50 protein-coding genes and 2 tRNA genes (2 of these 52 running past the window's edge) are annotated in these 57,671 nt (G+C 70.4%); 25 read left to right on the top strand and 27 right to left on the bottom strand.

The features are described from left to right. Positions 1–1,654, top strand: partial view of a galactose oxidase-like domain-containing protein gene (locus Ade02nite_RS21505; protein ID WP_239168940.1) — the 3' portion only. 356 nt of this gene lie to the left of the window's left edge; the window shows 1,654 of its 2,010 coding nt (coding positions 357–2,010); its start codon lies beyond the left edge, outside the window; the stop codon is at positions 1,652–1,654. A gap of 7 nt (positions 1,655–1,661) precedes the next feature. On the opposite strand, the gene Ade02nite_RS21500 is transcribed toward Ade02nite_RS21505, so the two are convergent. From Ade02nite_RS21500 to Ade02nite_RS21490, 3 genes are read right to left on the bottom strand one after another with little or no spacing between them, the layout of a single operon-like run. Beyond that, complete coding sequence (locus Ade02nite_RS21500) at positions 1,662–2,084, bottom strand: VOC family protein (protein WP_203766393.1); 423 nt, start codon at positions 2,082–2,084, stop codon at positions 1,662–1,664. A 41-nt stretch (positions 2,085–2,125) separates the two neighbouring features. After that, positions 2,126–3,127, bottom strand: a complete 1,002-nt coding sequence (locus Ade02nite_RS21495; protein ID WP_239168939.1) for a GlxA family transcriptional regulator — start codon at positions 3,125–3,127, stop codon at positions 2,126–2,128. Next, on the bottom strand, positions 3,082–3,609 hold the full coding sequence (locus Ade02nite_RS21490; RefSeq protein ID WP_203766377.1) for a hypothetical protein: 528 nt from the start codon (positions 3,607–3,609) through the stop codon (positions 3,082–3,084). The genes Ade02nite_RS21495 and Ade02nite_RS21490 overlap by 46 nt, the downstream gene beginning before the upstream one ends. Here Ade02nite_RS21490 and Ade02nite_RS21485 point away from each other — a divergent pair. Next, a complete protein-coding gene (locus Ade02nite_RS21485) occupies positions 3,596–4,525 on the top strand; it encodes an NADP-dependent oxidoreductase (RefSeq protein ID WP_203766375.1) in 930 nt (309 codons plus the stop codon). The two genes, Ade02nite_RS21490 and Ade02nite_RS21485, sit on opposite strands and share 14 nt — an antisense overlap. Here the strand turns inward: Ade02nite_RS21485 and Ade02nite_RS21480 are convergent. After that, complete coding sequence (locus Ade02nite_RS21480) at positions 4,510–6,312, bottom strand: hypothetical protein (RefSeq protein WP_203766373.1); 1,803 nt, start codon at positions 6,310–6,312, stop codon at positions 4,510–4,512. The genes Ade02nite_RS21485 and Ade02nite_RS21480 overlap by 16 nt on opposite strands. A gap of 64 nt (positions 6,313–6,376) precedes the next feature. Further along, positions 6,377–7,258, bottom strand: a complete 882-nt coding sequence (locus Ade02nite_RS21475) for a fructosamine kinase family protein (protein WP_203766371.1) — start codon at positions 7,256–7,258, stop codon at positions 6,377–6,379. A 62-nt stretch (positions 7,259–7,320) separates the two neighbouring features. On the opposite strand from Ade02nite_RS21475, the gene Ade02nite_RS21470 reads away from it, so the two are divergent. Next, entirely contained in the window at positions 7,321–8,517 is a 1,197-nt protein-coding gene (locus Ade02nite_RS21470) for an MFS transporter (protein ID WP_203766369.1), read from the top strand. Here the strand turns inward: Ade02nite_RS21470 and Ade02nite_RS21465 are convergent. From Ade02nite_RS21465 to Ade02nite_RS21455, 3 genes are all read right to left on the bottom strand, one after another. Next, the gene (locus Ade02nite_RS21465; RefSeq protein WP_203766367.1) at positions 8,492–10,483 is read right to left on the bottom strand and encodes an ABC transporter permease; all 1,992 of its coding nucleotides are present in this window, start codon (positions 10,481–10,483) and stop codon (positions 8,492–8,494) included. The two genes, Ade02nite_RS21470 and Ade02nite_RS21465, sit on opposite strands and share 26 nt — an antisense overlap. Further along, positions 10,480–11,916: an extracellular solute-binding protein gene (locus Ade02nite_RS50335; RefSeq protein WP_275409934.1), complete on the bottom strand. Its 1,437-nt coding sequence runs from the start codon at positions 11,914–11,916 to the stop codon at positions 10,480–10,482. The genes Ade02nite_RS21465 and Ade02nite_RS50335 overlap by 4 nt, the downstream gene beginning before the upstream one ends. A 195-nt stretch (positions 11,917–12,111) precedes the next feature. Further along, a complete protein-coding gene (locus Ade02nite_RS21455) occupies positions 12,112–12,882 on the bottom strand; it encodes an IclR family transcriptional regulator (RefSeq protein WP_203766365.1) in 771 nt (256 codons plus the stop codon). A 59-nt stretch (positions 12,883–12,941) separates the two neighbouring features. Between Ade02nite_RS21455 and Ade02nite_RS21450 the strand changes: the two genes are divergently transcribed. From Ade02nite_RS21450 to Ade02nite_RS21440, 3 genes are read left to right on the top strand one after another with little or no spacing between them, the layout of a single operon-like run. Then, positions 12,942–13,793, top strand: a complete 852-nt coding sequence (locus Ade02nite_RS21450) for a fumarylacetoacetate hydrolase family protein (protein ID WP_203766364.1) — start codon at positions 12,942–12,944, stop codon at positions 13,791–13,793. A gap of 16 nt (positions 13,794–13,809) precedes the next feature. Beyond that, complete coding sequence (locus Ade02nite_RS21445) at positions 13,810–15,057, top strand: FAD-dependent oxidoreductase (RefSeq protein ID WP_203766360.1); 1,248 nt, start codon at positions 13,810–13,812, stop codon at positions 15,055–15,057. 7 nt (positions 15,058–15,064) lie between these two features. Next, positions 15,065–15,547: a MarR family winged helix-turn-helix transcriptional regulator gene (locus Ade02nite_RS21440; RefSeq protein ID WP_203766358.1), complete on the top strand. Its 483-nt coding sequence runs from the start codon at positions 15,065–15,067 to the stop codon at positions 15,545–15,547. Here the strand turns inward: Ade02nite_RS21440 and Ade02nite_RS21435 are convergent. Further along, positions 15,538–15,900, bottom strand: a complete 363-nt coding sequence (locus Ade02nite_RS21435; protein ID WP_203766349.1) for a MerR family transcriptional regulator — start codon at positions 15,898–15,900, stop codon at positions 15,538–15,540. The two genes, Ade02nite_RS21440 and Ade02nite_RS21435, sit on opposite strands and share 10 nt — an antisense overlap. Before the next feature lie 58 nt (positions 15,901–15,958). On the opposite strand from Ade02nite_RS21435, the gene Ade02nite_RS21430 reads away from it, so the two are divergent. Beyond that, on the top strand, positions 15,959–16,669 hold the full coding sequence (locus Ade02nite_RS21430; RefSeq protein ID WP_203766347.1) for an SDR family oxidoreductase: 711 nt from the start codon (positions 15,959–15,961) through the stop codon (positions 16,667–16,669). A 75-nt stretch (positions 16,670–16,744) separates the two neighbouring features. On the opposite strand, the gene Ade02nite_RS21425 is transcribed toward Ade02nite_RS21430, so the two are convergent. Further along, positions 16,745–17,299: a Uma2 family endonuclease gene (locus Ade02nite_RS21425; RefSeq protein ID WP_203766345.1), complete on the bottom strand. Its 555-nt coding sequence runs from the start codon at positions 17,297–17,299 to the stop codon at positions 16,745–16,747. A 601-nt stretch (positions 17,300–17,900) separates the two neighbouring features. Between Ade02nite_RS21425 and Ade02nite_RS50330 the strand changes: the two genes are divergently transcribed. From Ade02nite_RS50330 to Ade02nite_RS21405, 5 genes are all read left to right on the top strand, one after another. Then, positions 17,901–20,834 carry an ATP-binding protein gene (locus Ade02nite_RS50330; protein WP_203766343.1) on the top strand — a complete coding sequence of 978 codons (2,934 nt, stop codon included), beginning with the start codon at positions 17,901–17,903 and terminating at the stop codon, positions 20,832–20,834. Between the two features lie 74 nt (positions 20,835–20,908). Further along, positions 20,909–21,040 (top strand): hypothetical protein, encoded by a 132-nt coding sequence (locus Ade02nite_RS50325; protein WP_275409933.1) that lies wholly within the window; start codon positions 20,909–20,911, stop codon positions 21,038–21,040. A 14-nt stretch (positions 21,041–21,054) separates the two neighbouring features. Then, positions 21,055–27,180 carry a S8 family serine peptidase gene (locus Ade02nite_RS21415; RefSeq protein WP_203766341.1) on the top strand — a complete coding sequence of 2,042 codons (6,126 nt, stop codon included), beginning with the start codon at positions 21,055–21,057 and terminating at the stop codon, positions 27,178–27,180. 156 nt (positions 27,181–27,336) lie between these two features. Next, positions 27,337–28,029, top strand: coding sequence for a response regulator transcription factor (locus Ade02nite_RS21410; protein ID WP_203766339.1), 693 nt, complete (start codon positions 27,337–27,339; stop codon positions 28,027–28,029). Next, complete coding sequence (locus Ade02nite_RS21405) at positions 28,026–29,477, top strand: sensor histidine kinase (protein WP_203766337.1); 1,452 nt, start codon at positions 28,026–28,028, stop codon at positions 29,475–29,477. The genes Ade02nite_RS21410 and Ade02nite_RS21405 overlap by 4 nt, the downstream gene beginning before the upstream one ends. A 32-nt stretch (positions 29,478–29,509) precedes the next feature. On the opposite strand, the gene Ade02nite_RS21400 is transcribed toward Ade02nite_RS21405, so the two are convergent. Next, positions 29,510–31,651, bottom strand: coding sequence for an MMPL family transporter (locus tag Ade02nite_RS21400; RefSeq protein ID WP_203766335.1), 2,142 nt, complete (start codon positions 31,649–31,651; stop codon positions 29,510–29,512). A 199-nt stretch (positions 31,652–31,850) separates the two neighbouring features. Between Ade02nite_RS21400 and Ade02nite_RS21395 the strand changes: the two genes are divergently transcribed. Then, a complete protein-coding gene (locus Ade02nite_RS21395) occupies positions 31,851–33,059 on the top strand; it encodes a monooxygenase (protein WP_203766328.1) in 1,209 nt (402 codons plus the stop codon). Positions 33,060–33,094: 35 nt separating this feature from the next. Here Ade02nite_RS21395 and Ade02nite_RS21390 read toward each other — a convergent pair whose 3' ends face one another. Next, positions 33,095–33,760, bottom strand: a complete 666-nt coding sequence (locus Ade02nite_RS21390) for a response regulator (RefSeq protein WP_203766326.1) — start codon at positions 33,758–33,760, stop codon at positions 33,095–33,097. Between the two features lie 412 nt (positions 33,761–34,172). On the opposite strand from Ade02nite_RS21390, the gene urtA reads away from it, so the two are divergent. The 8 genes from urtA to Ade02nite_RS21350 are packed head-to-tail and all read left to right on the top strand — an operon-like array spanning position 34,173 to position 41,791. Then, entirely contained in the window at positions 34,173–35,471 is a 1,299-nt protein-coding gene (gene urtA, locus Ade02nite_RS21385) for an urea ABC transporter substrate-binding protein (RefSeq protein ID WP_239168938.1), read from the top strand. A 6-nt stretch (positions 35,472–35,477) separates the two neighbouring features. Further along, entirely contained in the window at positions 35,478–36,362 is an 885-nt protein-coding gene (gene urtB / locus Ade02nite_RS21380) for an urea ABC transporter permease subunit UrtB (RefSeq protein ID WP_203766324.1), read from the top strand. After that, positions 36,359–37,453, top strand: a complete 1,095-nt coding sequence (gene urtC, locus Ade02nite_RS21375; RefSeq protein ID WP_203766322.1) for an urea ABC transporter permease subunit UrtC — start codon at positions 36,359–36,361, stop codon at positions 37,451–37,453. The genes urtB and urtC overlap by 4 nt, the downstream gene beginning before the upstream one ends. Further along, the gene (gene urtD, locus Ade02nite_RS21370) at positions 37,450–38,199 is read left to right on the top strand and encodes an urea ABC transporter ATP-binding protein UrtD (protein WP_203766320.1); all 750 of its coding nucleotides are present in this window, start codon (positions 37,450–37,452) and stop codon (positions 38,197–38,199) included. The genes urtC and urtD overlap by 4 nt, the downstream gene beginning before the upstream one ends. Position 38,200: 1 nt before the next feature. Continuing rightward, positions 38,201–38,884, top strand: a complete 684-nt coding sequence (locus Ade02nite_RS21365; RefSeq protein WP_203766318.1) for an ATP-binding cassette domain-containing protein — start codon at positions 38,201–38,203, stop codon at positions 38,882–38,884. Positions 38,885–38,940: 56 nt separating this feature from the next. Continuing rightward, on the top strand, positions 38,941–40,632 hold the full coding sequence (locus tag Ade02nite_RS21360) for a purine-cytosine permease family protein (protein WP_203766300.1): 1,692 nt from the start codon (positions 38,941–38,943) through the stop codon (positions 40,630–40,632). Further along, positions 40,632–41,201, top strand: a complete 570-nt coding sequence (locus tag Ade02nite_RS21355; RefSeq protein WP_203766293.1) for a TetR/AcrR family transcriptional regulator — start codon at positions 40,632–40,634, stop codon at positions 41,199–41,201. The genes Ade02nite_RS21360 and Ade02nite_RS21355 overlap by 1 nt, the downstream gene beginning before the upstream one ends. After that, the gene (locus Ade02nite_RS21350; protein WP_203766291.1) at positions 41,186–41,791 is read left to right on the top strand and encodes a TetR/AcrR family transcriptional regulator; all 606 of its coding nucleotides are present in this window, start codon (positions 41,186–41,188) and stop codon (positions 41,789–41,791) included. The genes Ade02nite_RS21355 and Ade02nite_RS21350 overlap by 16 nt, the downstream gene beginning before the upstream one ends. Before the next feature lie 20 nt (positions 41,792–41,811). Here Ade02nite_RS21350 and Ade02nite_RS21345 read toward each other — a convergent pair whose 3' ends face one another. From Ade02nite_RS21345 to Ade02nite_RS21295, 11 genes are all read right to left on the bottom strand, one after another. Next, positions 41,812–42,948 (bottom strand): hypothetical protein, encoded by a 1,137-nt coding sequence (locus Ade02nite_RS21345; RefSeq protein WP_203766289.1) that lies wholly within the window; start codon positions 42,946–42,948, stop codon positions 41,812–41,814. A 57-nt stretch (positions 42,949–43,005) separates the two neighbouring features. Then, positions 43,006–43,479, bottom strand: coding sequence for a hypothetical protein (locus Ade02nite_RS21340; protein ID WP_203766287.1), 474 nt, complete (start codon positions 43,477–43,479; stop codon positions 43,006–43,008). 158 nt (positions 43,480–43,637) lie between these two features. Then, entirely contained in the window at positions 43,638–44,204 is a 567-nt protein-coding gene (locus Ade02nite_RS21335; protein ID WP_239168937.1) for a PIN domain-containing protein, read from the bottom strand. Positions 44,205–44,213: 9 nt separating this feature from the next. Then, a complete protein-coding gene (locus tag Ade02nite_RS21330) occupies positions 44,214–44,684 on the bottom strand; it encodes a helix-turn-helix domain-containing protein (RefSeq protein ID WP_203766285.1) in 471 nt (156 codons plus the stop codon). Between the two features lie 38 nt (positions 44,685–44,722). After that, positions 44,723–47,083, bottom strand: coding sequence for a DEAD/DEAH box helicase (locus Ade02nite_RS21325; protein ID WP_239168936.1), 2,361 nt, complete (start codon positions 47,081–47,083; stop codon positions 44,723–44,725). Between the two features lie 44 nt (positions 47,084–47,127). After that, positions 47,128–48,267 (bottom strand): hypothetical protein, encoded by a 1,140-nt coding sequence (locus Ade02nite_RS21320; protein ID WP_203766283.1) that lies wholly within the window; start codon positions 48,265–48,267, stop codon positions 47,128–47,130. Further along, positions 48,264–48,578: a hypothetical protein gene (locus Ade02nite_RS21315; RefSeq protein WP_203766281.1), complete on the bottom strand. Its 315-nt coding sequence runs from the start codon at positions 48,576–48,578 to the stop codon at positions 48,264–48,266. Before Ade02nite_RS21315 ends, Ade02nite_RS21320 begins: the two co-directional genes overlap by 4 nt. 141 nt (positions 48,579–48,719) lie before the next feature. Next, positions 48,720–48,992, bottom strand: coding sequence for a helix-turn-helix domain-containing protein (locus tag Ade02nite_RS21310; protein WP_239168949.1), 273 nt, complete (start codon positions 48,990–48,992; stop codon positions 48,720–48,722). 30 nt (positions 48,993–49,022) lie between these two features. After that, positions 49,023–49,253, bottom strand: a complete 231-nt coding sequence (locus Ade02nite_RS21305) for a type II toxin-antitoxin system RelE/ParE family toxin (RefSeq protein WP_275409935.1) — start codon at positions 49,251–49,253, stop codon at positions 49,023–49,025. 243 nt (positions 49,254–49,496) lie between these two features. Beyond that, positions 49,497–49,570, bottom strand: a tRNA-Ile gene (locus tag Ade02nite_RS21300). A gap of 84 nt (positions 49,571–49,654) precedes the next feature. Further along, a complete protein-coding gene (locus Ade02nite_RS21295) occupies positions 49,655–50,923 on the bottom strand; it encodes an NAD(P)/FAD-dependent oxidoreductase (RefSeq protein ID WP_239168935.1) in 1,269 nt (422 codons plus the stop codon). A 192-nt stretch (positions 50,924–51,115) separates the two neighbouring features. Between Ade02nite_RS21295 and Ade02nite_RS21290 the strand changes: the two genes are divergently transcribed. From Ade02nite_RS21290 to Ade02nite_RS21280, 3 genes are all read left to right on the top strand, one after another. Beyond that, entirely contained in the window at positions 51,116–52,390 is a 1,275-nt protein-coding gene (locus Ade02nite_RS21290) for a threonine/serine exporter family protein (RefSeq protein ID WP_203766265.1), read from the top strand. Between the two features lie 64 nt (positions 52,391–52,454). Continuing rightward, positions 52,455–53,021 (top strand): RNA polymerase sigma factor, encoded by a 567-nt coding sequence (locus Ade02nite_RS21285; protein WP_203766257.1) that lies wholly within the window; start codon positions 52,455–52,457, stop codon positions 53,019–53,021. A gap of 34 nt (positions 53,022–53,055) precedes the next feature. Continuing rightward, on the top strand, positions 53,056–53,787 hold the full coding sequence (locus Ade02nite_RS21280) for a hypothetical protein (protein WP_203766255.1): 732 nt from the start codon (positions 53,056–53,058) through the stop codon (positions 53,785–53,787). A gap of 16 nt (positions 53,788–53,803) precedes the next feature. On the opposite strand, the gene Ade02nite_RS21275 is transcribed toward Ade02nite_RS21280, so the two are convergent. Together Ade02nite_RS21275 and Ade02nite_RS21270 are read right to left on the bottom strand one after the other, a co-directional pair. Continuing rightward, positions 53,804–54,073 carry an STAS domain-containing protein gene (locus Ade02nite_RS21275; protein ID WP_203766253.1) on the bottom strand — a complete coding sequence of 90 codons (270 nt, stop codon included), beginning with the start codon at positions 54,071–54,073 and terminating at the stop codon, positions 53,804–53,806. A gap of 1,331 nt (positions 54,074–55,404) precedes the next feature. Then, positions 55,405–55,477 (bottom strand) — tRNA-Asn (locus Ade02nite_RS21270). A gap of 192 nt (positions 55,478–55,669) precedes the next feature. On the opposite strand from Ade02nite_RS21270, the gene Ade02nite_RS21265 reads away from it, so the two are divergent. Continuing rightward, entirely contained in the window at positions 55,670–55,990 is a 321-nt protein-coding gene (locus tag Ade02nite_RS21265) for a hypothetical protein (protein ID WP_203766251.1), read from the top strand. 49 nt (positions 55,991–56,039) lie between these two features. Here Ade02nite_RS21265 and Ade02nite_RS21260 read toward each other — a convergent pair whose 3' ends face one another. Continuing rightward, positions 56,040–57,047: a sugar phosphate isomerase/epimerase family protein gene (locus tag Ade02nite_RS21260; RefSeq protein ID WP_203766249.1), complete on the bottom strand. Its 1,008-nt coding sequence runs from the start codon at positions 57,045–57,047 to the stop codon at positions 56,040–56,042. A gap of 156 nt (positions 57,048–57,203) precedes the next feature. Continuing rightward, positions 57,204–57,671, bottom strand: the 3' end of a protein-coding gene (locus Ade02nite_RS21255) for a sugar phosphate isomerase/epimerase family protein (RefSeq protein WP_203766247.1). 579 nt of this gene lie beyond the right edge of the window; only the last 468 of its 1,047 coding nucleotides appear in the window; its start codon lies beyond the right edge, outside the window — the gene reads right to left on this strand; it ends in the stop codon at positions 57,204–57,206.

Below are 57,671 nucleotides of genomic sequence, written 5' to 3'. Positions count from 1 at the left end.
CTGGAATCCCGCCGACAACACGTACAAACGGGTCGATCTTCAGGGATCCAACATCTTCTGTGCGGGCTTCGCGCACCTCGCGAACGGCAACATCCTGGTCGCCGGCGGAAATGCCAATGCGAAACTCGACGGCACGGTTCACACGTACGTGTTCGACTGGCGCACCGAAACGTGGACCCGCGGCAATGACATGGCCGCCGCGCGCTGGTATCCGTCGGTGGCCGAAACGGCGAACGGCGAAGAAGTGATCATCGGCGGTGGCCCCGCGACCGCCGAGGTCTATCAGACGAACGGCGCCATTCGGGCGCTCACCGGTTTCACCAAGTACAACGCGCGGCTCTATCCGTTCATGGGCTCGCGCCCCGACACCCAACTGGGCCTGTTCGGCCCGTACCCCACCGCGTACACGATCAACACCACGGGGGCCGGCGTGATCACCGCGACCGGCACGCGCGACGCGATCAGCCGCGACTACGGCAGCTTCGCCACGTACGACATCGGCAAGTCCGTCGTGGTCGGGGGCGGCAACCTCACCGAGGGCGGCGCCGAGCACGTCGCCACCCGGACGGCCGTGACCCTCAGCACCGGCACCGGGCTGTTCCCGGCCATCGCGCCCACCGGATCGCTGGCGACGGGCCGGCGCCAGCTCAACGCCACCCTGCTCGCCGACGGCTCGGTGCTGGCGACCGGCGGCATGAGCAGTGCGGCACCCTCGACCAACGTCGACCTCGACCACGCCACGACGGCGGCGGAACGCTGGGACCCCGCAACCGGCCAGTGGCAGGTGCTCGCGAGCGCCGCCCGCATCCGGCAGTACCACTCGACGGCCGCCCTGCTCCCCGACGGCCGCGTCATGACGGGCGGCGGCGGCATCTGCGGCGACTGCCTGACCGCCGGCTACCTCGAGAAGAACATCGAGTACTTCACCCCGCCGTACCTGTACAAGAAGGACGGCAGCGGCGAGCCGGCGCCGCGCCCCACCATCGCCACCGCGCCCACCACCGTCGGCGTCTCGACGAACTTCACGATCACCTCACCGCAGGCGGCCACCGTCCGCAAGGTCGCCCTGGTCGGCCTCGCCGACGTCACCCACGGCGTCGACCAGGGCCAGCGGTACGTCCCGCTCAAGTTCACGACCGCCGGCACCACGCTGACCGTCACCGGCCCCCCGAACGGCGGCGTGGCACCTCCCGGCTACTACATGCTCTTCGCGATCGACGCGAGCGGCGTCCCCTCCGTCGCCAAGATGGTGCAGGTCACCAAGGGCCCCAACCCCCTGATGAGCCCCGTCAAGAACGTCACCGGCCGGTGCCTCGACGTGCCGAGCTCGTCGCTGACCCCGCAGACCTACCTGCAGACCTACACCTGCAACAACACCAAGGCCCAGGCCCTGAGCCGCCTCCCCGACGACAAGACCCTGCGCGTCCTCGGCAACTGCCTCGACGTCCCCTACCAGAACTTCGTCACCGGCCAGCGCATCTGGGCCTTCTCCTGCAACGCCGGCCCGGCACAGACCTGGCAGTTCGGCACCGACCAGACCATCCGCCCGGTCCGCAACACCACCCTGTGCCTGGCCGCCGCCAGCACAGCCGAGCGGGCCGTGGTCCAGCTGACCACCTGCAACGGCAACAACCTCCAGAAGTGGACGTGGTAGCCGCCGCTCAGGCGTTCTGCTCCTGGCCCTGCTGGAGGATGCGGACCGCGTTGCCGGACGGGTCGCGCAGGCCCATGTCGGTGCCGTAGAAGTGGGCGGTCGGCTCCTGGGTGAAGTCGCTGAAGCCCTGCGCCTTGAGGCTCTCGTACAGCCCCCGCACGTCGTCGGAGTTGAGGACGATGCCGTTCAGGGCGCCCTTGGCGATCAGCTCGCGGAGCTGCTCGGCCGTCGCCTCGTCGTGCAGCGGTGGGCCCGGCTGCTCCAGCGAGATCTCGGTGCCGTCGGCGCCGGGCACGCGCACGGTCAGCCAGCGGTAGTCGCCCTGCTGGACGTCGTTGCCCTTCTCGAGCCCCAGCATGTCGACGTAGAACTTGAGCGCTTCGTCCTTGTCGTGGACGTAGATCGACGTGACGTTCAGCTTGGTGATCATCGCGCGTTCTCCTCTGCCGTGGGATTGGGAACGTCGTCAGGCTATAGAAATCGCTCCGGCGCCGGCTTCTCCGAAACTGATTGATGGCGCCGGGTGGTGCCGAACCGGCGCTGGTACGCGGCAGGGCTGAGGGACAGCTTGCGGGTGAAGACCCGGCGCAGGCTCTCGTAGCTGGGAAATCCGGCCTGTGCCGCCGCCTGGGTGGCGTTGTGGCCCTGATCGAGCAGGGCACGCGCCATGTCGAAGCGGATGTTCTCGACGTAGCGGGCCGGCGTCGTGGACAGCTCGTCGCGGAAGAGCCGGGTGAGATGCCGGGTGCTCATGTTGAGGTGCCCGGCGAGCGCGGCCAGCGAGTGGTCCGCACGCGGGTCGCCGGTGACCAGGTCGGTGATCCGGCGCAGGGCCGGCGAGCGGGGCGGTGGACCCTGCAGCGGCGCCGAGAACTGGGACTGGCCGCCCGCACGCTGCATGTACACCACCAGCGAGCGCGCCACGTCCCGGGCCAGGGCCGGCCCGTGGTCCTCCTCGACCAGCGCCAGCGACAGGTCGATGCCCGCCGTCACCCCCGCCGACGTGTACGTGCTGCCGTCCCGGACGTAGATCGCGTCGGGTTCGACGCGGCACGCCGGGCACCGGGTGGCGAGCTCGTGCGTGACCTTCCAGTGGGTGGTCGCCCGCTTGCCGTCGAGCAGCCCGGCGGCGGCCAGCACGAAAGCCCCGGTGCAGACCGACGCGACCCGGCCGGCCGCGGCGGCGGGCCTCCGTGCGGCGTCCGCCAGCTCACCGGGCACCCGGGCGCGCGGATAGCGGTCGGAGCCGGGCACCAGGAATGTGCCGATCGCCGGTTCCGCGGAGACGGCGCCGTCGACCGCGACGCGTACGCCGAGGTTCGACGTGACGTCCGCACCGCCCGGCGACACCAGCGTGATCCGGTAGTCGGCGCCGAATCGGTTGGCCTCCTTGAACACCTCGGCCGGGCCGGCGACGTCCAGCAGGGTCACGCCGTCGTAGACGAGGATCGCGACCCGATGGGGTACGGACACCGTCCATTGGTAGCACACGGCTGTCCCGATTCGGGTGGTTCCTGGCCGGACCGGGGCGGCGCCGCACGCGCACCGGCGCGCAGCATGAAGCCATGCCCGAAGTCATCGCAGGGTTGACGATCCACCTGGCGGCCATGTTCCACGACAGCGGCCTCCTGGCGCCTTTCTCGGACGAGGAGCAGCGCTTCGAGGTGGACGGCGCCGACCACGCGCGGCGGTTCCTCGAGGAGCGCGGCTTCCCCCGGCCCGCCGCCGACACGGTCTGGACGGCGATCGCGCTGCACACCACGCCGGGGATCCCGGGCCGGATGGCGCCGGAGATCGCGGCCACCCACCTCGGCGTGCTGACCGACGTCGTCGGCTTCGGCCTCGGCGACCTGCCGCGGGACCGGCTGGACGAGATCGTCGCCGCGCACCCCCGGGGCGACTTCAAGAACGAGTTTCTGGCCGAACTGAAAGGACCCTTCGATGCGCGCCATCACCGTGCAGAGCCGCGACGCGGGCGTGGACGGCCTCACCCTGGCCGACATGCCTCAGCCGTACGCCGCGGAGAACGACGTCATCGTCCGCGTCCACGCCGCGGGCTTCACCCCCGGGGAGCTCGACTGGCCGGCGACCTGGACCGACCGGGCCGGCCGCGACCGCACGCCCGTCATCCCCGGCCACGAGCTGTCCGGCACCGTGGCCGAGCTCGGCCCCGGCAGCACCGGCCTCACCGTGGGGCAGCGGGTCTTCGGCCTGACCGACTGGGCCCGCAACGGCACCCTCGCCGAGTACACCGCGGTCGAGGCCCGCAACCTGGCACCCCTCGCGGCCGACATCGACCACACGGTGGCCGCCGCGCTGCCCATCTCGGGCCTGACCGCGTGGCAGGCCCTGTTCGACCACGCCCGCCTGACCACCGGCCAGTCGGTCCTGATCCACGGCGCCGCGGGCGGCGTCGGCTCGATCGCCGTCCAGCTGGCCCGCGAGGCGGGCGCCTATGTGATCGGCACCGGCCGTCCCGCCGGCCGCGACACCGTGCTGAGCCTCGGCGCGCACGCCTTCGTCGACGACTTCCGCCGGGCCGGCGAGGTGGACGTGGTGCTCGACGTGGTCGGCGGCGACACCCTGAGGCAATCGGCGGACCTGGTGCGCCCGGGCGGCACGCTCGTCAGCATCGCCGAGCCGCCGCAGGTCCGGCCCGAGCGGGGACGAGCCGTCTTCTTCATCGTCGAGCCCGACCGCGCCCGCCTGGCCGACCTGGCCGGCCGCGTCCGTGCCGGAACCCTGAAGCCCCTCGTCGGCGCGGTGCTCCCGCTCGCCGAGGCGGCGGCCGCGTTCACCGGTCCCCGCCGCGCCCCCGGCAAGACCATCATCAAGGTCGTGGACGAGGAGGAGCGTCAGCCGAGCCGGTAGAGGATGGTGCCGCCGATCTGCTCGCGGGTGATGCCGAGGCCGTCGATCGGGCGGTTGGGCAGGCCCTCCCACGGGGTGCCGCCCAGCCACTCGGGCAGGACGACGACCGATCTGATGCCTTCGGCCCGCAGCGACGCGATGCTCGCCGTGTCCGGGAAGGTGGTGCTGATCGCGCGGATCCGCTCCTGGCCGGTGGGGTTGAACGTGATCAGGCCGTTGGGGACGCGCGGGAACCCGTTCGTGGTCCACAGCATGATGGACATCTCGAGGCTGCCGCCGCTGGGCAGGACCAGGACCGGTTCCGGCGCGGCTCTCATCGCGGCCGGATAGGGCAGCACCTCGGGGTGCGAGGTCCGGTTGACGCCTTCGAGGACGACCAGCGCGAGCGGGATCAGCAGGGCGAGCCGGGCCGCGACGAACTTGCCACGGGCCAGGAGCCCCGGCCGCCAGGGCGCCGCGGTCCGCGCCTGGACCACGAACGCGCTGACCGCGCCCGCGGCCAGGATCGCCAGCAGCAGCGAGGTCCACACCGTCATCCGCCCGGGTGTGCGCAGCGCCGCCCAGCCGGGCAGGAGCCGGGAGAGGGTCAGGTAGCCCGGGTCGCCGTTCCAGGGCAGGGTCGCGCCCAGCGCCAGGAGCACCGCCACGAGGGTGCCGAGGGCCAGCAGGACCCGGTGGCGCACCCGGAAGACCGAGACGAACGTGCCCATCGCGGCCAGCGCGATCAGGGCCACGCCGGGGAGCAGCGCCATCTCCGGCGGCCACGGCAGGTCGGCGCGCGCCCCGGCGTGCCGGGCGCCCCACAGCCAGGACGCCTCGGGCGCGACGAAGAAGCCGCGCCAGGGGGGCGAGTACATCTCGGTCCAGCTCAGCGCCCGGTCGGCCTGGGGGTGGAGCTGGACGACGCGGGCGAAGGCGAGTCCCATGTACGCGGTGGCGGCGGCGAAGCAGAGCCCGCCGATCAGGTCCGCGGCCAGCAACCGCCGGCCGAGCGGGAACCGGCCGCGCCGCCACCGGGTCCAGCCGATCCACACGGCGACCACCAGACAGACGGCGATCATCACGTACGCGAAGACGAGCCCGATGGCGAGCCCGAGGGTGATCTGCCACGCGCCGACCAGCCAGCCGGCCAGCGCCCACCACGGGCTGTGCCGTTCGGGGCGGTGGCCGGCGCGCAACGACCAACCGTGGCCGCGAGCGATCATGGCGAGGCTCAGCGCGATCCCGCCGGTGGAGAGGACGTTCAGGTGCCCCGCGTGGGCGAGCCGCCACGGCGCGAACGCCCACGCGACGCCGGCCACCGTCGCGCCGAGCGGATGGGCGCCCAGCTGGCGGGTCAGGGCGTACGCCCCGACGAAGGCGAGCGCGTGCAGCAGGACGTACAGGATGTTGTATCGCAGGACGGCCGCGTCCATGCCGGAACCGATCATGCCGAGCGGCGCGTAGCCGAGCACGGTGTCGGTGAAGGCCAGCGAGTGCGGGTCGGGATAGAACGTGTTCGAGTCCCACAGGTGTGCGGGATCGCGCGGCAGCACGTGCCCGCCCCAGGCGATCTGCCAGGCGAACAGGGACGGGTCGCCGATGTCGCCGGGCACCGTGTGCCGCGGGTCGCGCAGCGTCGGCCAGGTCAGCGTCACGGCGAGCGCCAGCCCGCCGAGGATCACCAGGAACCATTCCCGGCGCGCCCACCACCGTCTCAGCACGCCCGGCGACGCCGGGGACTCCTCAGCGTTGCCGCCGTCGGCCTGCTCGCCGCGGACGGCCGCGGTGGTTCCTGTTCCGCTCACCCAAGCCCCCGGTTCTGGCCGTGCCGACGCTACGCATTGTTACACATCAATGTCCGAGTGTCGTTCACGCCGATGCCCGAAACGGGGCGAGGGTCGCGCGGATCAGCTGCCCCGCGCCCCAGTCGTCGTCGAACTGGGCCAGCACGGCCAGATGCTGCCGCAGCTGGATGATCGGCATCCGATTCCGCCAGTCGCCGTCGAGAGCGGTCAGCTCCGCGTAGGCGGCGAAGAACCGGTGCGCCTCGGGCGGCGGCGCGGTGGTCCACAGATGGGCGAGGTCCACTTCGGCCCACATGTACGACACGGCCGGGTCGATCAGCGCGGGCTCGCCGTCCGAGGTGGCCATCAGGTTCTGCGCCCACAGGTCGCCGTGGGTCAGGCAGGCCGGCCGGTCCGGCAGCAGCTCGGGCAGCCGGTGACACAGGCGTTCCAGCGCGGCACGGTCGCCGGCGTCGAGCGCGGCCTCGACGCGGGGCTCGCCCAGCCATCGCAGCAGCCGATGCTCGGCGAAGAAGGCGAAGCCGTCGTCGTTCCAGGTGTTGACCTGCCGCCGGCGGCCGAGCCAGTTGTCGCGGTGCCATCCGAAGCGCTGGTGGACCGTGCTCGTGTGCAGGTGGGCGAGCTCGTGGGCGAACCGTTCCCAGAAGGTCTCGGTGCGCGGTCTCGGCTCCAGCACCGACAACAGGAGCACCTCCCGGCCGGCCAGGATCACGTCGGGGGTCGCCATGCCGCCCGCGCGCAGGGCGGCCAGCCCTTCGGCCTCGGCGGCGAAGACGCCGTCCTCGGGAAGGTCGCCGAACGCCTTGACGAACAGCGGTGGGGCGTCGCGGCGGGTCGCTATGCCGGCGAGCGCGGCGAGCCCGCCGGTCACCCGCTCCACGGCGACGACGTCGTGGATCCCGAAGTTGTCCAGGCTCGGAAGTTTTGGAGGCGGAAAGCGCGGCATGGCAGCGATTCTAAGCGGCGGCGGGGCAGAAAGTTCCGAGAGTTTCCGGTAACTTTCGGCGCATGAGCAGCAGGGCGCCGGTCGCGCTGGCGTACGCGGCCTTCGTTCTCGTCGGTGTGAACGCCGGCGTCAAAGGGGTGTTGCTGGCCGCGCAGATGGACGACTACGCGGTCTCCCGGACGACGCTGGGCCTCACCTTCTTCGCCGGCTCGGCCGGGTTCGTGCTGGCCGGGCTCACCGTCGGCGCCCTGATCGACCGGTTCGGCACCCGGATCGTGCTGGTGGCGGGCGGTTGTGCGTACGTGCTCGCCTCCCTCTACGCGGCCACGCGGCCGGCGTTCATGGCGTTCGTCGCGCTCCAGGTCGCCTTCGGCTGCGCGGTCGGGGTGCTGGAGTCCGTGCTCAACGTGCACCTGTCCGGCCTGCCCGGCGCGACCACGCGGCTCAACCGGCTGCACGGGTTCTTCGGCGTCGGGGCGCTGCTCGGACCGCCGCTGGCCGCGTGGACGGTCTCCGTCGCCTCCTGGCCCACGGTCATGCTGCTGCTCGCCGTGGCGACCGTCCCGCTCACGGCCGGCTTCCTGATCGCCTTTCCCCGCACTGGGCCGGTGCCCGCCCCGGCGGGCCGTCCGGAGGGTCTGGCTCGTTCCGCCGTACGGCAGCCGGGTGTGCTGCTCGGTGCCGCGCTGCTCGCCGTCTACGTCGGACTGGAGCTCGGTGTGGGAAACTGGGCGTTCGGCTACCTCGTCGACGAGCGGGGGCAGACCGAGGTGCTCGCCGGCTATGCGGTCAGCGGCTACTGGCTCGGGCTCACCGCGGGCCGGTTCCTCCTCAGCCCGATCGTCACCCGGCTCGGCCTCACCGCGATCGGCCTGATGCACACCTGCCTCCTCGGCGTCACCGTCGTCGCGGCGCTGACCTGGCTCCTGCCGCACGAGGCCGCCGCCACGGCGGGTCTGGTCCTGCTCGGCTTCTTCCTCGGCCCGGTCTTCCCCACCGCGATGGCCGTGGCGCCCCGGCTCACCACCGCGCGCCTGGTGCCCGCGGCGATCGGCATCATGAACGCCGGCTCGGTCGTCGGCGGCGCGGCGTTCCCCTGGCTGGCCGGCGCGATCGCCGAGGGCGTGGGTGTGTGGACCCTGCTGCCGTTCACGCTGGCGCTGGCCCTGATCCAGTACGCGATCTGGTGGCCGATGGCGCGCGGGGCCGGTGCCCGCAGGACCGGCCCCGGGCTCAGCCCTTCACCGCCCCCGCGGTGAGCCCCTCGGTCAGGAAGCGCTGCCCGAAGGCGTACATGACCACCACGGGGATGCTGACCAGCAACGACGCCGCGGCGAGCTGCCCCTGCGGCACGACATCTCCGGCGATCATCGACTGCATCCCCACGGGGAGGGTCTTGTACTCGTCCTTCGTGATGAACACGAAGGCGAAGAGGAACTCGTTCCACGCATTGGTCAGCGTGAAGAGCGCGACCGCCAGCAGTCCCGGCTTGGCGAGCGGCAGCACCACCTGGCGGAACGCCTGCACGCGGGTGCAGCCGTCGACCAGCGCGGCCTCCTCCAGCTCGATGGGGATCGACGCGAAATAGCCGGTCAGCAGCCAGGTGGCGAACGGCAGCGTGAACGTCGGGTAGGTCAGCACCAGCGACCACATCGAGTCGGTGAGCCGCACGCCGATGAGCAGCTGGTAGAGCGGGATGAACAGCAGAGCACCCGGCATCACGTACGTGAGCAGCACCGTGACCGTGAAACCCTGCGCGCCGCGGAACCGCAGCCGGGCCAGCGCGTAGCCGGCCAGCACGGCACAGAGCAGCGCCACCACTGTGGACGCCGCGGACACCAGCACGGTGTTCAGATACCAGCGGCCGAACGGCTGATTGGTGAACAGGGCGCCGAACTGCTCCCACGTCCACGGCGTCGGCCAGAGGTCGTGTTCACGGGTGACGACCTGACCCTCCGACTTGAACGCCGTGACGGCGATCCAGTACAGCGGGCCCAGCACGAAGGCCAGCAGCCCGGCCAGCGCGAGACCGGAGCCCAGGCCCGACACCAGGGACGACGCGCGGCGGCCGCCGTGGGCCCGCAGCCCCGAGGCGAGCCGGCCGACGGCCGCCGCGATCAGCAGGATCACGCCGAGGACCACCGCCGCCTTCCAGAAGATCTGCGGCGACGCCCAGGCGAGCAGGCCGGCGACGACGGCGGTGATCACCCAGGGCAGCGCGGTGCGCACCGGGCCGGTCCATCGGGGCGGCTCGTTCCCGGCGTCCGCGCGCAACGTCCGGACCAGGAAGAACACGAGCGCGGCGATGACCGGCAGCATGACCAGCGTGACCGCCGCCCCGGCACCGTACTGGAGTTGCAGGATCGCCTTCGAATAGGCGACGAGCACGTACGGCGCTGTCACGTCGCCCGGGCCGCCCTGCGTCAGCAGCCAGATCAGGTCGAAGTTGTTGAACGTCCAGATCGACGACAGGGTCACCGTCACCGTGATCACGTGGCGCAGCCCGGGCAGGGTCACGTGCGCGAACCGCTGCCACGCCGAGGCGCCGTCGATGGTCGCCGCCTCGTACTGGTCCGCCGGGATGGCCTTGAGCCCGGCGAGGAAGCAGACCGTGAAGAACGGCACCCCCTTCCACACGTTCACCAGGATCACCGACGGCATGGCCAGCGAGGCGTCGGAGAGCCAGCCCGCGGGCCAGCTCTCCACCAGGTGCGCCGAGGCCAGCAGCGGCCCGATCCCCGAGTCGGTGAGCAGGACGTTGACGCTGCCGAAGATCGGGTCGAGCAACGAACGCCAGCTGAACGCGGTCACCACCGTCGGCACCACCCACGGCATCAGCAGCAGCCCGGTGATCAGGGCTCGCCCACGGCGCAGGCGGTGCAGCAGCAGGGCCGCCGCCAGCCCCAGCACCACCTTGAAGACCTCGGCGTACGCGGTGAAGACGAACGAGTTCACCACGCCCGTACGGAACTGGTCGTCGCCGGCCAGGGCGATGTAGTTGTCCAGGCCGACGAACACACTCTCCGAGCCGTGCCGCTCCGTGGTGCTGGTGACCATCGACCTGATGATCGGTACGAGCACGAGCGCACCGACCAGCAGGGCGGTGGGTGTCAGGAACAGCGCGGCCAGCCGCCAGTCACGGCCGAGCCGGCGCTGTGTCCTCGAGAGGGAGCCGGGCCCCGGCGGGCTCTTCACCGGCGCCGGAGCCGTCCGTACCCCAGTCACTGGGGCAGCCCCTGCTGCGTGAAGATCTGCACCATCTTCGCGTGCGCAGCCTTCACCGCCTCAGCGGCCGCCGTTCCCTGGATGACCTGCTGCATCATGTCAGTGAGGACGTAGGCCGCGACGACGGCCTGCTGGCCGGCGCTGGCCTTCTGCGGGAAGGTCAGGCCGTTCTTCGTGGACAGCGGCAGCGGCTGCTGGGACATGGTGCGCACCATCGGGAAGGCCGGGTCGCCGCTGGTGAAGTACGGATCGGCGTCCCAGACCTTCTCCCAAGCGGGCATGACGAGGCCGGGCGCCTCCTTCGCCACGCCGACCAGCGCGGGCGCGGTGATCAGATATTGCGCCAGGAGCTTGGCGAGATCCGGGTTCTTGGCGCCCTTGAAGACGACGAAGCCCTGGGACTGGCCGAGCAGCAGGGACTTGTCGGTCGCCGGGCCGATGCAGTCCGAGAAGACGTGCGTGTTGCCGTACACGGGATTCTTCTTGGTCCTGGAGTCCGCGTAGACGCTGAAGCTGTTGCGGGTGTAGCCGAGGATCCCGGCGAGCCAGTTCTCGTTGTTGCTGGTGTCGGTCCAGCTGGCCACGCCGGGCGGCAACATCGGCTGGTACTTGGGGTTGGTGTAGAGGTCGCCCAGGAAGGTCACCGCCTGCACGGTCTCGGGCGAGTCGAAGGTGACCTTCTTGCCGTCGTTGGAGGCGATGGCTCCGCCGTACGAGTTGATCAGAGCCTCGATCAAGCCGTTGGCGTCGCCGGACCTGTTGACCGTCATGCCCCAGCCGAACCGGCGCTTGGCCGGATCGGAGATCGCCAGACACAGGTCCCGCAGCTCCTCCCAGCTGTAGACGTCCTTCGGCGTGATGCCCTTCTCCTGCATCCAGTCCTTGCGCAGGAACGATCCGATGCCGATGAAGTGGTACGGGATCGCGAACCACTTGCCGTCGAAGACGCAGAAGTTCTTGGCCTCGGCGCAGGGTTCGCCGTATTGGGCCGTCAGCGTGGTGACGACGTCCGTCACGTCCTCCAGGTCGCCCAGTGCGTGGAACTGCGCGATGAACCGCGAGTCGGTCATGAACGCGAGGTCGCGCGCCACGCCGCCCTTGACCTCGGCATCGATCTTGGCCACCACGTCGCCGGCGTCGGCCTGGACCAGGCTGTTCTCGATCTTCGTCCCGGTCGCGTCGGCGAACTTCTTGATCGATCCGTCGAGCTGTTCGTTGGCCGCCGTCGAGTACAGCTTCTGCGACAGCACGCCCATCGAGGAGCCCTTCATCGACGACGCGGCGTCGACCAGCTCCTTCGGCACTTCCGCCTGGACCGTGGGGGCCGGATCGGAGGTGCCGCCGCACGCCGCCAGGCCGGCCGCGCCGAGCACCCCCACCCCCAGTCCGAGGACGTCACGCCGGGACCACACCAGGTTTTGCCTCATAGCCATGCGCCTCCTTCATCCCTCGCCGCGGTCACCGTCGGGGAGGGGCTCACCAGAGATTTCGCGTGTTCCACAGGCAGATCGTTCGAGATTTCGAACCGAGTTCGATATATCGTATGGCGCGTGGACGCGACGGTAGAGGAGCACCGCGAGGGGTGTCAATGTTTCGATGATGTTGCCGGCTGCGAACGGCGAGCCCGGCTAGAGGGGCTGAGCCGAGTACCCCATGCGAGCGGACAGCGTGGCCGCGCCCTCGCGGACCAGGTCCGCCCACTTCACCTGCGCCTGCGCCGTCCAGCGGATGATCGGCGCGGAGACGCTCATGGCGGCGATGGCCGTGCCGGAGTGGCCGCGGATCGCCGCGGCGACACAGCGCATCGCGGTGTCGGACTCACCGATGTCGACGGCGACGCCCTCGGCCCGGACCTCGTCGAGATGGGCCCGCAGGGCTTCCGGGTCCGTGATGCTGTTCGGCGTCATGCCGGGCAGCACGCCCTTGGGCAGGACGGCGTCCAGCCTCTCGGGGTCGAGGCTCGCCAGCAACGCCTTGCCGACCGCCGTGCAGTGGGCCGGCAGCCGCAACCCCACCCCGGAGACCATCCGGACCGGGTGCGTGCTGTCGACCTTGACGAGGTAGACGACGTCGGCGCCGTCGAGGACGGCCACGTGGACCGCCTCGTCGCACGCGGCGGCCACGTCCCGCGCGACGCTCTGCGCCTCGCGGACCAGATCGAGCCGGCCGGCGAACGCCGCGCCGAGCTGGAACAGGGGCATGCCGAGCCGGTATTGCACCGGCTGGCCCGGAACGGAGATCAGGTACGACCGGGCCACCAGCGTCACCAGCAGCTCGTGGACGGTGGTGCGGGGAAGGTCCAGCCGCTCCGCCACCTCGCGGGCCGACAGCTGGGGACGGTCGAGGAACAGCTCGAGAATGTCGAGCGCGCGGATGACCGCCGGTACCACACGGGGCATCTGAGAAGGGTATCCGCGGCGCACCGGGCGCCCGCACCTCACATACCTAGGATGGTCAAATGTCGATCTCCCTTTACCACTTGCGGGCCGGCTGGGCGGTGTGCCAGGACGGCAAATGGGGCGAGCTCGGCGGCTCTCTCGCCGGCCTGCTCGCCGTACCGCTCGACCAGGCCCGAGAGATGGTCGAGGCCGCGGCCCGCGCAGCCGGCGGCGACCTGACCGGCGAGGAGACGCTTCCGCCCGTCGACCGGCAGGAGGTGTGGGCGGCCGGGGTGACCTACCTGCGCAGCCGCGAGGGGCGCAAGGAGGAGTCCGGGCACGGCTCCCTCTACGACCACGTGTACGACAGCGACCGCCCCGAGATCTTCTTCAAGTCCAGCCCGTGGCGGGTCGTCGGCGACCGGGACGCCGTCGGCATCCGCGCCGACTCCGGCTGGGACGTGCCCGAGGCCGAGGTGGGCCTGGTGCTCAACGCGGCCGGCGAGGTGTTCGGCTACACCCTGGCCAACGACATGAGCAGCCGGTCGATCGAGGGCGAGAACCCGCTCTACCTGCCCCAGGCCAAGATCTACGACCGCTCCTGCGCCCTGGGCCCGGCGATCGTGCCGAGCTGGGCGGTCGACCCGGGCCCGTTCGAGATCGGCCTGCGCGTGCTGCGCGACGGCCACGAGACCTACACCGGAAAGACGTCGACGGCGGCGATGGCCCGCGGCTTCGACGACCTGGCCGGCTGGCTGTTCCGAGCGCTGACCTTCCCGTCCGGCGCGGTCCTGCTGACCGGCACCGGCCTCGTCCCGGACGCCGGCTTCACGATCCGCCCCGGCGACACCATCGAGATCGCCTCCCCGGCCCTGGGCACGCTGACCAACCCCGTCGTCGCGATCGGAGACCCCTTGCCCCAATCATCTTAGTCATTAAGATAACCGGATGGGCACATCGACGGGCTTCTCCGTGGCGATTGCCGGCGCCGGCCTCTCCGGCCTCTGCCTCGCCCAATACCTGACGCGCGCCGGCATCGACGTGCACGTCTACGAGCGGGACCCGGGACCCTTCGTCCGGCAGCAGGGCTACCGCATCATCCTCGACCGTCACGGGCTGGAGGCTCTGCGCGAGAGCCTGCCGCGCCCGCTGTACCGCCTGGCGCTGGAAACCGGCGACGAGCCCGGCGGGCATCTGCGCTTCACCGACAGCTCGCTGCGGAACGCCTTCACCATCACCTTCAAGGACGAGCCGCACGCCACCCGCCAGGTCGACCGGCTGACCCTGCGGTCCATCCTCATGTCCGGCCTGGACGGCCGCATCCACTACGGCAAGGCCGCCGCCGCGGTGGACGGCGGCGGCCCGTCCGGGCTGCGGCTGCGGTTCGCCGACGGCGCGGCGGTCGCGGCGACCGTCGTGGTGGGCGCGGACGGCGTCGGCTCGCCGCTGCGCGCGCAGCTCACGCCGGGGGCGGACCCGGCGAACACCCCGATGGCGGGCGTGTACGGCCGGTCGCCGCTGCGGTTCGACGGCCGGAGCGTCATCCCGGAAGCGCTGCGCACCAGCGGGGTCCTGGCCATCGCCGACCGGCCGGGCCGCGCCTTCTTCTTCACCTCCATGCGGTTCGGCGAGGACCCGCGGGAGGCATTCGCGCGCCTGGCCCCGGGCAGCTACGCGCCCATCGTCGACGACTACGTCATGTGGGGGCTGCTGCTGCGGCAGGAGGAGGTGCCCGCCGGCGTCCACGGGAACCTGCTGGCGCTGCGCGAACTGGCCGCCCGCAAGAGCACCGGCTTCCACCCGGTCATCCGGCGGCTGATCGACACGGCCGAGCTGGACGCCACGGTGCTCAACCTCTTCGCCACCGGCCGCCGCCCGCGGCAGTGGGCGGTGCCCCGGGCCACGATGATGGGCGACGCCGTGCACGTCATGCCGCCGTTCGGCGCGCACGGCGGCAACACCGCGCTCCGCGACGCCGCCCTGCTCGGCCGCAAGCTGGTCGAGGCCCGCGCGAACGGCACCGCTCCGGAGGAGGCGATCGCCGCCTACCAGGACGAGATGGTGCCGTACGCGTTCCGCGCCGTCGACACGGCCGCCAAGCTGATGCGCCGCCTCACCGGGGGCGCGGCAGCACCGCACTGGGTGCTGACCCGCGTGCTACCTCGCCTGCACCGGGTCACCGTGCCGGAGGCATGATGGCGGCATGCCCCACGAGCCGGCCCGCGCGTCCGCGATCACCGACCTGATGCGCGCCGGGCGCGAGACCTCGCGGCTGTCCATGGTGCTCCGCTACGCCATCGCCGACCGGCTGGGCCTGACCGTGAGCGACCTGGAGTGCCTGGACTTCCTGGCGGACGCCGGCTCCGCCACCGCGGGCCAGGTGGCCGAGCGGACCAACCTCACCACCGGCGCCGTGACCAGCATGCTCCGCCGCCTCCAGCAGGCCGGCTACATCACGGCCGAACGAGACCCGGCCGACCGCCGGCGCGTGATCGTCACCCTGCGCCCGGAACGGGCCGCCGAGCTGGAACGCCCTTACGAGCGCTTCGCCGGCCGCGCCGCACACCTCGTCGAGCACTACAGCCTCGACGAGATCACCTTCCTCGTCCGCCACTTCCACCACCTGCAGACGATGTACCTCGACGAGCTCGACCACCTGCGCAGCGGGTCAGCCTCTCAGGCGTAGTCGCACTGCGGGTTCGGCCTCGACGTCACGTCGATGATGTCGTTGAGCCTGTCCCGGGCGATGACCAGCTCGGCGATCTGGGCGTTGATGCGGTCGCGCTCCGCCGCCAGCCGTGCCCGCGACTCCGGCGTGCTCACCCCGGCGTCCACGCAGGGCAGCAGCTCCGCGATCGTCTTGCTGGACAGGCCCGCGCCGTACAGCTGCTGGATGAGCCGCACCCGGTTGACCGCCGCGTCCCCGTAGACCCGCTGCCCGCTCCCGCTCCGCGTCGAGGCCAGCAGGCCCTGCTCCTCGTAGTACCGCAGCGCCCGCACGCTCACCCGCGTCCTGGTCGCCAGGTCGCCGATCCGCACAGTGACCCACCTCGCAATACTTGCCTCTGACGTCAACGTCAGGTCTTAGCGTAGCGGCATGCAGATCAACGGCACAAAAGCCCTCGTGACCGGCGCGAACCGCGGCCTCGGCAAGGCGTTCGCCGAGGCCCTCGTCGCCCGCGGCGCCACCACCGTCTACGCCACCGCCCGCAGCCCCGAGCGCATCGACATCCCCGGCGTCGTCCCGCTCCGGCTGGACATCACCGACCCGGCGTCCATCGACGCCGCGGCGGCCGAGGTGGGCGACCTCGACATCCTGATCAACAACGCCGGCATCTCCACGGACGCCCCGCTGCTCGGTCCGTCGACGGACAACATCCGCCGCGAGTTCGACACCAACTTCTGGGGCACCCTCAACGTCATCCGCGCCTTCGCCCCCAGGCTCGCCGGCGGCGCCATCCTGAACGTCATCTCGGCGCTGAGCTGGTACGCCTTCGCCCCCACCAGCAACGGCTACGCCGCCTCCAAGGCCGCCGAATGGTCCCTCACCAACGGCGTCCGACTCGAGCTGGCCGACCAGAAGACCCAGGTCACCGCCCTGGCGCTGGCGATAGCCGACACCGACATGATGGCCGCCTACGACATCCCCAAGCTCCCGCCGGCCGAGGTGGTCGCCAAGGCCCTGGACGGCTTGGAGGCGGGCAAGCTCGAAGTCATCGCCGACGCTCCCACGGCCAACGTCAAGGCGTCGCTCTCCGGCGACCCCGCCCTTTTCTACGCCGACATCCCCGCCGCCCTCTTCGGCTGACCACCGGGACGCGTCCTTCCGCCTGGTGTCGTGAGCCGGCCTCGCGCACACGGCACCAGGCCGCCACACCGAGCGTCAGTCGAGGTGATCGCTGGGACTGGTCTGCAGCAGCCACGCCAACGGCATCTTCGCGCGCTCGGTGTAGGCAGCTTTCGAAGAGAGCCGGTAGAGAGTCACCGTCTGAGCGTCGTCACGATCGACGACCCAGTACTGAGGGATGCCCGCGGAGGCGTATTCGCGCCGCTTGGTGACCTCGTCCATCGCCTCCGAGCCCGGCGAGACGATCTCGACGGCGAGAAGGAGATCACTGACGGCCAGCCAGACGGCGCGCGGTGGCGCCTTGCTCCACACGCTCAGGTCGGGAATCCGGCCGCCGTCCCGCCCGCTTCCGGGAACGCGAATGCCGGCGACCTGAAGAATCTGGTCGGCCGGCCAGCCCGCCATGAGCAGCCAGGCGAAGAGTCGGCTGGCGATCTGCGCGTGTTCCGAGTCCGCGGGCGGCATGACGGACAGCACTCCCTCGGGGCTGGTCTCGTAACGGTGGCCGTTCGGATCCGAGGCGTTCATCGCCGCCAGGTCGTCGAGCGTCACCATGGCGGGCATGTGCAGGCCAACGGTCTCCGCGCTCATGAGCCCATCGTACGAGACCGCGTTGCACCCTCGCCGAATTCGCCGGTCGAGCAGGCCCATCGGCCAGCCCACATCATGCCCCGCACCACGTCGGGAAGCAGGCAACTCGCGGCTGCCATTCGCGATCGACGGATCTCCTTGCACCTGGGCATCGAGGAAGCAGCGGCGAAGGCGGGGGTTGGCGCGAAGTCATGGAGCCGCTATGAGGCCGGGGGAGCAATCCGACACGACAAGGCTCGCGGTGTCTGCCGAGCCCTGGGGTGGAGCAGGCTCCCGGGAACAGGTGACGACTCCGCTGACACCGGCGACGGTCGGCTCCGTGACATCGGCCTGGAGATCTTGTTGCCCGCACCGTCCTGGAGGAGTTGGCGCTCTATGTCATCTTCGGACAGGCCGAGCTGCTGGCCGACACGGATCCCTCGATTTTCACGGACGATACGGATGCCTGGCGTGAGTGGCTGGCAGCAATCCTGGGTGACCTCGATGTCGAGTTCCTGCTGTTCACGTCCGGCATGGCTTTGACCCCGGCTTTGCCTATCACTTCGGCCGGGCGGAGCCGTGATGGTCTTGTGCGGTCGCGCCGAAAGCGAGATCATCACGCATGCTCGACCCCTCGCCCGAGGACGGGACCGCGCCGGCCGTCTTCGCACCGCGGTTCGTCGGTCGTGATCGGGAGATGGCGGCGCTGCGCGACGCGCTGGCCCGGCCTCCGGCGATCGTGCTGGTGGAGGGTGAGGCGGGGATCGGCAAGAGCCGGCTGCTGCGCGAGTGGCTGGCCGCGCCGGACCGGCGCACCGCTCTGGTGTCGGTGTGCCCGCCGCTTCGTGAGTCGCTGACCCTGGGGCCGATCGTCGACGCGTTCCTCGGGATCGAGCGCCCGGTGCCGGGCTTGCGGCTCACCGAGCTCGCGGGCGCGTTGCGGCCCCTGTTCCCGGAATGGTCGTCGCACCTGCCGCCCGCGTTGCCGCCCTTGGACGATGCGAAGGCCGCCCGGCATCGCCTGTTCCGTGCCCTGGACGAGTTGCTGCGGGCGCTGCGTGTCGACGTTCTCGTGCTCGAGGACGCGCACTGGGCCGACGAGGTGACCCTGGAGTTCCTGCTGTTCGTCATCTCCCGGCAGCAGCCGGACGGGCTCAGCCTCGTGATCTCCTATCGGCCGGAGGAGGTGGACGACGGTTCGCTGCTGCTGCGGCTGACGTCCCGGCTGCCCGCCGGCGTGACCCAGCTGAGGATCGCCCTGGCGCCCCTGCGACCGGACGGCACGGCGGGGCTGGTGTCGTCGATGCTGGACGGCAACCCGATCTCGCAGGAGTTCACGACGTTCATGCACGAGCGGACCGGCGGCGTCCCCCTGGCCGTGGAGGAGTCGGTCCGCCTCATGTGCGACCGCGCCGACCTCGTCTTCCGCGACGGTCAATGGGTACGGCTGAAGCTGCGCGAGCTACGGGTTCCGCCGACGGTGCGCGACTCCACCCGGGAGCGGGTGAGCCGCCTGTCGCCGACGGCGCAGCAGGTGTTGCGCGCGGCTGCCACGCTGGCCGAGCGTTCCTCGGTGGCGACGATCGCGATGACCGCCGGCCTGTCACCGGCCGAGTGCCGGGCCGGCATCGCGGAGGCGGCCGGCGCCGGTGTGCTGGACGGAGACGACCACGACCGGTGGCGGTTCCGGCATGTGCTGGTTGCGACCGCCGTCTACGAGGCGATCCCGTTGACCGACCGCCGGCACTTCCACCTGCTGGCCGGCCGAGCCTTGGAGCAGATCCACCCCCCGCCGGTGGCGCGCCTGGCCCACCACTTCCGCGAGGCCGGCGAGAAGCAGTCCTGGGCGCGGTACGCCGAGCAGGGCGCCGAGCTGGCCATGTCCTCGGGCGACCACACCAAGGCGGTCGACCTGCTCGTCGATCTGCTGTCGTGGACCGTGCTGCCGCCGGCCGACCGGGCGCGTGTCGCGCGCATCGCCGGAGTGGCCGCGCTGGGCCGTCGTGAGCCGGTCGACGAGGTCTACCACCGCGTGATCCGTATCCTGCGCTCGGTGCTGGAGACCCCGGGCCTCTCCCCCCGCCAGCAGGCCGAGATCCGCAACCCGCTGGGCCGGCTCCTGATCACCGGCGGCGAGGCGCGGGCCGCGCTCGGCGAGCTGGAGCAGGCGGTGGCCAACCTCGACCACGATCCGGTCGAGGCGGCTCGGGCGATGACCTACCTCGGCTGGGCGTACGCGGGACCGTGGCCGGCCTCGACCCATCGGCGCTGGCTGGATCGTGCCGCCGAGTTGACCGCTCAGATCGACTCCCCCGCGCAGCGGCTGAACCTGGCCGGGAACCGCGCCGCGGCGCTGCTCATGCTGGGCGAGGAGGAGGCCTGGGACGTCGTCGCCGGTCTGCCCCTCGACGGCACGACGGCGGCGGAGCGTCTCGACGTGGCCCGCATCCACGTCAATGTCGGCACCGGGGCGCTGATCTGGGGCCGGTACGCCGACGCCGAGGAGCACCTCGCGGTGGCCATGCGCCTCGCCGAGGCCGAGCAGGCGTCCCGGTTGCGGCACAACGTCCGGCTCGAACAGGCCAACCTGGCGTGGAACACCGGCCGGTGGGACGGTCTCGCGGAGACGAGCGAGGCCCTCATCGACGCCGACCGGGACCGGCCGGCGCACTACCTCGGCAGCATTCGCCTGGCGGCCCGGCTGGCGGCCGCGGCCGGGCGGCGGCGGGCCGCGGAGGAGCAGTTCCGGCTGGTCCTGGAGGAGTCTGCCCGTCTCGGCGCGGCCGACGACACGATGGAGGCGGCCGCCGCGCTGGCCCGGCTCTGGCTGACTGACGGAAACAGCCGCCGGGCGCTGCGGGTCACGAACGAGCCGATGGACACCGTCCGGCGCAAGGGCATCTGGGTCTGGGCGACGGACCTCGTTCCCGCCCGGATCGAGGCGCTGCTCGCCGCCGGCGACCTGACGGCCGCGACACGCCTGGTCGACCAGTTCGCCCGGGGACTGCGTGGCCGTACGGCACCCGCGCCGCGCGCCGCGCTCGCCGTCTGCCGTGCCCTGCTGCTCGCCGCGGCCGGGGACCCCTCGCGGGCGGCGGCGGCCTACGACCGGGCGGCGCGCGCCTGGGGCGCGCTGCCGCGGCCCTACGACGCCATGCGCGCCCGCGAGCGGCAGGCCGAGGCGCTCGTGGCGCAGGGCCGGATCGAGCAGGGCCGTGAACTGCTGGCGGCGCAGTACGAGCAGCTGTTCCGGCTGGGCGCACGCGGCGACGCGGACCGTGTCGCCCAGCGGCTCCGCGAGCACGGCGCCGAGGTTCCGCGACTGTGGCGCGGCGGCCGGCGCGGGTACGGGGACCAACTCTCGCCCCGCGAGCTCGACGTGGTCCAGCTGGTCGTGGCGGGCAAGACGAACCGGGAGATCAGCCGGATCCTGGCCAAATCACCGGCCACTGTGGATCAGCAGCTGCGCGCGGCGATGCGCAAGCTGAAGGTGACTTCCCGTACCGCGCTCGCGGTCAAGGCGGTCGAGGCCGGCGTCTTCGCCGAAGAAGATTGACGTATCTGCTTAATAGCTAAGGTCGCTCGTTCCGCCCGAGCATGGCTCCATGATTCATAGCCCACGGCCGATGCATGCCTGAGCGGCCCGACGTGCGTGACGACTCCGCCGTCGAGCACCCGCCACCTCTCGAGCTGTCCGACGACGCCGACGACGACGCCGGCGACGACGACCACGAGAGCCACGACCCCTACCAACCCCTGTAGGCGGAAGGGACCCCATGAGATTCAAAGCCCTGGCGGCGACGCTGGCCGCATCGGTCGGCCTGAGCATTCTTCAGCAACTACCGGCGTCCGCGGCGGAGCCGGAACCCACCCCGGCCGCCAAGATCGATTCGTCCCTCAAGGACCGGTTCCGCGCGCAGCCGAGCTCCGACTTCTGGATCACCTTCGAGGCCGGGGCGGACCTCGGGCCGGCGAAGAAGATCGCCGACTGGACCGCTCGCGGCACGTTCGTCCACGACGCGCTGACCGCGGCGGCGAAGGACTCCCTGGCCTCCGTCTCGGGCGAGCTCGACCGCGCCGGCGTCAAATACACCTCGTACCCGATCGTCAATGCCGTGCTCGTCAAGGGCGGCACCGAGAAGCTCGCCCTCGACGTGGCGGCGCGGGCGCAGGTCGCCGAGATCCACGCGACGCCGCAGGTCGCGCTCGTCGATCCCGTGGACGAGAAGACCCCCGCGCCCGCCCGGGCCGCCGCCCCGAAGGACGACGCCGTCACCTGGGGCCTGGAGGCCATCCACGCCCCGCAGGCGTGGGCCATGGGCGCCACCGGCGCCGGCATCACCGTGTCCAATCTCGACTCGGGCGTCCAGTTCGACCACCCCGCCCTGACGCACCAGTACCGCGGCACGAAGCCGGACGGCACCGTCGACCACAACTACAACTGGATGGCCACCCGGGGCTCGTGCGCGGGCGCGCCGTGCGACGACAACGGGCACGGCACGCACACCATGGGCACCATGGTCGGCGCCGACGGCGCCGACCACGTCGGCGTCGCACCGGACGCGCAGTGGATCGCGACGAACGGCTGCTGCGACAGAACCGGCGTCGAGTCGCTGCTGCGGTCCGGCTGGTGGCTGCTCGCGCCGACCGACCTCCAGGGCAACAACCCCGACCCGTCCAAGCGCCCCCATGTCATCAACAACTCGTGGGGCCAGGACGTCGAACACGACTTCGACGACTTCTTCCAGGCCGTCGACGAGGCCTGGACCGCCGCGGGCATCTTCAGCACCTGGTCGTCGGGGAACACCACGCCGTACGCGGCCTGCGACACCGTCTCCTCGCCCGGCGCCGCGCAGAGCGCCTACTCCGTCGGCGCCCTTTCATCGGACGGCACGCTCGCGTCGTTCTCCCGCAAGGGCGAGGGCGAGGGCGGCCGGATCAAGCCCGAGATCTCCGCACCGGGTGACGGCGTCCGCTCGTCCTATCCGGGCGACAGCTACGTCGAGATGTCCGGTACGTCGATGGCGGCACCGCACGTGGCCGGCGCCGTCGCGGCGCTCTGGAGCTACGACCCGACCCTGATCGGGCAGGTCGAGGAGACCCGCCGCCTGCTCGGCGAGTCCGCCGTCGACGTCGACGACACCGAGTGCGGCGGCACCGCCGACGTCAACAACATGTACGGCGAGGGGCGGCTCGACCTCGTACGCCTGCTGGAGCTCGCGCCCCGCAAGGGCGGCACCCTCACCGGTGTCGTCACCGCCGGCGGCGCCCCGGTTCCCGCCGCCGACGTGACGATCAGCGGGCCGTTCAGCCGGTCGATCGGGACCGACGAGAACGGCCGGTTCACGACGAACCTCCCGGTCGGCGACTACAAGCTCAGCACCAAGGTCTTCGGCTACCTGACCGCGACCGCCGACGTCACGATCACCCTGGGCCAGGACACCGCCGTCACGCTGCCGCTCACCGCCGCCACGCGGCACGACATCAGCGGCCGGGTCGTCGACGACAAGAAGCGGCCCGTCCCGAACGCCGACGTCTCCCTCAAGGACACGCCGCTGAAGCCGGTCCGCACCGACACCAACGGCGCGTTCACGATCAGCGCCGTCCCCGAGGGCTCGTACGGCCTGGCCGTCGAGCCCAACGCCTGCTTCTCGCCCACGACCGTCCCGCTGACCGTCGGCGGGCGGAACGAGCCGTCTGAGATCCCGGTCGGGCTCGTCGTCGACAAGGGCGGCTACAGCTGCGCCGTCTCCGAGGGCGAGTACCTGCGCGGCACCGATCCCGTCACGTTCAGCAGCGGCGTCTGGGCCACGGTGAAGCTGCCGTTCCCGATCGCGCTCTACAACGGCAGCCACGACACCCTCAACGTCGGCCTGCGCGGCGTCATCTCCCCGGACGACAGCACCGGCCCCGGCACCGGCGGCGCCGGCATCTTCCCGTTCTACATGCAGACCCCGGTCGAGTTCGCGCCCGGCGGCGGTGTCTTCACCGCGGCCACCAAGGTCAACGGTGAGGACGCGTTCGTCATCGAGTACCGCAACGCCAAGCTCTGGGCCTGGCCGGACCGGGCGGACTACACGGAGCCGGTCACCTTCTCAGCCACGATCACCCGCTCCGGCACCGTGATCTTCGGGTACGGCGACGGCGTCGGGTCCAGCGACCCGGTGACCGCCGGCGCGCACGCCACCACGGGCATCCAGGGCTGGGCCGGTGTCGACGGCATCCGGTTCTCCGAGAGCTCCCCGGTGCTGCACGACGGCATGATCGTCACGTACGACATGCCCGACTTCGGCTACCTCGACGCGACGGTGGCCGACCAGAACGACGGGCAGCCGGTCGCCGGCGCGAAGGTCTCGTTCAGCACCAAGGACGGGCTGGTCGAGGCCGTCACCACCAACGGGACGGGCATCGTGCACCGGCAGCTTCCGGTCGGCGACTACACCATGACGGTCGAGGCGCCGAACTACACGACCGCGGCGTACCCGTTCTCGCTGGCCAAGCTCTACGCGCAGGCCAAGGTCGACGCACGTCTGACCACGGGTGCCGCCGGCCTCAAGGCCGACGGTCTCGACGCGCTGCTGGGCACCGGCCAGAACGGCGTGGGCACGCTCACGCTGACCAACAACGGATCCGCTCCCCTCACGTACAACCTGGGCGAAGCCGCACGGCACCCCGAGCTCGACGCCGCCGGCGCCACCGCACGGACCGGCACGGGCGCGACCGGCACCATCGACCTCGCCGCGTGGAAGGCCGGCGCGAGCGGCATGAAGCCGTCGAACGTCGACGGCAAGCCGGCCGGCTCCAGCACCGCCTCCAGCGTCACCGAAGCCCAGGCGGCGGCCAAGGTCGGCGCCACCTCCGGCGGCGACGTCATCACCCGGATCCCCATCCCCGGCACGATCGCGGAGAAGGAGCCCTCCGGCATCGGGTACGACGGCGACGTCTGGGTCCACGACTACAACGCGCGCACCAACACCGCGTACACGGTGACGGGCAAGAAGACCGGCAAGGTCTTCGACGCGTCGTGGAACCCCGACTACCGGGCGTTCGACATGGCCCTGGACACCAAGACCGGTGACATGTGCCAGATGGAGGACAGCCCGGCCAGCTACATCCACTGCTTCGACCGCGAGACCGGAAAGGAGACGAGGCAGATCAAGGGCGACTGGTCGACGCTGCAGCTGACCGGTCTCGCCTACAACCCGGCCCAGGACGTCTTCTACGTCGGCGGCCGCGCGAACGGCATGATCGGCACGGTTGCCGGCACGTCGCACGACAACGCGGGCGAGCTCCTGTCCTTCTGCGCCCCGCCGCTGCCCGAGGTGATGGGCCTGGCCTACAACCAGGCGTCGGACACGATCTGGTACACCGACCTCACCTCGAACCGGCCCACCCGCCTGCTGCAGGTCGACCCCGAGGACTGCTCGCTGGTGAACGCGTGGTGGTTCCCGGGCCAGAAGGCGGGCCAGGGCGGCGGTCTCGAGACCGACGCCACCGGCGCGCTGTGGGCGGCCGACCAGATCGCCGACGACGTCGTGCTCGTCGACGTCGAGGACGACCTGCTCACCGACCTGCCGTGGCTGTCGCTCTCGTCCACCGGCGGCACCCTCGCCCCCGGACAGTCGGCGACCGTCAAAGTCTCGATCTCGTCGAAGGGCGCCGAGCCCGGAGTCCAGGGCGCGAACATCGTGGTCCGGTCCGACTCCGGACGCCAGTCCAAGAGCTACGTCCCGGTGACGCTCACGACCACGAAGTACCAGGTCGGCGTCAACGCCGGCGGCGCGAAGCTCACCGACGGCTCCGGCTACACCTGGTCCGCCGACCAGGCCGCCGGCAAGAAGTCGTGGGGCTACGAGGGCAAGAAGACGAAGGTCGCCACCACGAGGGCCCCGATCGCCCCCCTCTTCCAGTCACAGCGGACCACGGCCGACACGCGACTGTTCTACCGTTTCCCGGACGCGCCCAAGGGCACCTACGCGATCGACTTCGGGTTCGCCGAGATCGAGAAGGTGGGCAAGGGCAAGCGGGTGTTCGACGTCCTCGTGGACGGAGCGCTCCAGGAATACGCGTACGATCCGGCCGCTGCCGTGGGGCAGAACGCCCCCGACTGGCGCAAGGCCGTCGTGCGGCACGAGGGCGGCCCGCTCACCGTGGAGCTGCGTGGTTCGAAGGGCCTGAAGCCCCCGAGCATCGCCGCGCTGCGGGTGACGCTCGACCCGCGGGCGGACGCGGCGGAACCCGAGCCCGAGCCGGAGCAGCCGGACCCCGGTCCCGTGCCGGTGGCTCCCGCCGGCCGCTCGTACACGATGAAGGTGACCGAGGGGCTCTACCGCCAGGGCACGGAGGAGTCCGGCTGGCACGGCGACGACCTCTGCGGCCCGCTGTGGTTCAGCGACGATTACCTCCAGCCGTTCTACGACACGGCCTGGGACGGGGTGTGCGTGACGACGAACGGCACGCTGATCTTCGACCGCGCCGCCACGTCGGGCAGCAACACGGCACTGCCGTCCTCGTCCCCGATCGACGCGATCTACCCGTTCTGGGACGACCTCGTCGTCGACGACGAGGCGGGCATCTACTTCGGCATGACCGAGGTGGACGGCGTGGCGGCGGAGGTCGTCGAATGGCGCAACGTCGCCTTCTACAGTGACCGGACGGCGCGCGTCAGCTTCTCGGTCACCCTGATCGCCGACGGACGGATCCAGATCGGCTACGGCGACGGCGTCGGCGGCGACAACCCCCTCACCCGAGGGTCGTCGGCGACGGTCGGTGTGGAGAGCCTGAAGCGCAACCCCGCGGCCCAGTACTCCTTCAACCAGCCCGTCCTCAAGGCCGGCCTGGGGCTGGAGTACAGCCTCCCGGCCGCGGGCACGATCGAGGGCACGGTCACCGACGCCAACGACGCCAAGCCGATCGAGGGCGCGGTCGTCACGCTCAACGGGCCCGCGGGTGAGCGGGTCATCACGACCGACGTGAAGGGCCGGTGGAAGGCCCAGGCGCTGGTCGGCGAGAACACCGTGCGGGTCGAGGCGCCGAACTACGTCGCCGCCGGCCGCACGGTGACCATCGCCAAGAAGGATCAGGCCGAGGTGATGAACACGGCGTTGACCACGGGCATCGCCACCGTCACCGGCGGCGAACTGGACTGGCTCCTCGACAAGGGCCAGAAGGCGACGGCCAAGGTGACCGTCGCCAACAGCGGCTCCGCCCCGCTCGAGGTGCGGCTCAGCGAGCAGGCCGACCTTCCGTGGCTCACCCTCACGGGCGCCGCCGCGACCGGCACGGTCACCCTCGCGGCCGGCAAGTCCACGACGGTCACGGTGACGGCCGACAACGCCGGCCTCAAGCCCGGCGTGCTCACCGGGAACCTGCTGGTGTCGTCGAACGCCGCCAAGGGCGCGACCCAGCTCAAGCCGGTCCGCCTGGCGACGTCGGCCTACTGGAAGGCCGTCGACGCCGGCGGCTCCGGGTACGGCTCCGCGTGGTCGCCGGACCAGGCGCTCGGCTCGCGGAGCTGGGGCCACGTCGGCGGCAAGGTGCGTACCACCAGGGCCGACATCGCCGGCACCCAGGACGACGCGCTGTTCCGCACCCAGCGGACCGGCGAGACGTTCAGCTACGTGTTCAAGAACGCCCCGGCCGGGACGTACCGCATCGGCCTCGACTTCGCGGAGATCGAGAAGGTGAAGCCCGGCACGCGCGCCTTCGACGTCCTCGCCAACGGCAAGATCGCCTTGTACGACCACGACGTGCAGGCGAAGGTGGGCGCCCTGACCGCCGACACGAACACGGTCACCGTCGAGCACACCGGCGGCGACCTGACGATCCTGTTCAACCGCGAGAAGGGCGAGGCGGACCCGATCCTCAACGCCCTGAAGGTCCAGGAGGATCCGCGCCTCTGAGGTGATCCGCCAACGGACGGGCCGGCCTCCTCGGCAAGAGCGCCGGGGAGGCCGGCCCGTGCGTACGGATCGAGCTGCTCGACGGCTCTAATCTTGGCCTCAGGTTGGTCGGGGAGCATGAGCCGCAAAAGCATCGATTGCAGGGGGCGGGCCGGCATGCGGATCATGATCGCGGATGACGAGGCGGCCATCCGTGAGTCGCTGGAGCGGGTGCTCCAGGTCGAGGGCTATGACACCAGCACCGTCGCCAACGGCCTCGCCGTGCTCGACCGGGTCGGCGAGGCGGGCGGTGACACGCTGGATCTGCTGATCCTCGACGTGATGATGCCCCGCCTCGGCGGGTTGGAGACCTGCCGGCGGTTGCGGGCGGCGGGCCGGGATCTGCCGGTGCTGATGCTGACCGCCCGTGACCGGGTCGCCGACCGCGTCGCGGGGCTGGACGCGGGCGCCGACGACTATCTGCCCAAGCCGTTCGCCACCGAGGAGTTGCTGGCCCGGGTGCGGGCCCTGCTGCGCCGGCGCGCGCCGGCCGACGGGGAGTCGCAGGTGCTGTCGTTCGCCGACGTCCGGGTCGACGCCGACCGGTTCGAGGCGTGGCGTGGCGGGCGGCCACTGCGCCTGACCCGGACCGAGTTCTCTCTGCTGCAGGTTCTCGTGCGCAACGCGACCCGGGTGTTGACCCGCGACGCGCTGTTCGAGGCGATCTGGGGCTTCGACATGAGCACCACCGCCAACAACCTCCAGGTGTACGTGAGCTACCTGCGCCGCAAGATGGAGGCCGAGGGTGAGCCGCGATTGATCTACACGTTGCGCGGCCTGGGATACACGTTGCGGGAGACTCCTCCGTGAGCAGGCCCGCCGGCCGGGAACCGCGCCGGCTGACCCGATGGTGGCGCCGGCGGTCCCTGCGGACCAGGATGACGGTGATCGCGGCGACGGCCATCGCGGTCAGTGTGTTCCTCGCCTTCCAGGTGGCCAGCGAGCTCCTGGCTCGGGAGTTGCAGAGCACCGCCGCGAATCAGCTACGCGCCGACTCCCGCGTCCTGGCGGCGAACGCGGAGCGTGCCGGTTTGGCGCGGGTTCAGCTACCGCCGTATCCAGGATCCGGCCGGCTGGTGCGGGTCATCCTGCCCGACGGCTCGACCCGGACGCCGGCCGGCCAGCCCGCGCTGCCCGCGGTCAGCGAGCACGCCGGGCGCGTCGCGCGTGGCGCGTCGGCCGACCTGCTGGAGTCGAACGACAGCGACGAGGACGGCTACCTCATCTACACGCTGCGGGCGGGCGACGGCGCGGTCCAGGTGGCCCACGTCGCCGACGACGGCCCGATCAACCGGTTCGGGTTCGGCATGTTGCTGATCGGGCTGCTCAGCATGGCCGGGGCCGCCCTCGCCGGGCTCACCGTGGCGCGGACCGGGCTGGCCCCGATCGACCGGCTGACCGCCGCCGCGGTACGTGTCGCTCACACCCGCGATCTCGACGCCGACATCCCGGATGAGGGCGGTGGGGAGATCCGGCGGCTGATCCAGTCGATCAACGACATGCTCGCCGCGCTCCGGAGCTCCCGGCAGGCTCAGCGGCTGCTCGCCGAGGACGCCGCCCACGAGCTCAAGACGCCGCTCACCAGCCTGCGCCTCAACGTCGAACTGCTGATCCGGCTCGATCGGCGCGGCACCCTGGACAGCGCACTGCCGGCGGAGAGCCGGACGCGGCTCCTCAACGATCTCGGCGCCCAGGTGGCCGAGTTGAGCGCCCTCGCCGCCGAGCTCACCGATCTGGCGCGCGGTGACGTCAGCGACGAGAGCACCGAGCTGCTCGACCTCGCCGACGTGGTGGTGGCCGCCGCGACCAGGGTGGGCTCCCGCGTGCCCGACATCGAGATCGCGATGGACGTGACCTCCGTGTGGGTGAGCGGACGTCCCGCCGCGCTCCAGCGGGCGGTGCTCAACCTCATCGACAACGCCGGCAAGTGGTCCCCCGCGGACCAGCCGGTCCAGGTGCGGCTCCGCGCCGAGAGCGCGTCGGCGGTGCTCGAGGTCGACGACGCCGGGCCGGGCATCGACGCCGCCGACGTGCCGCGGGTGTTCGACCGGTTCTACCGTGCCGAAAGCGCCCGGGCGTTGCGGGGATCCGGTCTAGGGCTGTCGATCGTGCAGCGGGTCGTCGACGCCCACGGCGGGCGGGTGGCCGTCGCCCGCTCCGCGCGCGGTGGCGCGCTGCTTCGGGTCGGCCTTCCGGCCGCGGCCCCGCCCGCCCCGATCGCGCGGCTCACCGCCGGGGAGGACAACGCGGCGCGCTGACCCGCCCCGGCGGCTCGTCCGTGCCGCCGCGCTCACCGTTGCAGCGCGGGCTCCTGGTCGTCCGCAAGCGGCCGTTGACCGTGCGGCGGCTCCACCGGCCGGGACAGCCGGCTCGGCCACCAGATCCGCCGGCCGATCAGCAGGGTGAGGGCGGGCACCAGGACCGACCGCACCAGCAGGGCGTCGAGCAGCACGCCGAAGGCGACCAGGAACCCGACCTCGATCAGCATCACCAGCGGAAGCGTGGCAAGGACCGCGAACGTGGCCGCCAGGACCAGGCCGGCCGAGGTGATGACCCCACCGGTGGCGGAGAGGGCTTTGAGCATGCCCCCTCTGGTGCCGAGACGCGCGGTCTCCTCCCGGGCCCGGCTGGCCAGGAAGATGTTGTAGTCGACGCCGAGCGCCACCAGGAACATGAAGGCCAGCAGCGGCACCGCATGGTCGACGCCCTTGAACCCGAGGATCGTGTCGAAGACGAACACGCTGCCGCCGAAGGCCGCGGCGAACGAGACGATCACGGTGGCCATCAGGATCAGCGGGGCCACGATCGCGCGCAGCAGCAGCCCGAGGACGATCAGGACCACGGCGAGCACCAGCGGGATCACCAGCTTCTCGTCGCGCCGGGTGGTCACCTCGGTGTCGAGGTTCTCCGCACTCGGCCCGCCGACGATCGCCTCCGCCCCGCTCACCGCGTGCACGGCGGTGCGCACCCGCTTGATCGTGTCGTATTCCGCGACCGTGTCCGGTGCGTCCGCCGGGAACACGGATATGGCGGCCCAGCCACCGCTGGTCTGCTCCGGGATGGCCATGGCCACACCGCGCGTGCCCTCGGCGACGTCGAGCACCCGCTCCTGGTGCGACGGCCGCGTGAAGATCGTCATCGGCTGGCCGCCGAGCTCCGGGAAGTGCCGGCGGAGAACGGTGAAGCCGGTGACCGACTCCGGCGCGGACAGGAACTGGTCCTGCTCCCGCAGGGCGCCGGTGTTGCCCGCCAACCCGATGGCGAGCACACCGAGGATGGCGAACGAGCCGAGCGTCGCCACCCACCGGCGGCGGCTGATGACGGTGCCGAGCCGTCCCCACAGGCCCGGCTTCTCCGCCACGGCCGTGCCGAACCGCGGGATGGCCGGCCAGAAGATCCGCCTGCCCAGCACCACGAGCACCGCCGGGAACAGCGTCAACATGGCCACCAGCGCGCACAGGATGCCGGCCGCACCGATCGGGCCCAACCCGCTGGTGCTGTTCAGGTCCGCGACGAGCAAGCAGAGCAGGCCGGCGACCACGGTGGCCGCGGACGCGACGATCGCCGGCGCCGCGCCGCGCAGCGCGTGGGCCATCGCGACCCGGACGTTCTCGTGGTGGTGCAGGGACTCGCGATATCGAGCGATGAGCAACAGCGCGTAGTCCGTGCCGACGCCGAACACCAGGATCGTCAGCAGCGCCGAGTTCTGGTCGTTGACCACGATGCCGAAGCCCTTGACGAGCAGGTAGACGGTCGCCATCGCCGTCAGCGCGGCCGCGCCCACCACCACCAGCGGGATCAGCCACAACACCGGACTGCGGTAGGTGAGGATGAGCAGGAGCGTGACCACGAGGACGGTGGTGAGGAAGACCTGCAGGTCGATGCCGTCGAAGATGGCGTCCATGTCGCCGTCGACCGCGGCCGGGCCGGTCACGTCGAGCTCCAGGCCGGCGGGACGGTCCTTCGCGGCGTCACGCAGCGGGCCGACGATGCTCTCCGGTGGGCCGTAGGCCGCGCTCACCTGGAGGGTGAACATCATCGCCTTGCCATCGGCGGAGGGTCTCGTCGCCGGGTCCTCGTCTTCGCCTTCGGCGCCGGGCGCGGTCGTCGCCTTCGGCGGGTACCGCTTGGCAAGGGTGTTGTAGTGGCGCTCGACCGTCGCGCGGTCGGCGTCGGTGATGCCGCCGGCGCGGTGGTACACGAAGACGAACGTGCTGTCCTCACCGCCGGAGAGCCTGTCCTCCAGCACCGCCACCTTGGTGGACTCGGCACTGGCCGGCAGGGTGTCCACGGCCCTGTCGGTCGTGACCGAGCTCAGCTTTCCGCTCAACGGCACCATGACCGCCGCCAGCGCCACCCACAAGCCGATCACCAACCACGGCACCCACCGGCCCGGCGGCGTTTCCCGGGACGACACCTCATTGACTGACATCAATTGCCTCCTCGATGCGCGTTACGTCGCTCAACTGAGGCCGAATTCGTACCGAGCGAATCTGAGACGACCGTTAATGCGGCGCTCGTGCGGGTGCCGAACGGCGTTTTCGGAAAGTGGTACCGCGGTACCGCCCCTCTCCCGGGAATGACGACCGCGGTATGACGCAACGGGACGGGATCAGGCCTAGCTTTGAGCTATGACGAGACCCGACGGCCCACTGTGGAAGTTCGGGGCGGGCGCCACGACGCTGGTGACGGCGTTCGCTGTGGTCGCCGCCTGCGGGTCGGACGCCGGCGACCGAGCGGCGCCCGCCACGGCCGGCCCGCACAGCGCGCACGCGGGCGGGTCGTCAGCTCCACCGCGGCCGCTGCGCGCCGGCGAGCGGTTCGTCCACCTGAGGATGGCCGAGGCCTACACGCCGGCGCCGCCGGAGGGCGGCGGCTCGGACGAGTACCGGTGCCAGGTGATCGATCCAGGCCTGACCGAGGCGGCGTTCCTGACCGGGACCCAGTTCGCACCGGAGAACGTCGCCATCGCGCACCACGCCATCGTGTACGCGGTGCCGCCGGGCGGCGCTGCCGCGGTGCGCAAGCACGACGCGGAGACCCCAGGTCTCGGCTGGCGGTGTTTCGGCGGGACCGGCGTGGCCGGCGCCGAGGCCGAGGAGGGGGACGCGGCGTGGGTGGACACCTGGGCGCCGGGCGCCACGGAGACGCTGCTCGACCAGGACGCCGGTCACAGGCTGGAGCCGGGCAGCCTGCTCGTCCTCCAGATCCACTACAACCTGCTCGCGACCGGCGGTAAGCCGGCCGGGCCGGACCGCTCGGCGGTGCGGCTGCGGCTGACCGACGGCACGCCGCAGACCCGGGAACTCGAGACATGGTCACTCGACGCGCCGACCGACCTGCCCTGCGCCGCCGACGAGTCGGGTCCGCTCTGTGACCGGGCGGCCTCGATCGCGGACGTGACGAAGCGGTTCGGGCCGGACGTCGGCGGCATGGCGGACCGTCAGGTGCAGGAGTGCGGCCGGGGCGTGCCGAAGCCCGGTAACACCCAGACCTGCGACCACGAGGTGGCGGCGCCGATGACGCTGTTCGCCGGTTTCGGCCACATGCACATGCTCGGGCGGGCCATCAAGGTCGAGCTCAACCCGGGCACGCCGAAGGCCGAGGTCGTCCTGGACGTGCCGCAGTTCGACTTCGACAACCAGCGGCTGATGAAGCTGCCGAGGCCGGTGGACATCGGCCCGGGAGACACGCTGCGGGTGACCTGCACGCACGACGTGCGGCTGCGCAAACTGCTGCCGCAGCTGAGGAAACTGCCGCCGCGCTACGTGGTGTGGGGCGACGGCACCAGCGACGAGATGTGCATCGGCATCATGACGGTCTCCCCACGCGAGTCCTGAGGGTCACGCCCTCGACGGACGCGCGCGATGAGGTGCTAGACCGGCCGGGTGAGCCTCAGGTCATAGGCCAGGATGACGGCCTGGATCCGGTCCCGTGCGCCGATCTTGGTGAGGACCCGCCCGACGTGGGTCTTCACCGTCGACTCCGACAGCGTGAACCGTTGCGCGATCTCGCCGTTGGTGAGGCCGTGTCCGATGGCGACGAGGATCTCGCGCTCGCGGTCGGTCAGGAACTCCAGCCGGGGATCCTCCCGCACGGGCTCGCAGAGGTCATCGCCGAGCCGGTCGGCGAAGGCGTCGAGCAGCCGGCGAGTCAGCGCCGGCGCGATCACCGCGCCCCCGCCGGCGACGGCCCGGATGCCGGCGAGCAGTTCCTCCGGGCGGACGTCCTTGAGCAGGAAGCCGCTCGCCCCGGCCCGCAGCGCGGCGAACGCGTACCGGTCCACGTCGGACGTCGTCAGCACCACGATCCGCGAACGCCCACCGGCGGCGACGATGCGCCGGGTTGCCTCGATCCCGTCGACACCCGGCAGGCTGATGCTCATCAGCACCACGTCGGGATGCAGTTCGGTGATCCGCCGAACGGCCTCGGTGCCGTTCTCGGCCTCGCCGACGATCTCGGTGTCGGGTGCGCTCTCCAGCAGCATGCGAAACCCGAAGCGCCGCAGCGGCTGGGCGTCGGCCACAAGCACAGAGATCATGAATGGCTGCCTTCAGGGTCGGACGGACGGTCCAGTCCCCCGTTCATACCGAGCGAACCTGAAACGACGGTAAGAAACGACACCCCGGCCGGCTCGCATCGGCGATGTCAGAACTCTGCCACCCGATCCGCACCATCCCCGGGGGTGGCAGAACTCTGACAACTCAGGCGTGCCGTTTTCAGAGTTTCTGTGGGGATATAGCGCCTTGCCCATCCCGCTGGCTACAGAGTTGGAACAGACGGGAAATGTCAAAGTAATGACCCATGTCCAGTCTGCTCTCACCAGCAGCAGCCGGCGGCACGGGGCGGGAAGCCCGGGACACCGGCGGCTCGCCCCGGAGATCTCCATCCGCACGATCCGCCGCGCCGCGCCCCGGCGCCGCGCCCCCTTCACCAGGAACGGAGTTCCCCCTATGTCCTCCACCAGCAAGCGGATGCGCGTGCTTGTCGCCACGGGCGCCATCGGGACGGCCATGGGCCTCGTGCTCGCCGGCTGCGGCGCCCGAGCCGGCGACGACACGGCCGGCGCAGGGTCGTCCGCGGCAGCCGGCTGCGTCGACACCTCCGGCGACACCGTCAAGCTCGGCTTCCTCAATTCCCTCACCGGCGGCATGGCGATCTCCGAGAAGACCGTCTCCAACGTGCTGCACATGGCCGCCGACGAGATCAACGCCGGCGGCGGCATCCTCGGCAAGAAGATCAAGTACGTCCAGGAGGACGGCGCCACCGACTGGCCCACCTTCGCGGAGAAGACCGAGAAGCTGCTCACCCAGGACTGCGTCGCCGCGATCTTCGGCGGCTGGACCTCGTCCTCACGCAAGGCCGTGAAGCCGGTCGTCGAGAAGCTCAACGGCCTGTTCTTCTATCCGGTGCAGTACGAGGGCCTCGAGTCCTCGCCGAACATCTATTACACCGGCGCGACCACCAACCAGCAGATCATCCCGGCGATGGACTTCCTCGCCTCCAAGGGAGTGAAGACGCTGTTCCTCGCCGGCAGCGACTACGTCTTCCCCCGCACCGCGAACGCGATCATCAAGCTCTACGCGGCCAAGCTCGGCATCAAGATCGTCGGCGAGGAGTACGTACCCCTCGACAAGGACGACTGGACCAGCCAGGTGGCGAAAATCGCGGCGGCCAAACCGGACTTCATCTTCAACACCATCAACGGCTCGTCGAACGTCGGCTTCATCAAGGCGTACTACGACGCCGGCCTCACCCCCGCGCAGACGCCGATCATCTCGGTGTCGATCGCCGAGGAGGAGGCGCCGGCCATGGGCCACGAGGTCACCGGCAACTACGCGTCCTGGAACTACTTCCAGTCGCTCAAGACACCCACCAACCCGAAGTTCATCCAGAGCTGGAAGGCCTACCCCAACAGCAGCGGCGTCACCTCCGACCCGATGGAGGCCGCCTACATCTCGCTCTACCTGTACAAGGCCCTCGTCGAGGCGGCCGGCTCGTTCGACGTCAACGCGGTGAACGCCGCGGCCAAGAAGAACACGATCACGTTCGACGCGCCGGAGGGCAAGGTCACGCTCGACGGCGAGAACCACCACATCTCCAAGCCCGGCCACATCGGACGGATCAACGCCGACAACCAGTTCGACATCGTCTGGGCCTCCGACAAGTTCATCGAGCCCGACCCCTACCTCGAGGGCTACGACTGGTTCCCGGCGGACATCCGCAAGCAGCTCACGGACGCGGCGGGCTGACCGCACGTGGACGCGCTGATCCCCCAGCTGCTGAACGGCAGCGCACAAGGTGCGCTGCTCCTGCTCGCCGCGCTCGGCCTCTCGCTCACCTTCGGCCAGATGGGCGTGATCAACATGGCCCACGGCGAGTTCCTCATGATCGGCGCCTTCAGCGCCTACCTCGTCCAGCAGGTCATCGTCGCCAGCGACCTGTCGATCCCGGTGGCGCTGCCGGTCGCGTTCGTCGTCGCCGGCCTGTTCGGCCTGCTGCTGGAGGTCACCATCATCCGGTGGATGTACCGCAGGCCCCTCGACACCCTGCTCGTCACGGTCGGCGTCGGCCTGATCCTTCAGCAGGCGGCACTGCAGATCTTCCCGTCCCAGGGCGTCCCGGTGGAGAAGCCCCGCTGGCTCGACGGGCAGCTGACCATCCTCGGCTACGACTGGCCGCTGCGGCAGCTGTTCACCATCCTGCTCGCGGCCGTCTGCGTCGCCGCGCTGTCGGCCTGGCTCAAGTACACCTCGTTCGGTCGCCGCATCCGGGCGACCGTGCACAACCGCGACCTCGCCGAGACCACGGGCATCTCCACCCGCACCATCGACCGCCTCACCTTCTTCGTCGGCTCGGGTCTGGCCGGCGTCGCCGGCGTGGCCGCGTCGCTCATCGGCGGCACGAACTCCCAGATGGGCGCGCAGTACATCATCCCGGCCTTCCTCGTCGTCGCCGCCGGTGGCATCGGCCAGCTCAAGGGCACCATCCTCGCCGCGTGGGCGGTGGGTGTCGCCCTCGCGTTCTTCGCCTACTGGACCACCGGCAGCCTGGCGCAGGTGCTCGCCTTCATCCTCGTGATCGTCTTCCTGCAACTGCGCCCGCAGGGCCTGTTCACGGTGCGAACCAGGAGTCTGGCATGACCAAGAAGCCTTGGATCTCGCTCGGTGGCATCGGGGTGTTCGCCGTCCTGCTCCTCGCGGTCGCTCCCCTCGTCCTCACCGATCATTGGCTCAACAACCTCGGCAAGTACTGCTGCTGGGCCATCGCCGCCGTCGGCATCGGCCTGGCCTGGGGCCGGGGCGGGATGCTCGTGATGGGGCAGGGGGTGTTCTTCGCCCTCGGCGCCTACTCGATGGCCATGCACCTGACCCTGGAGACCGCCGGTGACCGGATCCCCGGGTTCATGGTGCTCTACGATCCGCTCGCGCCGCTCCCGGTGTTCTGGGAGCCGTTCCGCAGCGCCGGATTCACCCTGCTGGCGATCGTGCTGCTCCCGGTGATCGTGGCCGGCGCCCTCGGCTACGCGCTGTTCAAGCGCCGGGTGAAGGGCGCGTACTTCGCGATCCTGTCGCAGGCGCTCGCCGTCGCGCTGGCCGTCCTGATCAGCTCCACGATCCGCGAGACCGGCGGCGACACCGGGCTCAGCGACTTCAAGTACTTCTTCGGCTTCGTGCTCAACGACCCGGCGAACCGTCAAATGGTGTACCTCATCGCGGCCGGGCTGCTCATCGTGTGCCTGCTCGCGGTGTGGCAGTTCTACCGCAGCCGCTTCGGCGAGCTCCTCATCGCCACCCGGGACGCCGAGGAGCGGGTGCGCTTCCTCGGTTACGACCCGGCCAACGTCAAGCTCGTCGCCTTCGTCGTCTCGGCGCTGATGGCGAGCATCGGCGGAGCGCTGTTCGTGCCGATCGTCGGCATCATCACCCCGGCCGAGATCGGCGCCGCCGCCTCGATCCTCATGATCGCGGGCGTTGCCCTGGGCGGCCGCGCCTCGCTCTTCGGGCCCGCGCTCGGCGCGATAGCGGTCGGCTGGGGGCAGTCGAGCCTCGGCTCGACCTGGCCCGACGGCTGGACGTACATCCTCGGTCTGCTGTTCATCGTCGTCATCCTCTTCCTGCCGAACGGGCTGTCGTCGCTGCCGGCCCGGTTCACCGGGCGGGCGCGCCGGACTCCGGTCGAGCAGCCCACGCCGGCGATCGCCGCCGCCGAACTGGAAGAGGTGCGCTCATGACCGGCGCTTCCCTCGTCGTCACGGATCTCCGCGTCGAGTTCTCGGGTTTCGTCGCGGTCGGTGGCGTCAGTTTCGACGCGCACCCCGGCGAGGTCCGCTTCCTGATCGGCCCGAACGGCGCCGGCAAGACGACGTGCATCGACGCCGTCACGGGGCTGACCAAGGCCACCGGGTCGGCCCGGCTCGGTGAGACAGAGCTGCTGGGTAAGCAGGTACACAAGATCGTCCGCCTGGGGATCGGCCGCACGTTCCAGACCGCGAGCGTCTTCGACGAGCTCACCGTGCTGCAGAACCTCGACATCGCCGCCGGCCTCCACCGCCGTTCGGTCTCGCTGCTGCGGGCCCGGCGCGGGATCGACCCGTCGATCGAGCGTGCGCTGGAGGAGACCGGGCTCACCGGCGAGCTCACCACGCCGGCCGGCGTCCTGTCGCACGGCCAGAAGCAGTGGCTGGAGATCGCGATGCTGCTCGTGCAGGACGCGAAGGTGCTGCTGCTCGACGAGCCCGTCGCCGGCATGAGCCAGGACGAGCGCACCGCGACCGGCGAGCTGCTGCAGCGCATCGCGGCGAGGCGCATCGTGCTCGTGGTCGAGCACGACATGGACTTCATGCGCCGCTTCGCCACCCGGGTGACGGTGCTGCACCAGGGCAGGGTGCTCTCGCAGGGCACGGTGGCCGAGGTTCAGGCCGATCCCCAGGTGCAGGAGGTCTATCTCGGCACCGCCGACGCCATCACGGAGGGCTGACATGCTGGAACTCACCGACATCAAGGCCGGTTACGGGCGCACCCAGGTGCTGCACGGGGTGACGGTGCCGTCCGCCGACGTGGTGGCCGTGCTCGGTCACAACGGCGCCGGCAAGTCGACCCTGCTGCGTCTCGCCATCGGCCTGATCAAGCCGTCGAAGGGCCGGGTGGTGTTCGACGGCGAGGACATCACCTCGCTCGCCCCCAACCAGCGGGTGGCTCGCGGCATGGCGTACGTGCCGCAGGGTCAGCAGTCGTTCGGTCAGCTCACGACGCTGGAGAATCTGCAGCTCGCCGCCGACGGACGCCGGCGGCGCAAGGCCCTCATCGACGCCCAGCTGGCGCGTTTCCCGGCGCTGGAGCAGTTCGCCACCCGCAAGGCGGGCCTGCTCTCCGGCGGGCAGCGCCAGCAGCTCGCGATCGCCCGTGCCCTGATCACCGAGCCGAAACTGCTCATCCTCGACGAGCCGACCGAGGGCATCCAGCCGACGATCGTCGCCGAGATCGAGCAGACCATCATGGAGCTGGCCGCTGCGGGCATGAACGTGCTGCTCGTGGAGCAGCACATCGGCTTCGCCCTGGAGGCGGCCGAGCGGTACGTCGTGCTCGCCTCCGGTCACGTCACCCAGACCGGCGAGGGCGGCAAGGCAGCCACCTCCACCGTGCGAGCCGCCATGGCGATCTGAGCCGCTATGACCCGTGCCCGCAATACCGCCGTAACATCGGGCAGCGACGATGCCCTGTGTCGACGGACAACGCGCGTGCGGCCGCAGAGGACAGTCTGGAGGACTACGCCTTCCGTTACGTGCCGCGCACCTTCCGGCGCTGGAGCGCGGCCTCCGTCGGCGCGACCGCTCTCGGTTCCATCGCGTTCCTCGCCGACTTCTCGATCGGCGCGAGCATCGGCATCGACCACGGCACCCGCAACGCCGTGCTCGGCATCGTGTTCGCGTCGGTCATCATCGTCATCGTCGGCGTGCCCGTCGCCTACTACGCCGCCCGCTACAACCTCGACCTCGACCTCATCGCGCGTGGCGCGGGTTTCGGCTACTACGGCTCCATCATCACGACCGTGGTCTTCGCCGGCTTCACCTGCATCTTCTTCGCCCTGGAAGGCGCCATCATGGCGCAGGGACTCCAGCTGGCGACCGGGATGCCGCTGTGGCTCGGCTATCTCGTCTCGACCGTGGTCGTGATCCCCATCGTCATCTACGGCATGCGCGCGCTGGAGCGCCTGCAGTTCTGGACCACACCCCTGTGGCTCGCCCTCGCCCTGCTGCCGCTGCTGTGGATCGTCGTCTCCGACCCCGAGGCGGTGCGCGCCTTCACCTCGTTCCCCGGCAACTCCGACGGCTCGATCAGCTTCGGCGCCGTGGTCTCGAGTGCGGCGGTGTGCTTCGCCCTCACCCCGCAACTGGCGGAGCAGATCGACTACATCCGCGCGATGCCGCCGCGCACGCCCGCGAACTCGCGCTCGTGGTGGACGTCCTTCGTGTTCTCCGGCCCGGGCTGGGTCATCTTCAGCGGCACCAAGCAGGTGATCGGGGTGTTCCTCGCCGTCTACCTCCTCGTGCGGGTCGAACCCAGTCTCGGCCACCAGGCGACCGAGCCGGTCAAGCAGTTCGTCGTGATGTACCAGACCCTCATCCCCGACTGGCTCGCGATCGTTCTCGCCCTGGTGCTCATCGTGGTCGCGCAGGTGAAGATCAACGTGACGAACGCGTACTCGGGCTCGCTCGCCTGGTCGAACGTCTTCACCCGGATGGCGAAGCACTACCCCGGTCGTACGATCTTCGTGCTGTTCAACCTGGTGATCGCCTACGTGCTCATGATGCTGGACGTCTTCACCCTCATCTCCTTCGTGCTGAGCCTCTACGCGAACGTCGTCATGGCGTGGCTGGTGACGATCGCCACCGATATCGCGATCAACAAGCGGGTGCTGCACATCTCGCCGCGCTTCCCCGAGTTCCGCCGCGGCATGCTGCACGACTGGAACCCGGTGGGGCTCGTGTCGGTGGGGCTGGCCTCGCTGCTGTCGCTGCTCGCGTTCGCCGGCCTGCTCGGCGCCACCGTCAAGCCGTTCTCGGTGCTCATCGCGATCGGAGTGGCGTTCGTGGCCACACCGGTCATGGCCATCGCCACGCGGGGGCGTTACTACCTGCGCCGCCGCTCCGACGGCATCGACTCCCCCCGGTTCGACGAGCACGGCAACCCCTCCAGCGAGCGGCTCCGCTGCCACGTCACCGGGTATACGTTCGAGCGCCCGGATATGCTGGCCTCGGCTGAGAGAGGACCGCGCGGCGAGGTGCAGTACGTCTCGTCACTGGCGCTCGCGCTCGACGATTCCGATCGCTACGTGCTCCCGCCGGAGGTCACCGGGCCCCCGCGCTGGGCGGCTGCCCGCAGGGCATCCCAACGACGGGGGGAGACGTGATGGAGGAGCCGGTCGACACCGCGACCGCGATTCTCGCGAGCGCGGCGGTGCTGCTCCGCGAGCGCACGTTCGACGACATCTCCTACCGCGCCCTCGCCGACGAGGTCGGCATCTCGGAGCGCACGATCTACCGCCAGTACCCCACGCGCCCGCACCTGCTCGCCGCGCTCTCGAACTGGATCGAGCAGACCTGCTTCCCGCTGCCGCCGTTCGTGACCGTGTCCGACTTCCGCGCCGCCGTGCACGAGCGCTTCCGGGCCTTCGACGCGTCGCCCGCGTACGCGCACGTCGGCGCGCGAGCCTCCGCGATATCACCGACGCTCGACACCGAGCCGGCCTACATCACCCGGGCGATCGAGGCGATGCTCGACGTGGCGGCGCCGACGCTCAATCGACGGGACCGGCGGCGCGTCGCGGCATCCCTGCGCTACTTCTCGTCGGCGATGTTCTGGGCGCGCCTGCGCACGGGCTTCGACCTGGATGCCGCCGAGATCTGCGACGCGTTCGACCACGCCGTCGACTCGGTGCTCGCCAAGCTGCCCTCCTCCGCGACATGGGCGCGGCCGTGACCGTCCCCGAGCTGAGCGGCACGCAGGAGGCGATCCTCGCCGCCTTCGCCGAGCTGATCGAAGAGGTCGGCAGCGACGACGTGTCGTACCGGGTCATCGCGCGCCGGGCCGGCATCGCCGAGCGCACCGTGTTCCGCAACTACCCCACGCGCGTCGACCTGCTCCTGGCGACGGCAGCGTGGATCGAGGCGACGCTGTTCGCCCGCGAGGAATCACATTCGATCTTCGACGTCCCCCTCGCCATCCGCGACGCGATGCAGCGGTACGACGCGCGGCCGGAACTCGCACACGTCGTCGCCGAAACGGCGATGCGCGGCGTCAGCGGCGCGGCCCCGTCGCCCAGCCGGGCGCAGCTCGAGCGGCTCCTCGACGCGGAGGTGCCCTCCCTCGACGCGGCGCAGCGCCGGGCGGTCATCGCGGCGCTGTCGCACCTGGACTCCGTCGGGACCTGGGTGACGTTCCGCCGCGAGTTCGGTATGGACCGGCGAGACATCGCCGACGCGGCCGCGTGGGCGGCCGAGGCGGTGCTCGACAGCATCCGCGACCGCGTCGCCCCCCAGCGCGACGGTCTCGCGTCAGGCAACGGCTAGCCGGCCGAGCCACCGCCTGGTCAGCGACGTTTGGCGAACTCTGCCAGGCGCTCGCTGAGTGGGCTCACTCGCGGACGCGGCGGCCGATCGAAATAGCCCGGTTTGACCTCACGCATCAGCTGCTCGCCGTCCCGGTCCCAGTCGAAGCGTGGCCGTTTCAGCAACCGCCGGAAGACGACAGTCGCCTTCTCCGGATCCCTTCCGGCCAGGCGGCGCAGGACCATCGGCTCCACACTGTCGTCCTCGACATAGGACATCGTCTGCTCGCGCCACCGGCGGCGCCGCAGCAGTTCCGGGTTCGCGAAAGCCTGCTCGACAAGCCCGAAATCGGCGTAGAAGCCCAGGCCGTCCGTCTCGTCGTAGATCAGCCCCACCGTTTCCGCGTCGGTCAGGTCCGAGGGCAACGACATCGACACCGCGGGCGGAACGGTCTTCGGTTCCGGCCCCAGAACCGTGTCACGGCAGTACGTGTGGTAGCCGTCGAGTCGCTCCTGCACCTGTTCCCCCGGCACCACCAACAGATCGGTGCCGAAGAAATCGACGAACCGTGCCCGGTCAGCACGCTGATGTTCCCACGCCTGCGCCAGCTTCTCCGGATTCCGGAACACCGCCTCCGGCGTACGCAACGACATGTCCAGCGCAAGCTGACAGGCGAAGTCCCGCTCGCTCGCCCGCAGTATCTGGATCGGCCCGCTCAACATCCACTCGTCACCGACCGCCACCAGCCGGGCGATGAGGAACGAGCGCCGCGGCGTCCGCCGGAACACCGCCGGTCCCATGTTCGACCGGACCCGGTAAGTCAGGTCGTCGACCAGGCTCTCCACCACGAGCACAGGCCCGTCCTGTCGCTTCACCTCGAACGGGCCCTGAACGACATCACGCCAGCCGAGCACCATCTGCCGCTCGGCCTCCGGCAGGTCCGGCCGGGCATCAACGAATTGATCCACCACCGTCCGGCCGTTCGCCAGCCTGTGCTCCAGCACGAAGCAGTCCCAGAGCAGCATCCACTGCAGCTCGTCGGCGTCTTCCAGGCCGTTGCCGTACTCCGCCAGGAACCTCGACACGGCCCGGTCGTAGCGTGGCTGCCGAGAGAACGCCACGAGCTCGCCCTTGAGGTCACCGGCCCGTCGTAGCAGCGCGGCATCAACCATCGACATGCCACCAACGTACGAGCCGTCAGAACGACATAGTCACGGGGTACCTCGTTCGAGTAATCAGTCGATCAGTCGCCGACCGAGGCGTTCGGTCCCCGCATTGCTCCCTCGACAGCCCCCCAAGCGCCGCAACACCTCCGGCAACGCGGCACGCTGCTGTTCGTTCAGCGCCGCCTTGCGCGGCAGCCAGTCGGCCAGGAACAAGCCCACCTGTGCCGGGCTCCAGCACAGCGTGCCACTGGTCATGTAGCCGTCCCCGTAGTCCAGGAACACATCGGCCAGCGACCTGGCGACCGTGTCGTCCGCCGGCGCGAACCCGTCCAGCAGACGCTCCCGTTCCTCATCGCCCATCGACCGCCAGTCACGGACGTCCGGAAGATACGACCGGCATCGCGACCAGACCAGCGCCCGCAAGTCGAGAAAGCCCTCCTCATCGTGACGGAGGCGTCCGACCACGCCGCGCCGAGCCACCCACTGGCCCACCGCTCGACGACCCGCGGTTCGCCCAATGCCACATTCGACCAGCATCAACATGCGGGCCAGGCGTGGAGCGGGCCGGACGTTGCACCACGCGAACCACATCACGGCCTTCCCGGGCCCACCGCTCGCAGGACGTTTGACCAGCTCAAGGGGCACAAGGTCAGCCGGTTAGCCTGGTTTACGCTCGCCGTCAGCTGCCTCGGACGGCTCCGCTACCAAGCCGAAGGGCCGAGATGGCGTCGTACTTCAGCGGCGAATCTGGGCACGCCGGTGCGTTGCAGAAGGACAAGGATCTCCGGAACGGTGTTCGGCGTTCGCCGGTAGGACGCGGCTTGGTGGCGGAGCACGTCCATGGTCAAGCCGGGGTAGAGATCGAGTTGGTCGAGGAGGAAGTCGTCGGGGTGGATTGCGGCGATGTCGTAGGGCTTGAGGGCCGGCTCGGGGAAGTCGCTGAGGTTGAAGGTGACGATGACTTCGGCGTTGGCGCGTACGGCGGCGGCTAGAACGTGCCGGTCCTTCGGATGGTTCGTCATGCCGTCGATGATTGACTCGTAGCCGGTGACCAGGGCGTCAGGGAATGACCGGCTCATCTGGCCGAGCCGCCGATCGACCCGATCCGGTGGCAGGCCACGGTCGATGAGGTTGCGGCGCAGTTCGGCGAAGACGTCGGCTGACCAGAGCGGCCGGTACGCGGAGGCTTCGGCTAGGCGAAGCAGGGTGTCGCACAGGTAGGCGGGGTAGAGCACGCAGGTGTCAAGGAACGCCGGGAACGCCACCATGACCGGCTGTCACCGCGATGGCGGGGAGTCGAGGGTGATCTCGTACAGGTCGTCGTCCTCGGCGTCGGCGGCCATCTGGTCCAGGGCTCGGCGGCGTTCGGTGCGGGTGCGCTCGGAGTAGTCGAGGATGTCACGCAGCAGGACTCGTCGATGCCGGCCGCGCAGGCTGTGCGGAATCTCGCCGTCGGTGAGCAGGCGGACCAGCGTGGGCCGGGAGATGTTGAGCAGGTCAGCGGCCTCTTGGGTGGTCAGCATCGTGTTGTGCGGGGCGATCGTGATGGCCATCCCCTGTGACAGGGCACCGACGACGTCACGCAGCAGTTCGTAGAGCTCGGCGGGGATCTCGAGCTGCGAGCCGTCCGGGCCCACCAGCTTCGCTCGCTCGGGGGCTTCGGCGTCGGCCATACCCCGCGCGAAACGCACCAGATCGGCGGGATCCTCGGGCGGCAGAACGGTTCGTTCACGCAGGGTGCTCGACATGGAGTCAGCATACCGCTATTCGAAAAATCCGAAAGCCGCTAGGACTTGGCGAAGCCCAGCGCCCGATAGCCGGGCATACGGCGCTGCAGCGAAACGGCCAGGATCGGCGTCTCCGGGTCGTGGTAGTCGTGCACCTCCGCGAGGGCTTTGCCGGGTGCCGCGCGGATGACCCGGCCGGCGCATTGGATCAGCAGGCCGTCGAAGGAGATCGGCCCGGCCAGGAACAGGGTGTCGAGTACGGGTGCATCGAAACCTTCGCCGATGAACGGCGTGGTGCCGATGACCAGGATCCCGTCGCCGGCCTTCGCCTCGGCGAGCCGGTCGACTGCCGCACGCCGATCCGCTGCGGTCATGCCGCCTTGCAACAGGATCGCTTGATGTCCGCGATCCGCGAGGAGCGAAGCCAGAGTTTCGACGTGGGCGACCCGACGGGTCAGCACGAGACAGTTGCGCCCCTTGGCGAGGGCAGCTGCGACATCGTCGACGATCTGGGCGTTTCGCGCTTCGTCTTCGATCAGGGAGCGGTGCACGGCCGCCAGTGCGCCCGGTGACGACAGGTCCTCCTCATCAGCGCGGAAGTGGGTGTCGTGCACGAACAACAGGCGGCGAGGACCGGTCTCGTCCTGCCAGACGGCGGCGAGCGTGTCCGGATCCTCGTCGGTCACGGTGTGCCGAACGGGGCCGAGCTGCCAGGTCACAAGCTCCCCGAGGCCGTCGCGGCGGGCCGGTGTCGCGGTGAGCCCGAGCCAGAACTGCGCGCCGATCCGCTTGACCGCGTGGTCGTATGCGGCCGCTGCAAGGTGATGACATTCGTCGACGATTACGTGCCCGTACCCGGCGGTGAGGTCCGCGACGTCGGCACGCCGGGCCAGCGATGGAAGCATCGCGATATCCACCACACCGGTGAGCTTGCGCCGGCCGCCGCCGATCTGGCCCGGTCGTACGCCGAGGAACTGCTCGATGCGCGATCGCCACTGTTCGGCCAACGCTTTGCGATCGACGAGAATGAGGGTCGAGGTGGCGCGTTCGGCGATCATCGCGCAGGCCATGACGGTCTTGCCGGAGCCCGGTGGAGCCACCAGCATGCCGTCGTCGTGGGCGAGCATCGCACTCACCCCGGCGCTCTGCCTGGTGGTCAGTTCGGCGGTGAAAGCAACCTCGATCTCCTTGCCGGCATCCCGCGTATCCGTGATCACCAGCCGGGATCCGGCCTCGTCGACGATTCGTCCGACAGCGTGCCGCAACCCGCGCGGGAGAACCAGGCGGCCGTCCAGCGTGATGTCGTAGCCCCGAAGGAAGCGCGGCGTCTCCCAGGTCGACTTGCGAAGCCGCTGCAGCTCGTAGAACTTCGGATTGGCCAGCGAGGCCGCGTGCTTGAACGTGGCCAACGCGGCCGCCGGCAGTTGCGAGATGTCGATACCCAGGCCCGCCGCGAGATCCGCCTGCACCCTCGTTGGCAGCGGCGGGTGGACTTTGGTGGCATCCGACCTACTCATCTTCGCCACACCGGCGCCGACGACGGCCTGTTTCGCGCGACGGGCGACTCTTTCCGCGTCGCCGGGGCTGAGCCGGTCGAGGACCGACAGGAAGGCCCACTGGTCCTCGTATGGCTCCAGGGTCGCCAGGTCGAGAAAGAGCGTCAGGCCGTCTTTGCGGCGCCGACCCTGCAGCGGTGCCGCGATCAGGTTGCCGAAGCCTCCGTCGGGTAGGACGTCCTGGTTCGGGAACAGGCGATCGTACGAGCGCAGGTCCATCGAGCCGCGCAGCACCATGGCCTCATGCAGCAGGACCGTTCCGACCGATCGGGCCGTGGTCGCGGGAATCGGGCCGGTGAAGAAGATCCATGCATGCGCGCCGCGTCCCGACTGGGAGATCTCCAAAGCCGCCGGGACACCACCGGCCCGGGCAGCCTTGCAGTAGGCCAACGCGTCGAGCATCGCAGTGCTGCCGTCGAAATCCGCGGCCAGGAACTGGCAGGTGTTGTCGGTGAGCAGCGGATACAGACCCATGAACACGTCACCGACGAGATGAGCGGCAACCACCTCCGCGGTGAGCGGCAGATATGCCGCCGTGCGCCGGTCCATCCCCTTGCGCCAGCCACCCGCCACCGCGGGAGACCACCCCGCCGTGCCGAGCCGGCTGTTCTCCCATCGCTTCGCATAAGCATCCCGCCGCCCCCGGAACAGGTTGGCGTAGAACGCCAGCTTCTCCGGCACCGGCGACGCCATCGTGACCGGCCCCGGTGTGGCCATCGCGGCGAGTTGCTCCGGAGCCGGCGCGGTGCCCTGGCCTCGTAGTTCCAGCAGACGCGACAGCCGATGGTTCTCCGCCCGTAACCGCTCCAGCTCACGACGCAGCCGCGCGACCTCGTCATCAGTCACCGCGTCAACGGACACCACCGGCCAATCTTCACACGCCGACCGCCGCCACCCCGGCAGCCGAATCAGTCAAGCCGGGCTCGGTCGAAGCGGTCGATCAGGCTCGGCTTCCGCGCATGACGCTCCCGCAGCCGGGTCATCTGCTCCGCGAACTCGAAGATGTCACCCTCCCGTACCGCCAGCGCCTGAAGATCCAAAAGCAGTGCCACCGCCGCGTCGTAGTCCTTCGGACGCTTCGTCGCGATCAACTCGTCCACTTGATCCCAGGCTCGGACCGGGTTCCGTGCCAGCTTGTCCAGACGCTCCTCGCGTGCCGCGGCCGCCGCCTCCTCACGACGCTGCAGCTCGGCCGCTTCTCGTTCCCGCTTCTGCTGCTGCCGTGCGGCCCAGCGTTCCTCAGCGGCGGCGAGCAGTTCCCCGGCGGTCCGCCCGTCTCCGGCAGGCGACTCCTCCGTCACGCCGTGGAACCGCCGCAGCAACTCCGACCGCAGCAACCCGGCATCACCACGCAACACCCGCAGCAGCACCTCGTCCTTGTCCGCCGTCGGCAGGGACTTGACCCATCGGCGCGTGTCGGCGGCGGAAGGCTCCTTCTCCTTCAACGGCCGGCTCGCCGTCGCCGCCGCGTCCAGCAGATCGGGATCCAGGCGAAGGAAGTCGGCCAAGGCCCGCAACGGCCCGCTCAGCTTCGCCAGCCCGGCCGGGACCGGAGGCTCCGGCTCCTCATCATTCAACTCACGGTTCTGCACACACAGCAGCCAAGCCAGATATAGCAGCCGTCGATCACCGCCGGCCAACTCCGCCCGGACCGGCACGATCGCCGCGAGTCGTCCTTCCTCGTCCCACCATTCGTCGTCGCCGTCCTCGTCCTCACTGCGAAGATCGAGGATCACATGGGTACGGGTCGCCCAGGAGACTGCCGAGTCGCCGACACAGAAACTCTCCGCCGTTTCCGGGTCCAGCACCGCTCGGGGCAGTCTCAGCATGATCCGCCGAGTGCCCCAGTTCGCCAGATACAGGTGCGCGTCGAAGTACCGTTCCATCCACTTGGCCGGATCGGCCTTGAGATCGCCCCACTGGTAGTCGTTGACGAAACTCGACGACGTGATCCGCCCCCGCGACGACACCGCCCGCAACTCGCCCTGCTGCTTCGCCGTCAAAGCCTCGTCAAGCGCTACGAACTCGTAGTACTGGTACTCGCTCATTGTGCGGCCGCCCACCACCGGTACGCCTCGATCCACTGCGCACCATCCGGCGCGGGATCCGGCAGCGGAAGATCCAGAATCCCGATCGCCTGCCGCAGCCGGGCACGATGGCAGATCGCCACGATCCCCGACAAACGCAAATCCACCTTCCGGACCACCACCGGCACACCGAGAACCTCGGTCTCGAACGGCAACGCCAGATCGCCCTCAATCATGGCGAACAGGCCACTGAGCTGTTCATACTCGTCATAGCAATCCACGACCGCCTCGGCGATCAAGGCATCGAGCTCGGCATCACTGAGCGAAGACACCCGCGCAGGATAGAGAACCGCCGCACACACACCCCACCACCGTTGTCATCGGTGACCGCTGATGGATTGTTTGGCCAGGTCACGGCCACAAAGTGGGACGCGATGAGCGGTTTGGACGCTGTGGCGCGAGTACCGGCCGGCTCAAGCGGCCGCACCACGCGGCTCGAACCCCACTTTGAGACTCACGTCCAGGGCCGCCGCCAGCCGCTCCAGCACCATCAAGGTCGGAACGGTCCCGCCAGCCTCGAATCGGGCGACCGCGGACTGCGTCATTCCCGATTCCTTAGCAAGTTGAGTCTGGCTCCAACCTCGGCGCTCGCGAAGCTCCCGAACGGAACGCCCGAGCTCGAATGCCAGGCGCGCCGCGTCGTACGCCTCAGCGGCACCGGGCTCAGACAACCGCCGCTCCCGCATCGCGGCCCAACCGCCACTTTCGCTCATGACCTAGCCTTCCTCGTCCACGACTTCGTGCGCCTCATCGATGCACCGCGCCAATGCCCGGCGCGCCCGGTCGATCTCCCGCTCGTCCCGCATGCGCGTCTTGTGAAAGACCGTCAACAGGATGATCCTCCTGTCGGTGGCGATCCAGTACGTGATCCGAACTGCGCGGCGATCCAGGTGGAATCGCAGTTCGCGCAGCTTGCGGTCGAGCTGCTTTGTGTAGGGCTCACCCAGCAGCGGCCTTGCTCAGAGAGCAGATCGAGGTAAAACGCCGCGTGGGCGAAGTGAGCGGTCGGCAGGCTCTCCAGCCACTTCTCCACCTCTGGTTCCAGCTCGACAGCTCCCCACGCCATAGCAGAGATGCTATATCGCGCCGAACCGGGAAGCGAGCCCTCCCGTCAACCGACCACGGACAACGGCGCCGGTTCGCGCAATGCCACATTTGACCCAGCATGAACACGCAGGTCAGGCGTGGAGTGGGGCGGGCGGGACTCGAACCCGCGACCGAGGGATTATGAGTCCCCTGCTCTAACCCACTGAGCTACCGCCCCTTACCGGCGGCGATCCTAACCCGTGGGCCCTGTTCACAGCCAGCGATCTCCTGGGCCTCCGGCGCCGGCGCGGGCGGCGCGAGGCTAGCGGCCCGCGCCTACCCGGGCGCCCAGCCATGACAGGACCGCTCCCGCTGTGCGCCAGCCGCCGGCCAGGGCGCCCTGGATCGACGGGCTGTCTCGGTGGTCGCCGGCCACGAACAAGCCGTCGCCCAAGTCTACGGGCTTGCGGAGCATGGCCTGGGGTACGCGGGCCGCCGGCAAGGCGTTCGGGATGTTGATGACCTCCAGCAGCTCCCAGTCGTCTGTGGGGGCGCCGTAGAGGCGGGACAACTCGACGCGGATGACTGCCTCGGACGCGCTTGAGGGGGCCGAGACGCCGACCACCGACGCGGCTATCAGGGACTTGCCGGTGGGGGCGTATTCGGGCGCCGCGTTGCTGACGACGACCGTGTTGGCGATGATCTCGCGGCGGTCGCCGTCCAGGACGAGGGTGGGCTCGTTGAGGGGGGCCCGGTCGGCGCCGAAGTAGAACGTGGTCAGGCCGTGCATGTCGGGGGTGGGCAGGCCGGGCAGCAGGGCGGCGGCGGACGGTGGGTCCGTGGCGACGATCACCGCTCGGCAGCGGATCTCGCCGCCCTCGGTGACGACCATGCCGGGGCCCACCGAGAGGGTGCGGGCGCCGATCAGCAGCTGGGGGTACGGCAGCGGGCCGGCGATCGCCGCGGGGAAGGCTGCCATGCCCGCCGCGGGAACGCCGATGCGGCCCCGGGCGAAGGAGCGCAGCACCATCGCGAAGACGTGACTCGACGTGTCGAGGGAGCGGTCCGCGAAGACGCCGGAGAGGAACGGGCGCAGGACCTCCTCGATCATGCGGTGGGACAGGCCGGCCTTGCGGAGGAACTCCTGGGTCGTGGTCTCGCGGGCCTCCAGCAGTTTCGCCGGGGGCAGGGTCGCGCAGCGGGTGGCGAGGGCGGCGAACTTGAGGCGGTCGCTCAGCGTGCCCACGCCCGAGGTGAGCGCGGACGCCGCCGCCAGGGGCTCGCGGATCGGGTTCTCCAGGCGGTGGAGTTCGCCGCAACGGCGTACCAGCACGCCCGGGGTGAAATAACGCATGTCGAGGGCGTCGACGTCGACCAGGGCGGGCACCCGGGGGTACGCCGTGTTGAGCACCTGGAAGCCCCGGTCCAGGTGCCAGCCGTCGACGGTGTCGGTGGTGACGCGGCCGCCGATGCGGTCGGAAGCCTCGACGAGCAGCCATTCGACGCCCGCGCGATCGAGCCTCCGAGCAGCGGAAAGGCCGGCGAGACCGCCGCCGACGACGACGACGTCCACCTCAATTGGCTGCGACACGGGCACCTCACAAGGGGACGAACCAGGCATGCTCAGACTAACGGCGGTGGGTGGTCCGGGCAGGCGATTCAGGCACGCATGGCAGTCGTACGCCCGTGAGCACTCCCCGAGAGCAAGCCATACCCCGCCGGGCGCGGCCTCACTCCCACGGGAGGATCCCCGCCGGACGATCCGCGCCTACCGTCGGCGGGCATGGCGGACGATCAGCACGAACGGCGCGAGGTGCAGCAGTTTTTGCTGTACCTGGGCAGTGCTCTGACCGCCGCCGGGGAGGCGGTCAACCAGATCGAGGAGCACCTGCTGCGGGTGGCCGCCGTCTACGGTGCCCCGCACGCCCGCGTCAGCGTGCTCCCCACGTACCTCGTCGTCTCGCTCGAACCGGGCCGCCCCGCCACCCTCGAACCGACGAAACAGCTCCGCGGCGGGCTGCGCCTCGACCAGACCGCACGGCTGTACGAGCTGCTCAAGGCCGCCGAGCGCGGGGAGACCACACCCGCCGACGGCATCCGCCAGGTCGAGCGGATCATCGCCATGCGGGCCCGGTTCCGCCCGGTCCTGCAGATCGTCAGCTACGCGGTGCTCACCGGCGGCATCTGCCTGGTGCTGAAGCCCACGTGGGGCGATCTGCTCCTCGCGACCCTGTTCGGCGCGATGGTGGGCGCGCTCAAGCTCGTCGGGGCGCGCTGGGTCAGCGTACAGATGATCATGCCGGTGGTGGCCTCTTTCGCCGTCGCGGCGATCACCTTCCTGCTCGCCGACACCGGCTGGGCCGACGCGGACCTGCGGGCCATGGTGGCGCCGCTGGCGACCTTCCTGCCCGGCGCGATGCTGACCATGGCGGTGGTCGAGATCTCCGCCGCCGAGATGGTGACCGGTGCCAGCCGGCTGGTCACCGGCGTACTGCAGCTCCTGCTGCTCGCGTTCGGCATCGTCGGCGCCGCCCAGACGGTCGGGCTGCCGGAGGCCGGCTCCCAGATCGAGGCCCTCCGGAGCTCCATCGGCCCGTGGGCGCCGTGGCTGGGCGCCCTGATCGTCGGCATCGGCAGCTATCTCGCCCACTCCGCCCCGCGCGGCACCCTGGTCTGGCTCTGCCTGGTGCTCTACGCCGGCTGGATCGGCCAGTACGTCGGGAACCTGCTGCTGGGCGGCTACCTCAGCGGCTTCGCCGGCGCCCTGGTGCTGACCGTCGTCGCGTACCTGGTGGAACGCCTGCCCTCCGGACCGCCGGCCCTGGTCAGCTTCCTGCCCGGCTTCTGGCTGCTCGTGCCCGGTGCGCTGAGCCTGATCGGCGTGACCGAGTACTTCGGCCAGGACTCCGCCCAGGCCTCCCAGGACCTGCTGGCCGCGCTCGCCTCGATGATCGCCGTGGCGCTGGGCGTGCTCTGCGGCCACCCGGTCTACCGCGCCGTGGCACGGTCGCTGGACGGCCTGCGCACCCGGGAAGGCGCCGGAACCCCCTCGGGGTGACGCCCGTTTTGACGCCGTTCCATCGACAGGTAGCGTGCTGCCTCTGTGCTTCGGGGGGCCTTACTTGCCGACGGATGACGAACTCGCCGACGCGCTCGCGTCCGCACGAGTCGGCGACGAGCGGGGTTTCGCCGTCCTCTGGCGTGCGCTGAACCCGGCGGTCCTGCGCTACCTGCGGGTGGTCGCCGGCGACGCTGCCGAGGACGTGGCATCGGAAACGTGGCTCCAGGCGGCCCGCGACCTCGACCGCTTCGACGGCGACCCGGCAGCCTTCCGCGGCTGGCTGTTCCGCATCGCCCGGCACCGGGGCATCGACGAGCTGCGGCGAGCCGGCCGGCGCCGCGAAGACCCGGCCGAGACGATCGACGCGGGCCCGCCCGGCCGGGACGCGGCCGCCGAGATGATCGAGGGCGCGGAGACGTCGTGGGCGCTGAGCCGGATCGCGGAGCTCCCCATCGACCAGGCGGAGGCGGTCATGTTGCGGGTCGCGGCCGGGCTCGACGTCGCCACCACCGCCCGGGTGCTGGGCAAGCGCCCGGGCGCGGTGCGGATCGCCACCATGCGGGGGCTGCGGCGCCTCGCCGCCGACGAGCAGGTGCGTGCCCGCCGCCACGCCATCGAGGAGGTGTAACAGCATGCGCCTTCGCGACGCTCTCTTCGGTGCGATGCGTACATGGCGAGCACACCGGCGCGGCCTCGACGAGGCCGACCGGCTGGTTGCGGGCGATCGGGCCGGACCGGAGAGCCCGGGACTGGACCATCTGCTCGACGCCGTCCGGGCGCCCGGGACAGCGGGCGAACTCGGCAACGAGCAGGAGATGGTCGCCGCGCTCGCCGCGCAGCGCCGCCGTGCTGCGCTGACCACGAGACCGAAGGGACGTCTTCGTGTCCAGGTGCACACCTCGGCCAGGAGAATTGTCGTGAGCACCGCGACGGGAGCGGTTCTCCTGGCCGCGGGTGGCACCGCCGTGGCGGCGGGCACCGGAAGTCTCCCCTCCGGCGTCCAGCAGCAGGCGCACCGCCTGTTCTCGGTGCTCGGCGTGCCGGCACCGAGAACAGGCCCCACCCCGCCCCCGCCGAGCCCGTCCCGCACCACATCGGCGACGCCGTCGCCGTCACCCGCGCGGTCACCGGGGCCGGCGGCCACGACGGCGGCTCAGACGCGCGCGTGGTGCGACGCCTGGCAGACAGCGGCGGAGGGCGGCAAGCCGATGAACGGCCGGGACCGCCGCGACCTGATCACGGCGGCCGGCGGCGAGGAGAAGGTCGCCGGCTACTGCGGGCTGGACGAGCCGAGCCCCACGGCGAAGCCCCGAGGCAACTCGAAATCGCCCAAGGCGACCCCGTCCCACCCGGCGCCACGAGCCACCACGCCGAGCAAGAGGCCCAAGAAGTGACCTGCCCTCGGGTTCGTCAGCCCTCGGCGATCAGATGGTCCAGCTCGAGCAGGCTCAGAAGCCGGCGCAGGTAGGGCTGGGGATTTCGTAGACGCAGGCGACGCCCCTCGGCCGACATCCGCCGGGCGGCCCGGGCCAAGGCGTGCAGTCCGGGCATGTCGACGAAGTCGAGGGCGGACACGTCGACGGTCAGGTCACCGCCTTCAGCTATGGCGCGTTCGAGATCTCCCTCCAGGACAGCGACTGTGCCAAGGTCAACTTCTCCCCGAACGAACAACGTCGACACACACAACCAGCGCGTGGCGGGGCTGGGCCGTTACACCTCACTCTTCCGTGGCTGTGGGCGCCGGCGCTCTCCGCGAGCCCGCCGGTTGAGCCGCGTCCCCACACAGCCCGCCCTCCCAAAGGGGGCCCCCGCCCGGACAGCGTCATTGTCGTGCGCAATCGCAAGATCGTGCTGATGGGCTGTGGATAACCCTGATTGTGGATATCGGGATGGTCGGCTGGGGCCGCCCAACGGGGCTTGCGGGGTGGGGCTCGTTGCGGCTGGGTGGGTTGGGCTTTCTCGCGGTTGACGGTGGAGGGCCGGGGGTGCGCACTCACGACTGAGGAGCACTTTTACGTCGAGAGTGCGCACCCCCGGCCCTCCCCCTTGCGTGGTGTCCGGTGACGGCCAGTCGGTGGTCCCTCGCCGCCGGCAACGGGGTCGGCGTGGGTGGTCCCCTTGCGGCCGTTGGGGTCGTTGTTCGCTGCCGCGCTGTGGTGCGGGCAGGGCAGATCGGTCACGCAGGCACGCTTCGTTGTTGGTCCATCGGCAATTCCAGGCCGGTCGCGCGGGTTGGTGGTTGCTGACGGCCGGCCCCGCTAAGCCGGTGAGGTCACGCGCCGGCTGCCGTCTCGCGGTAGGTCGCGCGGGTCGGCGATCGCTGACGGCCAGCTCCATTGAGCCGGTGAGGTCGCGCGCCGGCTGCCGCCTCGCGGTAGGTCGCGCGGGTCGGCGATCGCTGACCGCCAGCCCCATTGAGCCGGTGAGGTCGCACGCCGGCTGCCGCCTCGCGGTAGGTCACGCGGGTCTGCGATCGCTGACCGCCAGCCCCATTGAGCCGGTGAGGTCGCACGCCGGCTGCCGTCACGCGGTAGGTCACGCGGGTCGGCAGTCACTGACCGCCGCCCCGTTAAGCCGGTGAGACCGCGCGCCGGCTGCCGTCACGCGGTAGATCGCGCGATCGGCAGTCACTGACGGCCGCCGTCTCCTGGTAGATCGCACGGGTCGGCAGTCGCCGACGGCCGGCCCCATTGAGCCGGTGAGACCGCGCGCCGGTTGCCGTCTCGTGGTTGGTCGCGCGGGTCTGTGAAAAGCCCGCGGCGGAACGGCTCAATCCGGCGCAGCGACGCGAAGCGAGCGTGACTCACCCGGTCACGATCGGCGCCACCGGCCAGACGGGTCACATTGCGGTGCTCAGCCCCGTACAGGCACAGAAGGGGTAAAGCGCAACCAAACCGCCCAGAGCGACCACGACACCGTGGGGTCTCCGGGGCTCGGCCCCGGAGCAGGCACAGAGAGAAGGCCACCACAGTCCGCGCGTTTTGCGGACAGGGTGGCCCTAGGACTTCTCGCTCCCCCGATTGGACTCGAACCAATAACCTGCCGGTTAACAGCCGGCTGCTCTGCCAATTGAGCTACAGGGGATTGCTTCAGCACCACCGGTACTGCTTGGTGCCGGGGAACAGAGTACATGACGGGTGCGGGGGTTCGCGAAGGGGTTCCCCGGCTCGCCGCTACCGGCTGAATCGCGATCAGCAGGAGTACGGGGCGGGCAGGATGGGTATGAGCGGTCGCATCGACGCATGCGTGTCGTCACGAACGGAAGGAGCCGCCATCATGCGCGGAAAGCTGATGTTCATCACCGGTCTCGCGGCGGGCTTCGTCCTGGGCAGCCGTGCCGGCCGGGAGAAGTACGAGGAGATCCGGGCCAACGCCAAGAAGGTGTGGGAGCACCCGTCGGTGCAGGAGGCCGCCGGTGTCGCCCAGGCGCAGGCCAACAAGCTCTACTCGGAGAGCAAGGACAAGCTTCAGTCGTCGAAGATCGGTGAGAAGCTGCACACCACGTCGAGCACGTCGAGCACCTCGAGCACGTCGGATGTGACGCCGACGGACTCGCTCGCCGCTTCGAACAGCAAGACCACCGGTAGCTCGTACTGAGTTCTCGCGAGAGGCCGCCCCGGAAGTGCCCGGGGCGGCCTCTTCGTGCCTAGGACGAGGACGAGAACGCGGCGTCGAAGGCGGCCGACGGGGCGTCGAACGCGAGCCGCCGGACGAATTGCAGGGCTTCGGGGGCGCCGACGAGGCGGTCCATGCCGGCGTCCTCCCATTCGATGGAGATGGGGCCGTCGTAGCCGATGGCGTTGAGGGCGCGGAAGCAGTCCTCCCACGGCACGTCGCCGTGGCCGGTGGAGACGAAGTCCCAGCCGCGGCGCAGGTCGGCCCAGGGCAGGTGGGAGCTGAGGCGGCCGCGTCGGCCGTCGCCGGTGCGGACCTTCGCGTCCTTGCAGTCGACGTGGTAGATGCGGTCCTTGAACTCGAGGATGAAGTTGACCGGGTCGAGCTCCTGCCACACGAAGTGGGACGGATCCCAGTTGAGCCCGAACGCGGGCCGGTCGCCGATGGCTTCCAGGGTGCGCCGGGTGGTCCAGTAGTCGTACGCGATCTCGCTGGGGTGGACCTCGTGCGCGAAGCGCACCCCGACCTCGTCGAACACGTCGAGGATCGGGTTCCACCTGTCCGCGAAGTCCTGATAGCCGCGTTCGATCATGGCCGGCGGTACGGGCGGGAACATGGCCACGGTGTGCCAGATCGACGACCCGGTGAAGCCGACGACGACGTCGACGCCGAGTTTCGCCGCGGCCCGGGCGGTGTCCTTCATGCGATCGGCGGCGCGCCGGCGTACACCCTCGGGGTCGCCGTCGCCCCAGATCGCGGCCGGCAGGATGTCCTGGTGGCGCTCGTCGATGGGGTGGTCGCAGACGGCCTGGCCGACGAGGTGGTTGGAGATCGCGAAGACCTTGAGGTTGTATTTGGCGAGCTGTTCGCGCTTGCGTTCGACGTAGTCGGGCTCGGCGAGCGCCCGGTCGACCTCGAAGTGGTCACCCCAGCAGGCGATCTCGAGCCCGTCGTAGCCCCACTCGGACGCCAGCCGGCACACCTCGTCGAAGGGCAGGTCGGCCCACTGGCCGGTGAAGAGCGTGATCGGACGTGCCATTGCTGTTCTTCTCCCTCGGGCAGCCATGGATAGGCAGGCGGCGAGGGAGGCCGCCCAGGTGACAGCGCTGTGGCGGGCGTGCACAGCCGGCGGGGTTTGCGCCTCCCGGATGCCGGCTCGCTCGTCACATCGATGCCACCACTGACTCTAGACGGCTCAGCGGGCGGCGCAAGGCTCGTTTTCCGGCTGGAGGCCGTGGGCGGCGAGCTCCGCGAGGAGGTACGTGACGTCGTTCGTGATCTGGTCCGGGGTGGGGGTCCGGCTGATCAGGGTGAGGTTCTCGGTGAGCGGGCCCTGCTTGCCGAAGAGCTGACGGATGCCGGCGCGCCATTTGGCGGTGGTGGCTCCGGGCACGGCGGCGACGCGCACCTCGATGATCGCGAGCCCCGCGTCGGTGACGGCCTCGATGCCGGCGGCCGGGTCGGCCCAGGTGCGCTCGCAGTGGCCGAGGTCGAGGCAGATGCCGAGGCGGTCCTTGTCGACGCGGCTGAGGGCGGTGACGGTCTGCTCGGGGGTGTCGAGGACGTCGCCCTCGGCGGGCTGGAAGCCGACGCGCACGGCTCGGCCGCTCTGCCAGGCGAGATCGGCGAGGCCGTGGGAGAGGCGGCGGAGGATGCCTTGGGC

Origin of the sequence: Paractinoplanes deccanensis, from assembly GCF_016862115.1 — a bacterium.
Classification (GTDB): Bacteria; Actinomycetota; Actinomycetes; order Mycobacteriales; family Micromonosporaceae; genus Actinoplanes; species Actinoplanes deccanensis.
This window is presented reverse-complemented; position numbering and strand designations above follow the sequence as displayed.

Coding starts and splice junctions, on each gene's coding strand:
- Ade02nite_RS21500 (WP_203766393.1), bottom strand. CDS start 2,084: ATGATCACCAAGCTGAACGTCACGTCGATCTACGTCCACGACAAGGAC.
- Ade02nite_RS21485 (WP_203766375.1), top strand. CDS start 3,596: ATGCGCGCCATCACCGTGCAGAGCCGCGACGCGGGCGTGGACGGCCTC.
- Ade02nite_RS21475 (WP_203766371.1), bottom strand. CDS start 7,258: ATGCCGCGCTTTCCGCCTCCAAAACTTCCGAGCCTGGACAACTTCGGG.
- Ade02nite_RS21470 (WP_203766369.1), top strand. CDS start 7,321: ATGAGCAGCAGGGCGCCGGTCGCGCTGGCGTACGCGGCCTTCGTTCTC.
- Ade02nite_RS50335 (WP_275409934.1), bottom strand. CDS start 11,916: ATGGCTATGAGGCAAAACCTGGTGTGGTCCCGGCGTGACGTCCTCGGA.
- Ade02nite_RS21455 (WP_203766365.1), bottom strand. CDS start 12,882: ATGCCCCGTGTGGTACCGGCGGTCATCCGCGCGCTCGACATTCTCGAG.
- Ade02nite_RS21450 (WP_203766364.1), top strand. CDS start 12,942: ATGTCGATCTCCCTTTACCACTTGCGGGCCGGCTGGGCGGTGTGCCAG.
- Ade02nite_RS21445 (WP_203766360.1), top strand. CDS start 13,810: ATGGGCACATCGACGGGCTTCTCCGTGGCGATTGCCGGCGCCGGCCTC.
- Ade02nite_RS21440 (WP_203766358.1), top strand. CDS start 15,065: ATGCCCCACGAGCCGGCCCGCGCGTCCGCGATCACCGACCTGATGCGC.
- Ade02nite_RS21430 (WP_203766347.1), top strand. CDS start 15,959: ATGCAGATCAACGGCACAAAAGCCCTCGTGACCGGCGCGAACCGCGGC.
- Ade02nite_RS21425 (WP_203766345.1), bottom strand. CDS start 17,299: ATGAGCGCGGAGACCGTTGGCCTGCACATGCCCGCCATGGTGACGCTC.
- Ade02nite_RS50330 (WP_203766343.1), top strand. CDS start 17,901: ATGCTCGACCCCTCGCCCGAGGACGGGACCGCGCCGGCCGTCTTCGCA.
- Ade02nite_RS50325 (WP_275409933.1), top strand. CDS start 20,909: ATGCCTGAGCGGCCCGACGTGCGTGACGACTCCGCCGTCGAGCACCCG.
- Ade02nite_RS21415 (WP_203766341.1), top strand. CDS start 21,055: ATGAGATTCAAAGCCCTGGCGGCGACGCTGGCCGCATCGGTCGGCCTG.
- Ade02nite_RS21410 (WP_203766339.1), top strand. CDS start 27,337: ATGCGGATCATGATCGCGGATGACGAGGCGGCCATCCGTGAGTCGCTG.
- Ade02nite_RS21400 (WP_203766335.1), bottom strand. CDS start 31,651: ATGTCAGTCAATGAGGTGTCGTCCCGGGAAACGCCGCCGGGCCGGTGG.
- Ade02nite_RS21395 (WP_203766328.1), top strand. CDS start 31,851: ATGACGAGACCCGACGGCCCACTGTGGAAGTTCGGGGCGGGCGCCACG.
- Ade02nite_RS21390 (WP_203766326.1), bottom strand. CDS start 33,760: ATGATCTCTGTGCTTGTGGCCGACGCCCAGCCGCTGCGGCGCTTCGGG.
- urtA (WP_239168938.1), top strand. CDS start 34,173: ATGTCCTCCACCAGCAAGCGGATGCGCGTGCTTGTCGCCACGGGCGCC.
- urtC (WP_203766322.1), top strand. CDS start 36,359: ATGACCAAGAAGCCTTGGATCTCGCTCGGTGGCATCGGGGTGTTCGCC.
- urtD (WP_203766320.1), top strand. CDS start 37,450: ATGACCGGCGCTTCCCTCGTCGTCACGGATCTCCGCGTCGAGTTCTCG.
- Ade02nite_RS21365 (WP_203766318.1), top strand. CDS start 38,201: ATGCTGGAACTCACCGACATCAAGGCCGGTTACGGGCGCACCCAGGTG.
- Ade02nite_RS21355 (WP_203766293.1), top strand. CDS start 40,632: ATGGAGGAGCCGGTCGACACCGCGACCGCGATTCTCGCGAGCGCGGCG.
- Ade02nite_RS21350 (WP_203766291.1), top strand. CDS start 41,186: ATGGGCGCGGCCGTGACCGTCCCCGAGCTGAGCGGCACGCAGGAGGCG.
- Ade02nite_RS21345 (WP_203766289.1), bottom strand. CDS start 42,948: ATGTCGATGGTTGATGCCGCGCTGCTACGACGGGCCGGTGACCTCAAG.
- Ade02nite_RS21340 (WP_203766287.1), bottom strand. CDS start 43,479: ATGTTGATGCTGGTCGAATGTGGCATTGGGCGAACCGCGGGTCGTCGA.
- Ade02nite_RS21335 (WP_239168937.1), bottom strand. CDS start 44,204: ATGGTGGCGTTCCCGGCGTTCCTTGACACCTGCGTGCTCTACCCCGCC.
- Ade02nite_RS21330 (WP_203766285.1), bottom strand. CDS start 44,684: ATGTCGAGCACCCTGCGTGAACGAACCGTTCTGCCGCCCGAGGATCCC.
- Ade02nite_RS21320 (WP_203766283.1), bottom strand. CDS start 48,267: ATGAGCGAGTACCAGTACTACGAGTTCGTAGCGCTTGACGAGGCTTTG.
- Ade02nite_RS21310 (WP_239168949.1), bottom strand. CDS start 48,992: ATGCGGGAGCGGCGGTTGTCTGAGCCCGGTGCCGCTGAGGCGTACGAC.
- Ade02nite_RS21290 (WP_203766265.1), top strand. CDS start 51,116: ATGGCGGACGATCAGCACGAACGGCGCGAGGTGCAGCAGTTTTTGCTG.
- Ade02nite_RS21280 (WP_203766255.1), top strand. CDS start 53,056: ATGCGTACATGGCGAGCACACCGGCGCGGCCTCGACGAGGCCGACCGG.
- Ade02nite_RS21265 (WP_203766251.1), top strand. CDS start 55,670: ATGCGCGGAAAGCTGATGTTCATCACCGGTCTCGCGGCGGGCTTCGTC.
- Ade02nite_RS21260 (WP_203766249.1), bottom strand. CDS start 57,047: ATGGCACGTCCGATCACGCTCTTCACCGGCCAGTGGGCCGACCTGCCC.